This window comes from Burkholderia sp. FL-7-2-10-S1-D7 (genome assembly GCF_001524185.1).
Taxonomy (GTDB): domain Bacteria; phylum Pseudomonadota; class Gammaproteobacteria; order Burkholderiales; family Burkholderiaceae; genus Burkholderia; species Burkholderia diffusa.
This window is the reverse complement of the sequence record NZ_LOWY01000014.1, coordinates 1-57,501: the sequence shown is the minus strand read 5'-3', so window position 1 is coordinate 57,501 and position 57,501 is coordinate 1. Positions and strand designations below refer to the sequence as shown.

Below are 57,501 nucleotides of genomic sequence, written 5' to 3'. Positions count from 1 at the left end.
GGTCGAGGAAGCGGCGCACCAGCGGATTGCGGTGGTAGATGCCGTTGCCGCCCGCATAGCGCAGCAGCGCGTTCGCGGCCTGCGCGCAGCGCTCGGCGACCTGCGCGGACTGGTAGCGGAAATGCACGCGGCGCTCGATCGACACGGCCGGGCCGCCCGTCACCGACGCCATCAGTTCCGCGAAATTGCGCTTGAGCAGCACCTTCATCTCGTCGATCGCGACGGCCGCGTTCGCGCACGCGTTCTGCGCACCCGGATCGTCGGTCGTCTTCGCGCCGCTGTTGGCCGACACGCGCGTGGCCGCATAGCCGGTGAAATCGTCGAGTGCGCCCTGCAGCGCGCCGATGCACGACGTGCACACCGCGCGCACGAAGATCTGCGCGAACGGCAGCTTGAACAGCGGCGCGTCGTTGACGGCCAGGCCCGGGCTCGTGCCCATCATCCCGTCGAGCGCCTTGTGCGTGCGGTAAGCGGGCACGAACGCGTCGTCGACGACGATGTCGTGGCTGCCGGTCGCGCGCAGGCCGAGCACGTCCCAGTCCTGCTGGATCCGGTAGTCGGATTTCGGCAGCAGGAACGTGCGGTATTCCGGCGGCTGGCCGGCTTCGGCCGGCGGCACCAGCGCGCCGAGGAACACCCATTCGCACAGTTCGCTGCCGCTCGAGAACTTCCAGTGGCCGGACAGCCGGAAGCCGCCTTCGACCGGCGTCACGCGGCCGACCGGCATGTAGGTCGACGCGATCAGCGTCGCGGGATCCTTGCCCCACACGTCCTGCTGCGCGCGTTCGTCGAACAGCGCGAGCTGCCAGTTGTGCACGCCGACGACGCCATATACCCATGCCGTCGACATGCAGCCGCGCGCGAGCGCCATCTGGATGTCGAAGAAGGTTTGCGGATCGAGCTCGTAGCCGCCGTAGCGCTTCGGCTGCAGCACCTTGAAGAAGCCGGCGGCCTGCATGTCGGCGATCGTCTCGGCCGGGATGCGGCCCTGCGCTTCCGCCTGCGCGGCGCGGCCGGCCAGCGTCGGCGCCAGGGCCTCGGCCCGGGCGATCAGCGTGGCGGCCAGTGCGTTCGAATCGTTGTCGCGGTGCACGAATGTCTCCTGTGATACGGGGCGCGCGCGGCGGCGCGCATCCCGGTCTCTCTCTAAGTGGTTCGTCGCGGCCGGCGCCGCGAGCCAGGGCTCCTGCCGACGATGGTCGGGCTCGCGCGGCCGCGCCGCATCGTCCGAAGGGACGACGGGCGCGGCCCGCCCCGCCTTACGCGCAGGCGCGTTCCTTCTCCTTGTTGAAGAACGGGATCACGTGCTCGCCGATGTTGCGGATCGTCTCCATCTGCGCTTCGTGCGGCACCGTGCCCATCTGGCACAGGAACAGCACTTCGTCGACGCCGGCTTCCTGCAGGCGGCCGACATAGCCGATGCAGTCGTCCACCGTGCCGTACGCGTGGTTCGGGTTCATCATCGCGAGCGCCGGGTCGGCGAAGTTCACGACGACTTCCTCCGACGCGAAGCGCGAGCGGATCACCATCTCGCCGGTGTCGGCCTGCACCAGGTCGTCGCCCCACTTCGCCGGGTCCGGACGCTCGCCGCCGGTGTACCAGTACGCGAGCGACTCCATGAAGTAACGCTGGCCGCGGATGCCGATCTTGCGGGCGGCCTGGCCGTCGGCCATCACGACCGTCGGGCACAGCGCCGCGAGGTGCTGGGTCGGGCGGAAGCCGACCTGGTCTTCCGGCTTGCGGTTCGCCCACGCTTCGCGGTACACCGCGTTCTTCTTCGCGACTTCGTCGGGGCCGCCGAAACCGAGCACCAGCGCGCCCATCCCGCGCTGGCCGGCGCGCAGCAGCGCGTCGGTATTCGTGCACGCGAGGTACATCGGCGGGTGCGGATCCTGGAACGGCTTCGGGTGGATCGGGCGCTTCGGGATCTGGATGTACTTGCCGTCGTGCTCGATCTCGTCCTGCACGAACATCTTCGGCACCAGGTACATCGACTCGTCGATCATCGGCTGCAGCTCGTTGAGGTCGTAGCCGAACGCACCGGCTTCCTGCTGGCTGCCGCCCTTGCCGACGCCGAAGTGCACGCGGCCGCCCGACAGGATGTCGAGCAGCGCGACGCGCTCGGCGACCTTGATCGGATGGTTCATCGCCGGCGGCAGGCACACGACGCCGTGGCCGAGGCCGATGCGCGTCGTGCGGCCGGCCAGGTACGCAAGAAAGGTTTCCGGCGCGCTCATGTGCGCATAGTTGGTCAGCGACGTGTGCTCCACGCACCAGATCGTGTCGAAGCCGACCTGCTCGGCGAGCAGCGCCTGTTCGACCGTCTCCTTGAATACCCGGTGGTCGCCCTCGCGCGATGCGTCGGTGGTCTGGGCTTCGTAGATGAGGGAAAACTTCATTGCGTGCGTCTCCATGTATGTTGGACGAGTCGGGGTCGTGCGGCCCGCCCGCACGATACGGACGAATAGCGACGGTCCACGGATGGGAGTGTCGGCGCGCGGGCCCGCACGGACATCGTCTGTTTGGAGTAACGGCATGCATGCGGGGACAGAGGGGTTTCACCGTCATCCGAACAGACTGCGTCGCGGCCGGCACCGCGCGCTAGCATCGAATGACGGCCCGGTGCGGACCGTAAACATCAAGACGAGGGAGAGAGCGAATGAAGGTATCGATGCTGCTGTATCCGGTCGACGACATCGACACGGCCTTGCCGCTGTTCGTCGACGGGCTGGGCCTGAACGTGAAGTTTCGAGACGGCGACCGCTATTGCGCACTCGACGGCGGCCCGCTGACGATCGCGCTGGTGGCCGGCGACGAGCAGATCGTCGAACGCGCGGCGCTCACGTTGCGCGTGGACGAGGACGACGACCTTTACGCGGCCATGGCGCGGGTCGTGAAGGCAGGCGCGTCGGTGCGCGTGCCGGTGCAGGCGGGGCCGCACGAATACCGCGCGGTGCTGGAGGACAGGAACGGCGCGCTGCTGGTGATTTCGCAGAAACGCGCCGCGTGAGCAGTCACGTGTGGCGCGCATGCCACGCGATCCGGCCGGCGGGAACCCGGCCGGATGCCGCGGGGACGATCGGTGTCGGGTAATGAGCGGGACGGGATCGAGCGTCCCGCATCGTCATCGGCAATGTCGATGACGGTCAATGCCGTCAAGCGGCTTCCCGATGGCCACCGGAATCGGTACCATCGGACGTTTGTAGACCGGCCGTGCGCCGACGCGAGCCTGCCGGGCCGCGTCGCCCGTCACGTCGCCACCGCGCCGGTCGCCGCACTTCCCGTTTCGTCATGTCCCGCGAACCCTCACACTCCGCGCTGCTGTGGATCGTCGCCGCCGCGTTCTTCATGCAGTCGCTCGACACGACGATCGTCAACACCGCGCTGCCGTCGATCGCGCAAAGCCTGCATGCGTCGCCGCTCGCGATGCAGCCGGTCGTGGTCGTCTACACGCTGACGATGGCGATGCTCACGCCGGCGTCCGGCTGGCTCGCCGACCGGTTCGGCACGCGCCGCGTGTTCTCGCTCGCCATCCTGGTGTTCTCGCTCGCGTCGATCGGCTGCGCGGCGTCGCACACGCTCGGCCAGCTCGTCGTCGCGCGCGCCGTGCAGGGCATCGGCGGCTCGATGCTGCTGCCGATCGGCCGGCTCGCGGTGTTGCGCCGCGTGCCGGGCGAACGGTACGTCGCGGCGATCGCGTTCGTGTCGATCGCCGGGCAACTCGGCCCGGTCGTCGGGCCGACGCTCGGCGGCTGGCTCACGCAGGCGATTTCCTGGCACTGGGTGTTCATCGTCAACGTGCCGGTCGGCGTGGTGGGCTTCATGGCGGTACAGCGCTTCCTGCCGCACGATCAGGCGATGCAGCCGCCGCCGTTCGACTTCGTCGGCTGTGCGCTGCTGTCGGTCGCGATGATCGCGCTGTCGCTCGCGATCGATCCGCCAATGCCCGCGCACCGCACCGGCTGGGCGATCGGGCTCGCCGTGCTGGGCATGGCGAGCGCGCTCGCGTACCTGCCCCATGCGCGGCGCCGCGCGCAGCCGCTGTTCCGGCTCGGGTTGTTCCGCGAACCGAACTTCGGCTCGGGGCTGCTCGGCAACCTGCTGTGCCGGATCGGCACGAGCGCCGTGCCGTTCATGCTGCCGCTGCTGATGCAGGTGCAGCTCGGCTATACGCCGCTACGGTCGGGGATGATGATGCTGCCGGCCGCGATCGCCGGCGTGATCGCGAAGCGCTGGATCGCGCCGCTCGCGGCACGCTTCGGCTATGCGACGTTCCTGGTCGTGAACACGGGAATCGTCGGCTGCACGATCGCGGGGTTCGCGCTGGTCTCGGCACGGCCCGCGCCGGCGCTGGAGATGGCGTTGCTGATCGTGTTCGGCGCGGCGAACTCGATGCAGTTCGCCGCGATGAACGCCGCGACGCTGAAGGGCCTGTCGCACGCCGACGCCGGCAGCGGCAACAGCCTGTTTACGATGATGCAGATGCTGGCGATGGGGCTCGGCGTGTCGATCGGCGGCGGGCTCGTGAACCTGTTCGCCGCGCATTGGGGCTCGATGGCGAGCGGGTTCATCCTGTCGTTCGTCTGCATGGGCTCGGTCACGCTGCTGTCGTCCGTCGTGTTCCGGCGCATCGACACTGCCGCGCCGCCGAGGCCAGTCGCGCCGCGGCAGTCCGCGTAAGCGGCGCCGCGGGCGGGCGCGACCGGCCGTCAGTTCACCTGGCGGCGCTCGACGACCCGCTTGAGCACCCAGCGGATCGACGAGCCGTCGGCCGGCGGCTGCGCGACGCGGTATTCGTCCACTTCCAGCACGTACTGATAGCCCGGCTGGTACGCAAAACCCTCGATACCCGCATACCACAGGCTCCACGGCTCCGCCGGGCTGCTGCGCACCTGCAGGCAGTCCATCGGCGCGACGCCCGTGCAGCGCGCCGCCTGCGGCGCGACATAAACGGTCCTGGTCACGGGCCGGCCGTCGGCCGGGCGAGCCGCGCGCGCGTCCGTCGCGGCCGCTCCAGTCTGGCATCCGGCGAGCAGCATGCCGCCGGCGATCACGGCCGCGCCGAGCAGCGTTCTGGTCTTGCGAATCATCGGGTGTTCCTCGGGAAGCATTGGCGGGCCGATTAGACGAACGCTGCTTCGGGAAAGTTCACGAATGGCTTACAACGGCATGCCGCCACCCTCATTCGTGGGATGTCGCGCGTGCGCCGGCGCGCTACCGTATGCCGGTGCCGGCCGCCGCGCGCCGCCGTCGGCGGTCCGGATACGCCCGTGCACGCACCCGCACGCCCGGCGCACCGCGCCCCGGCGCTGCAACAGGAGACAACCCCGATGACCACGGCGCCCCCGGCCCTTCCCCCGAGCCTTGCCCGATCGAGCCTGACGCTCGAGCAGTTCGACGCGCTGCTCGCGACAATCTACGAAGGCCCGCTGGAAGACGTGCCATGGGGTGGCGCGCTCGAACGGATCCGCGTGCATCTGGACGCGAACTACGTGACGATGATCCTGCGCTGGCCCGCCAGCGGTCACGCGGGGCTGATGATCAATGCGTCCGGGCACGGTGCGCCGCTGCCGGGCGTCGCGTCGTACAACAACTACTATTACGCGCTCGATCCGTTCGTGAACCTGCCGAGCGATCGTGTCGTCACCGTCGACGAGTTGCCCGGCGTCGGCGTGTGGCGCGGCAGCGCGATGTATCGCGAGTTTCTCGAGCCGTTCGACGTCGGCTACCTGATGGGCGCGGACCTGCGCACGCCCGACGGGATCGAATGCCGGTTCCGCGTGTGCCGCTCGCATCACGGCCACGCGTTCTCCGTGACCGACAAGGCCGTCTGCAACGCGTTGCTGCCGCACCTGAAGCGCGCGGTGCGCCTGCATGCGAAGTTCGGGATGGTCGAATCGGAGCGCATGCTGTACGCGAGCACGATCGACCGTATGCTCGTCGCGACCGCGATCCTCGACGAGCGCGGCACGATCATGAAGACCAACTCCGTCGCGGACGAGATCTTCGCCGAATGCGACGGCCTGCGCGTGCGCGGCGGCGTGCTCGAGGCCTCGTATCCGCTGGAGGACCGCAAGCTGCAGAAGCTGATCCGGCAGGTGCTCGCGGAGCGCGCGGGCGGCGCGCCGACGGTCGCGCAGGCGATCGCCGTGCCGCGCCCGTCGGGCAAGCCGCCGCTCGGCGTGCTGATCCGCACGGTCCCGCTCAGCGAATGGTCGGAGGACAATCCGCGCCGGCCGGCGTGCGCCATCTTCATCCGCGATGCCGAACGCAAGTCGCAGGCGTCGCACGACATCGTGCGCAAGCTGTTCGACCTCACGCCGGCCGAAACCGCCCTGGCGCTCGCGCTCGTCAACGGGTCGACGCTCGAGGAGGCAGCCGACGAGCTCGACATCAGCAAGAACACCGCGCGCTCGCACCTGCGGGCGATCTTTTCGAAGACGGGCGTCACGCGGCAGGCGACGCTCGTGCGGACGTTGCTGAACAGCGTGTTGTCGCTGGGGTGACGTAGCCGTGCTCGTCCGCCACGCGCTTCGTCACCGGCCGGACACGCGCGATCGACGGCGGCTTCACCGCATGGCGATCGTGTATTACCATCGGCGCTTCCTCGTACGCTTCGTCGCGCCGCGTGCGCCCGCCCGCTCACCGGCGAGCCGCGCCACCTCTTCGCATGACCTCACCCGTTCCGTCCGGCGTTGCGCTGCGGCCGCAGCCGATCGATACGCTGACCGTGCCGGCCGCGCTCGACGGACGCGCGGGCACCAACCGCTCGACCAGCGCGCATCCTCAGATCGCCGCGACGCATGATCTCGACGCCGTGCGCGCGTGGCTCGCACGCTTCGTCGATACGCCCACCACGTTCCAGAACTACCGCAAGGAAGCCGAACGCCTGCTGCTGTGGGCCGTCATCGCGTGCGGCAAGCCGCTGTCGTCGCTCACGCACGAGGATCTCGTCGTCTACCGGCAGTTCCTGCTCGCGCCCGTGCCGGCCGACCTGTGGTGCGCGAACGGCGGCCGCAAGCATCCGCGCGGCGACCCGCGCTGGCGGCCGTTCTACGGGCCGCTGTCGGCGGCCAGCCAGCGGCAGGCGATGGTCATCCTGAACGTGATGTTCTCGTGGCTCGTGCAGGCCGGCTACCTGGCCGGCAATCCGCTCGCGCTGTCCCGGCAGCGGCAACGACGGCCCGCGCCGCGCGTCACGCGCCATCTCGGGCCGCCGCTGTGGCAGGCGGTCAAGGATGCGATCGCCGCGATGCCGCGCGACGACGCGCGCGCCGCCTTCCATGCGGATCGCGCGCGTTGGGTATTCACGCTGCTGTATCTCGGCGGGCTGCGCATCACCGAAGCAGCCGACACCACGATGGGACAATTCTTTGCGCGGCGCGATGCGAACGGGCACGACCGCTGGTGGCTCGACGTGACCGGCAAAGGCGGCCGGCAGCGGCTCGTGCCGGCCACCGCCGAGATGATGGCCGAGCTCGCGCGCTACCGGCGCGCGCATGGCCTGCCCGCGCTGCCGGCCGACGGCGAACCCACGCCGCTCGTGCTGCCGGTCGGTCGCACGCGCAAGCCGCTCACGCGCGCGGCGCTGCACCGGATCGTGAAGCAGGTGTTCAGGTTCGCGGCCGATCGGTTGCGTGCGCAAGGGAATGCAGGCGAAGAACAGGCGCGCGTGCTCGAACAGGCATCCGCGCACTGGCTGCGCCACAGCGCCGGCTCGCACATGGCCGATGGCCGCGTCGATCTGCGGCTCGTGCGCGACAACCTCGGGCACGTATCGCTGACGACGACGAGCCAGTATCTGCATGCGGACGACGACTGGCGGCACAGCGAAACCGAGGAAAAGCACCGCATCGGGTGGTGAGCGGCGCGCCGTTCACGCGCTTCAATACACGGCCACCCAATGTCCGGGCACCCACGCCCAGTGATTGCCGGCCCAGCGGTAATGGCCCTTGGCCCAGTGATAACCGGGCGCCGGCGGCGGCGGCGCCACCTCGACGACCGGCGCGGGCTGCGGCGGCCGCGCCGGTTCCACCACGCACGCGGACATCAGCACGGCACTCGTCGCCGCCAACACGGCAAGCGATACGGATCGGATCTTCATCGTCGATTCTCCCTGTTGTGTCATAGGTAGTCGGCTGGCGGATGCGAGCGCGCGCATGCCGCGCGTCACGCGGTTTCGCGAACGAGGCCCGTCATCGGCCGCGTCGCGCCGCTTTGCGCGAACAGCGCGGCCGCGGTATGGCCGGGATCGAGCCGCAGGCTTTCGGCGGCCGCGCCCGCGATCAGCGCATCGAGCGACGCGGTCGGCTTCAGGTCGCGTCCTTCGTACAGGTCGCCCGGCCGCAAGCCTGGCCAGTCTGCGATCACGCGCCCGCCCGCGACCGCCCCGCCCGCCAGCATCGCGACCGACGCCTGCCCGTGATCGGTGCCGCCCGTGCCGTTCGCGGCAGCCGTGCGGCCGAACTCGGTCGCGACGAGCACCGTGGCCTGCTGCCACACGGGCCCGAGTCCGTCGCGCAATGCGGCGAGCATCGTGTCGAGTGCCTTCAACTGATTCGCGAGCCGCGCGTTCTGCGCGCTGTGCGTGTCCCAGCCGCCCGTCTCGATCATCGCGATCCGCGGGCCGTCGTCGCGTGCGAGAAACGTCGCCGCAAGCTTGCCGACGCCCGCCGGATCCTGGCGCGCATGCGCATCGCCGGCGAGGCCCCGCGCGGCCATCGCCGACTGCCACAGCGGCCCGAGCTGCGCGTCGGCCTCGTAAAGCGCCGATACGCGCGCGAGCAGGTCGTCCGGCGCGGCCGGCAGACCGGACGCCGCATACGACGCGGCCTGCACGCTGCCGCGCAACGCGAGCGGCACCGTCGGCGCGAACGCGATCGCGCGGTCGCGCGTCGCCGGCAACATCGCGGCGAGCCGGTTCAGCCAGCCGTCCCTCACCTGGTATGGCGCGCGCCCGCCCGTCTCCAGCACGTTCTGGCCGTCGAAATGCGAGCGGTCGCGATACGGCGATGCAATCGCGTGGACGAACAGCGCCTGCTTGTCGCGATACATCTGCGCGGTCTGCACGAGCGACGGATGGAGCGCGAACATGCCGTCGATGCGCGTCGCCGCTGCAGCGTCGATCGCCAGCGGGCCGCGCAGCGACGCATACGCCGGCTCCGCATACGGGACGACGATGTTCAGCCCGTCGGCGGCGCCGCGCTGGATCACGAACACGAAGCGCCGGTCGGTTTCGACGTTTGCGAACACGATGCGCGGCGCGACGAGGATCGCGCCCGCACCGGCCGCGGCGACGCTCAGGAAATGTCGACGAGTCAAGGATCGGGCCATGTTCATCTCCGTTGGAAATCGGGCGACACGAGCAGCAGCGCGAGCGACGTGGTCGCGCTTTCGGCACGCGACAGCGCGGTCGCCGTCGACGCGCTCAGCGAGCCGGCCAGCAGCGTATTGCCGAGCGTGCGCGGGTCGAGCCGGTCGCCCGTGCGTGCAGCCAGCCGCTGCGCGATCTCGACGCGGCGCACCAGCGCGTCGGGCGCGGCCCAGCTCGCGGCAACGTCGTCGTAACCGGCCGGCGATCCGGGCCGCCATACCGGCTGGCCGAGTTGCGCGAGCAGCGGCGCGACCTTCAGGTCGCCCGCGTCGCGCCAACCGAGCCCGCGCAGCGACGACACGGCCCACTCCCACGGCGTCTTGAACTTGCGATTGACCGGCGACCAGGCATCGGGCGCATCGACCAGCGCGCGATAGACGGTCGGCAAATCGCCGCCGCTCGTCTCGAATGCGCGGGCGAGCCGGTCGGTGAGCGCAGGCGGCGGATTGTCGGCGACGAAATGGCGGGCGAGCTGGAACGCGATATGCCGGCCCGTCGCGGGCGAACGTGCCAGGTCGGCCAGGATCGCGCGTGCCTGCGCTTCGCCCGGCTGGTCGTAGGTGCGTCCCATCACCGTGCGTGCGCCCGGTTCGTGCAGCTTCGGACGGAACACGAACGCGCCCGGCGCCGCATCGCCGGGCTGCGGCCCGCGTCCGCCCGCGATGCTCCAGCCGGTCAGCGCGCGCGCGAATTCCGTCACGTCCGCTTGCGTGTAGCCGGTCCGCACGCCGAGCGTATGCAGTTCCATGATTTCGCGCGCGAGGTTTTCGTTGAGGCCGCGTCGCGCCGCCGGATTGCGGGCTTCGGCGCGCAGCGCGGCCGGGCTGTCGGGGCCGACCGAGCGCGCCTGGTCGAGGAACAGTTGCATGGCGGGATGCTGCTCGACGGCGACGAGCATGTCCTCGAAGCGGCCGAGCACGTGCGGGCGGATCGCATCGCGCTCGAATGCGCCCGCATACGCGGCCACCTGCCCCTTGTCGACCGACACCGCGAAATGGTTCGCCCAGAAATGCACCAGACGCTCGACGAACGGCGCGGGCGTGACGAGCGCGCCGTTCAGTCGTGCGGCGACCGCGCTGCGATACGCATCGTAGCCGTCGCGACGGATCGACTGCTCGGTGGCACGTCTGGCCGCCGCGTCGTCGCTCGTCATCGCGTTGCGGGTCGTCGCGAAGCGCGTGGCGAGCGTGACCGCGTCGGGTTCGCCAGCCCATGCGGCCGGCCGTGCGTCGTAACGGTCGAACTGGGCGACCAGCGCGGCCTTCGGATCGACAGGCGGCGCTTCGTCGGGCCGCGCGCCGAGGCCGAAACGGTTCAGCGCGATGGCGGTCGGTGAGATGTCGTTTGGATGGTCCATGACGGGGGCTCTCGCGATGCGTACCCGTGTTTAACGGTGGCTGGCGGGAAATCCGTCGCTTGATGGACGAAATATTTCCGGTTCGGCTGGTAGACGTCGAATCTGCCGCTTCTTGCACGCGGCTTTCAGCTGGCGTCGCGCATTTGCTTGCGCCGGCCGGTAGGCAAACGGAGAACCGGCTGAAGAACCTCACGGAACTGGATATCCCCGGCGGGACCGGCAAGTTCCGTGGCATCCACGGCATCGTGCGCGCGGAAACAGTGTCCGACGCCAAGGCGTTCAACCAGAACCACACCGAGTTCGAATCCTGGTTGAGAATTAGCCAGGAGATGGCGTCACGTCGGCACACGCATGGGCAAATCCGGCGTCCGTTCCGGGCCGGCCATGCTCGCGACGATCACCCCAGCTCGAAAGACGTCACCCCGAACACGCGGTCGATCGCAATCGCGGGCGCTTCCTTCGTGTACATCCGCGCGGTCTCGAACACGCTCGACATGCCGTGACGTTCCGCCAGCGCGACGGCTGCGGGGTTCGTTTCCGGGACGTCGAGCACGATCACCTCGCCGGGCATGCGCGACGCCAGCGCACGAAACAGCCCCGTCGCGACGTCGGCGTCATCGGCAAAGAGCGGGCCGATCTTGCAGCCCGCGTGGCAGCGGCGCACGACACCGTATCCGGCAACACGGCCCGCGTCGATGGTCGCGAGCGCAACGGCATCGGGCTGCGCGATCCAGACGGAGACGAAACGCTCGCGCGCCGCCGGAAAACACTGGCGATCGTAGGCGAGCAACTGCTCGAACGGTACGTCGGCCGCTGCCGCTACCTGCGCGCGCCCGATGCCGCCCACGCGCCCCTGATAGCGGATGTTGCGATACGTGAGCCGGAACCCCGACTTCCCGTAATTCGCCTGCTGGGCAACGACACCGTCCAGGCCGATGTTTCGTTCTCCAAGGTAACGCATGCCGTGCTGCCAGATGCGCATGCCGAGGCCTTTGCCACGAAACGCCGGTTTCACGATGTAGAGACCGATGAAGCCGAAGTGTTCGTCATAAGCCGCCGCCGCGAGGCAAGCGACCGGCTCGCCGCGCCAGATGCCGACGAAGAAACCGGCCGAGTCCGCTTCCCTAAAACAACGCGCGTCGTGTCGGCCAGGATTCCATCCTTCCGCGGCCGCCCACTCGACCGACATGGCCACTTCACTGGCCGACATGGTGCGCACGATAAAGTCTTCGTTTCGATCCATGGCTCGTCCTTGCCGCGGCTCTCGAGATCGCCGCCACGCGTTGCGGTGAGTGCATCGGGAATGTGCTGCAGATCTGACCATCATAATCCCGGGCCGGGTATCGGCGTGAACGGTCATTTCGCGCCGTCACTGGACGACGTGTGGCTTACTCGTTTCCCGCCGCCCCCTGCTGCTTCTGCAATCTCGCCGGCAACCGCCAGTTCCCGCTACGCCGCAACCCGTCGACGAACTTCGCACGCTCGTCCGGCGTCAGCGTCGCCGCGAAATCGACGACACTGCGCTCGACTTGCCCGCGCAACGCACTGTCGGCCGCTCGCGTCCGAGCGAGCGCCGCATCGATCGCCGGACGATCGAGCTGCGGCGCGGCCAGCAGATCGAGCACCGTGATCCGCCCATCACGCCCTTCCCGCGCGAAATCCCGAGCGTCCTTGCGGGCCGCCTTCAGCGCCGCCGCGAACGCCCGCTGACGCGCATCGGACAATCCGTCCGCGGCGAACCGCAACGCCGTGCGCTGTCCGGGCATCCCCGTTCTATTCAGGTCACGATGCGTCGAGAACCACTGATACGCGCCGCCGCCGATCGCGCCGAGCATGAACACGTTCAGCACGACCGACCCGACGAGCACGAATTTCCAGCCGCGTTCGCTCATTCGTCGCCTCCGTCGATGCTCGGGCCGCCGAACGTCGTCGTCAGGTAGCCCGGTTCGTGTTGCGCGATCGGCGCGCTGCCGAGCATCAGCATCGACACGGCCACCGCGCCGGCCAACGCGCCGGCCAGCCCGACACCCGCGAACGCCGCGCCCGACCACCACACCCTGCCCCGGCGCCGCGCACGTTGTGGCACCGGCGCCGACGCGACGATGCGCTCGACGAGCGCCGGCGCCGGCGGCGCGACCACGTCCTGCATCAGCCAGGCATCGAGCTCGGCGGCATCGTCGAGCGCCTCCAGCGCGTCGCGCGGATGCGCTTGCGCCCACGCTTCGGCCGCCGCGCGTTCGTCTTGCGGCCAGCGCCGCGCATCCGAGCCGTACGCGGCGACGATGGTACGGAATCTTTCGGGTGTCATCGCTTGTCCTCGCTAGGTGGGTCGCCGGCCAGTTGCGCGCGCAGGTTGCGTCTTGCGCGCGCGAGCAGGCTTTCCAGCGCATCGACGGTGATGCCCATCAGGTTCGCCGCTTCAACGTTCGACATGTCCTGATAGTACTGGAGCACGAGTGCTTCCCGCTGCCTCGGCGGCAACGCGGCGAGCGCCTCGCGCACGCGCGCGTCACGCGAGCGCAATTCCGCGTGCGCGGCCGGCTCGGGTTGCGGGTCGGGCATGTCGGGCAATGCGTCGACCGGCTCCTCGCGCCGCCCGCGCAAGCGGTCGTAGCACAGGTTCAGCACGACGCGATGCAGCCACGTGTCGAAGCGCGCTTCGCCATCCCGCCAGCGCGGCGCATGATTCCAGATTCGCAGGAAGGTTTCCTGCGCAACGTCTTCGGCTTCGGTCCGGTCGCCGAGCATGCGCGTCGCGAGCGCGAGCAAGCGCGGCAGTTTGCGTGCGACGAGCGTACGCACGGCCGACGCATCGCGTGCGCCAACCCGCGCGACGAGTTCCGCGTCCGGATCGGCGTCGCTCAACGCAGGCCGCTCCGCGATGCGCGGTGCGAACGCCGCATGCTGCCGGCGGTTGCGCCCGTTGTCCGGCTGAAGCTCATCGTCGTGCTCTCCTTGCGTGCATCGGACCGGCGCTTCTCCAATACTTGGTGCGCCGCGCCCGGGATCGGCCCGGTCGACTTCGTCGAGATCCGGTTCGAACGGCATATCGATCCTGTCGATCGTCCGTCGGCCGGCGCGATCAATATACGACGACCGGCGCGGGCCGGTAATACACCGGGCGCGCCGGCACCACGACGCAGCCGGCCAGCACGATGGCCGCGGCTGTCAGGATCACGATGGTTCGAAAAGGCATGGCTCGACTGATGAGGTTGTGTGGAAGTCCCGCCGCGCGGGCACTGCGCGCCGCGCGGCGCCCTGCGCGTCACGCCCAGTGGCCCGGCACCCAGCGCCAGTTCGGGCCGCGCGCGGCCCAATGCCCCGGCACCCAGTGATAGCCGGCGCGCACCCCTTGCCAGTGACCGGGAATCCACACGTAGCGGCCCTGACGCCAATGCCAGTGGCCCTGATCCCATACGTAGCCCGCGCGCGGCGCCGGCATCACTTCGACGCGCGGCGGCGGCGGTGCGACCGGTGCGATGATGACGGCCTGCGCGAAGGCGGCGGACGTCGCCAGCGCGGCCAAGCATCCTGCGGCAAGTCGTAATGAAATGGAAAGTTTCATGCAAGACTCCGAAGCATCGTTTCCCGGCCGGAAGTGGCCGTTCGTTCGTTAAACGACGCATGCGAAAAAATCCGTCGCGACACATGCAAATAAATTTCTGCCGCGTCGGCAACGCCGCGCACGCCATCGGCGCATCGGGCCCAGGCATCGATTACCGTCTGTCACAACCCGGCAAAACTGCACTTCGACAATGCGTGTCACCGGGATCCCGCTCGTTTCCGGCCCATGCCCCCGGCGCGCTCGCGCACGGCCGGGCAGCTCCGCATCTCACGTGTCATTCAACGAGAACACGATCATGTCGAACCAGGAAAACCTCCCCGCCGAGTCGAACGAGCCGGCCGCTTCCGTGTCGCGTCGCGGCTTCCTGAAACTGGCCGGCGTCTCCGGCCTGGCCACCGCCGCGGGCGGGCTCGCGGCCACCCGCGCGGCCGCGTCGAATCCGGACGGCACGCCCGAGCAGGTGCACCTGACGTGGGGCAGCGACCCAACGTCGGAAGTCGTGATCTCGTGGGCGTCGCTCGCACCGGCCGTCAATCCGCGCGCGCGGATCGTCGCCGACGGCGAACCGGCACGCACCGTGCACGGCGTGCAGCGCATCTACACCGACGGCCTGAACGGCGAAACCGTGTTCACGTACCACGCACGCGTGCACGGCCTGAAGCCGAACACGCGCTACCGCTATGAACTGACGGCCGACAACGACAGCAACGCCGCGCGGCCGTTTGCCGCGACCTTCACGACCGCGCCGCGCGGGCGCGCGCCGTTCCGCTTCACGAGCTACGGCGACCTCGCGACGCCGAACGGCGCGTGGGTGCTGTCGTCGCCGCAAAGCCGCTTCGCGGTGCAGGCCGTCGAGCAGTTCCAGCCGCTGTTCCACCTGCTGAACGGCGACCTCTGCTACGCGAACCTGAACCCCGCGCATCAGCCGGAGGTGTGGCGCGACTTCGGCAACAACAACCAGACGTCGGCCGCGAACCGCCCGTGGATGCCATGCCCGGGCAATCACGAGATCGAATTCAACAACGGCCCGCAGGGACTCGACTCGTATCTCGCGCGCTACACGCTGCCGGAGAACGGCACGCGCTTTCCGGGCCGCTGGTACAGCTTCCGCGTGAGCTCGGTGCTGTTCATCTCGCTCGACGCCGACGACGTCGTGTACCAGGATGCGGCCGCATTCGTCGGCGGCCCGAATCCGCTCGTGCCGGCCGCGAGCACCGGCCGCGCGCCGATCGAACCGGGCACGTCGTTCTACGTACGCGGCTACAGCAACGGCGAGCAGACGCGCTGGCTCGAGCACACGCTGCGCCACGCATCGCACGATGACGACATCGACTGGATCGTCGTGCAAATGCACCAGGATGCGTTGAGCTCGTCGAAGACGGGCAACGGCTCGGACAAGGGCATTCGCGAGGCATGGCTGCCGCTGTTCGACCGCTATGGTGTCGACCTCGTGCTGTGCGGTCACGATCACGACTACGAGCGCAGCTACCCGGTGCGCGGCTGCAATCACCGCGCGGGCGTCGATGCGTCGACCGGCGAAGTCGTCGAGACGCTGCAGCCGCGTCCGGTAGGGTCGCCCGACCCGAACGGCACGACGTTCGACACGAGCCACGGCACGATTCACCTGATTCTCGGCGGCGGCGGCACCAGTGCGCCGCTCGACGTGTACGGCGAAAACCCGGCGACCGGCTTTGCGCAGGCCAAGGTCTTCACGAAACCGAACCGGCCTGTGCCGGGCACCGCGCCGAACACGTTCGTGCGCCAGCCGGCCGATGCGCTCGAGGATGCGATCTGGTCCGCACGCCGCGATACGGGCACGGGCTACGGGATCGCCGTGTTCGACCACGATCCGGGCAAGCCGGGCGGCCACACGACAATCACGATGCGCTATTACCACGCGCCGGGCGCGGATCAGAACCCGACCGCGCAGTACGAGCTGTTCGAGACGATCGAGCTGAGCAAGAAGCGCGGTGAGCGCTGACGCGTCGGCCGCCCGCAGTGCGTGATCGCGCGGCGGGCGGCCGGGGCTGGCTCGTGCGGGACATCGTGCGCAACGCGCACCGTCCACTTACCGGTACGGCGAATGCGCGACGGCCTGCTTCACGCGGATCGGCTGCGCCCGTGCGTTCGCCGTTGCATGCGCATCGGTACGTCGATTGCCGCCGCAAGCCGTTCCACCGGCTAGCTTCGTGACTCCAGCGCGATACGCACGGCCAGTCCGGCCAGCACGGTCCCCATCAACCAGCGCTGCCCCCGTGCCCAGGCCGGCCGATCGGCAAGGAACCCCGCGATCGAGCCGGCCATGCTCGCGATCAGCGCGTTGACGCTGACGCTGACCGCGATCTGCACGCAACCCAGTGCCAGCGATTGCGCGAGCACGCTGCCGTGCCCCGGCGAAATGAATTGCGGCAGCAGCGACAGATACATCACCGCGATCTTCGGGTTCGCGAGGTTGGTGACGAAGCCCATCGTGAAGAGTCGCGCGCCGCTGTCGTGCGGCAATTGCCGCACCTGAAACGCGGAGCGGCCGCCCGGCTTGAGCGCCTGCCACGCGAGATACGCCAGGTACAGCGCGCCGGCGAAACGCAGCACGTCATACGCGTACGGCACGGTCAGCACCAGCGCGGTCAGGCCGAATGCCGCGCAGAACATGTAGAACACGAACCCCAGCGCGACGCCGCCGAGCGACACCAGCCCCGCGCGGCGGCCCTGGCAGATCGAGCGGGAGATCAGGTAGATCATGTTCGGGCCGGGCGTCAGGACCATGCCGAGCGACAAGAGTCCGAAAGCAATCAGGGTGGGCAAGGCCGGCACGGCGGTCTCCTTCGAGGCAGTGAAGTCAGGGCGAGTGACCCACAATGTATTGCATGCAGACGGCTGCCGGCATGAATAAACTGCAAGTCGCCCATGAACGCGCTTCACCCCCTCGTCGCGCTGCCGACGCGTTACTTTCCCTTTCTCGCCCGTACCTGAATCGCCTTTCCCGCCTTCGCGCGCTGGGCGTCGACCAGCTTCACGAATGCGTCTGCGATCGCATTGCCGGTCGCGTTCCACGACAGGCGCACTGAACGGCGCAGCCTGGGCGACAGTTCCAGCAGCCGGCCGCCGAACGGGGTGTAGGTGAGCGTGATGCGCGGGACGATCGACACGCCCATTCCCGCCTCCGCCATCGACAGGATGGTCCGCATCTCGACCACGTTGAACGCGGCGCGAAGCGACGCACCGTTGCGCGCGAAGTAATCCGCGATGACCGGCCCGCACCCCGCCTTCGAGAAAACGAACGGCATCTCGGACAACAGTTTCGCGGACACGGTCTTGCGGCCGTCGAACATGCCGTCCGCCGCCACCGCGACGAAATCCTCGTCGAGCAGCGGCAGATTGTTCGCGAAGGTCTTCGTGCCGGCGACCACGCCGACGTCGGCGGTGCCGTCGTCGAGCCATCCTTCGACCTCCGCGTCCGTGCCTTCGAGCAGTACCGCCGTCACGCCCTTATGCGCCGCCTTCAACGCCTCGAGCGCGGGTACGACGAATGCGAGCGAAACGCTCGGCAGCGACGCGACCACCAGCCGCCCTTCGAGCTTGCCGCGCGACAGGCCGAACTGCTGGCGCAGCGTCTGTGCTTCGCGAACCACGTTCTGCACGTACGGCCACAGGCGTTCGCCGGCAGCAGTCAGGACGACCGGCTGGCGGTCGCGCAACAGCAGCTTGACCTCGGTGATGTCCTCCAGTTCGGTCAACGCATGACTGATCGCGGATTGACTGCGACTGAGCCGCTCGGCCGCGGCCGTCAGCGAGCCGAGTTCGACCACGGCCGCCAGGGCCTGCAACTGCGCAAGCGTCATCTCGCCTCCTTGTTTCGGTCCATGTATTTTTCACATGATAGGGCCACACGTCATGAATCGTATCGAAGCGCCCCAACGATATTCGACGGGCGCGGCCCCACGACCGCGCCCGATGCCCCGCGCCGCGCTCGGGTAAGATTCAGCCTCGAACCGTGTCGAACGCCGGCGCCGTGGCACGCGCGGGCTTGCGCAAGCGCCGAAGCCTCCCTGTCGAATGCCGATGGCGGACGATGCAACGGGCGACCGGTTCGACGCAAAACCAAACAACGGCGTGCGCCATCGCACGCACCGGCAACGGGTGCCGTCGACCGCCCCGCCGCCGCTCATGTCTCGACCTGCTCCCGATGACTCATCTCGATCTGACTGAAGGTGTATTGGTGTCCAGCCTGCACGGGCTCGCGCTGCTCGACCTGATCGGCATCGCCGTCGCTCTGCTGCTCGGCGGGATGGTCAAGGGGATCACGGGCATCGGCGTTCCGCTGGTGGCGATGCCGATCCTGAGCCAGTTCCTGCCGATCCGGCATGCGGTGCTGCTGCTGTCGATGCCGATCATCCTCGGCAACATCCCGCAGGCGCTGGAAGGCGGCGAGGTACTGGCGACCGCACGCAAGATCGCCGCACCGATCGCGGGCACCGTGCTCGGCAACGTCGCCGGCGTCGCGATACTGCTGTCGCTGAACGCGGGCCATGCACAGGCTGCGTCGGGCGCGCTGCTGATCGTCGCCGCGGCGCTGATGTTGAGCGCGCCGAAGCTGAACCTGCTGGAGGCATGGCAAAAGCCGGTCGGGTTCGCGCTCGGGTTCGGCGCGGCGCTGATGGAGAGCATCGCGTCGGTGCCGGGGCCGCTGCTCGCCACCTACCTGATTTCATCCGGCGCGACCGGCCGCGCGTTCACGAAGCAGATCGCGATCATCCTCGTGGTGTCGATCGTCACGCTGGTCACGACGTTCAGCGGCGCCGCACATGCAAGCGCCGCCGACCTCGCGATTTCGGCCGCGGCCAGCCTGCCCGCCATCGCCGGCATGTGGCTCGTTCGCCCGCTGCGGGACAAAATGTCACCGCGCGTATTCCGGATGGTCGTCCTGCTGTTCGTGCTCGTGGCCGCGTCCCAGATGATCTGGAAGTCGGGCGTCTTCCGGCACGCGGCATCGCCTGTCGCGCAGGTCGACAGCCCGCACGCAAACGCGAAATGACGTCGGCCGCCCGTCGGCCCCGTCACGGTCCGTTCCCCCTTCAGCCCCGATCCCCAAGACGCGTTAGACTGTCTCGATGGAACAATGCCGTTATTGCCAGAGAATCCGCGATGAATGGGATTGCCACGGGGACGAATGCCGCCGGGCAATCGCGAAGGCACTGCGCCGGCAGCGCGCGGGCCTGCCGATGGTGCCCGATCGCATCCGCAACGAACTGCCGTCCGGCGCGCCCACCCAGCAGGTGATCGCGGTCCTGTCGCGCCAGCGTCTGCGGGCGCGCCGCGGCAACGAAGAACGCCGCGAGCGCAAGGAGATCGACGACGCCGACGGCGTCTGATCCGGCAACGCCCCCATCCCGTTCCACCTGCCGGCGCCCGCCGCCGGGTGCTCGTCCATGCGCGGCGCCTCGCCGCTCCCGCCCACCACCGGTTTGCAATTTCCGCCGCACGGAACAGGGACGGATCGGATTTTCGCTGGGATTATTATCCCGTTTGCAACGATCTTTAGTCGGAATCCACGTTTACCCTGAATCGGCTGACGCCTACGATGTAATCAATCGCTTACGACATGGTGTCGCCGGCGAACTCAATAAAACATCGGAGGTCATCATGAAATCGCTCGTTTCCGCAGTCGTTGCCGCTGTTGCCCTGTCCGCTTCGTTCGGCGCATTCGCCCAAAGCACCGTGACCCGCGCGCAAGTGCGCAACGAACTCGTCCAGCTCGAAAACGCCGGCTACAAGCCGAGCCAGTCGAGCCCGCACTACCCGGCCGACATCCAGGCAGCGCAAGCGCGCGTGCAGGCCGCCGACGCCAGCGGCTACGGCGCGCAACCGGCCCCGGTCGTCCAGGGCGGCGCACCGGCAGTCAAGGTGCACAACGCGCGCGACTCGGTCTACTTCGGCCACTAAGCCCGCCGCTGCGCGCATCGCGCGCAGTCCACCCGGATCCGGCGAGCCCGTCCCGTGACGGGCTCGTCGCGTTTGCGCGGCACGCTGGACCGGCTAGCCGTCAGCGGCCGCCGCCCGCCGCCACGCGGGCGCCCGCATCCGCGCCGCCGCCACCGCCGCCCAGCAGCTCCTGGTAACGCACGCACGCGCACGGCGCGGACGCCTTGGCCGCGTACATCGCCGCGTCGGCCTTGACCAGCAGTTCCTCCGCCGACGCGCCATCGACCGGATATTCGCTGACACCGATGCTCGCGCCCACGGCCAGGTGACGGTCACCGAACTCCAGTTCCTCGGCCATCACGATCTGGATACGCGACGCGATATCGTCGATCACCGCCGGCGATCGCACGTCCGAAATCAGCACGATGAATTCGTCGCCGCCGAGCCGCGCGGCCATGTCGCCGCTGCGCAGCACGCGGCTCAGCCGTTTCGCGACCGCGACGAGCGTGCGATCGCCGGCCGCGTGCCCGTGCTGGTCGTTGATCTGCTTGAAGCGGTCGAGATCGACGAACATCACGGCCAGCCCCTCGCGCACGGCGGCCGCATGCCGGATCGCGGCATCGAGATGCTCCATGAACAACAGGCGGTTCGGCAGGCCGGTCAGCGGATCGTGACCGGCGAGGTGGGTGAGCTCCAGTTGCTTCGCGCGCAGCATCGCGACCTGCGTGCGGATCTCGACGCGCATGCAGTCGAAACAGCGCGCCAGCACGCCGATTTCGTCGGCCCGCACAACGGGCAACCGTTCGGCGGCCGGATCGTCGAACACGTGGGTCGCCGCGCGCGCAAGCAGCTGCAACGGACGCGTGATCGCACGCGCGAACAGGATCGCGAGAATCACCGCCGCCAGGCTCATCAGGAACACCATCCGGATGATCCGTTCGCCGAGCATCCCGGCCGGCGCCAGTACGTCCGTGAGCGGACGCGCCATGCCGAGCACGACGAAGCGGTTGCCCTCGTTCTTGCCGAACGGCGTGCGCACGAACGCGAGCATCTCGCCCGGTACTTCGTCGGGCTGCGCGAGACCGTTGAGCGTCACGTTCGTGCGCGTCCCGGTGAACAGCAGCCGCGTGTCGGGAAAGCTGTCCTGCATCAGCACGCGCCGCCCGCGATCGAAGCCGAAGATCTGCGACGGATCGGGATGCACGAGGAAGTCGCCCCACTCGTTCGCGAGGAACACCACGTAGTCTTGCGGCAGGTCGCGCTCGAGCCGATCGAACATGCGCGACAACTCGACGTCGACGACCAGCGCGCCGACGACCACGCCGGCCTGGTCGACGACCGGCGTGCCCACGCGCAGGATCGGCAGCCCTTCGGCCGCATGCGAGCCGGTCTCGTGATTGATCACGATCGGCGACAGGTAGATATGACCGGGCGCCGTCGCAAGCGTGTCCAATACGTAGGAAAACTGCCCTTTCTCCTGGAATGCACTCTCCGGCAGCACGACGATGCCGTGCACATCGCGATCGACGCGGATGCGCTCGAGCCCGAAATCGCCGCGCGCGATCAGCCGAATCTGCAGGTACTCGGGGTGGTTCTTCATGAAGCTGAAATACACCTGCTCGAGCCGCGAGCGCGGCGCGCGATCGGTGCCGCCGCCACCCGCGACGAGCGCCGCCGACGGCAATTGCGCGAGCACGAGCGCATCGTCAGCCACGTCGGACAGCGCGGTCGTGAAGCGCTGTCCGAGCAGTTGCGTCGACATCAGCAGGCTGTGCTGTGCTTCCTGCACGAGCATCGTCCGGTTCGCGCGGTACGCATAGTAGCCGGTCGTGCCGGACGCGATCACGCCGATGCACGCGAACAGCACCGACAGCTTCGACGTCAGCCCGAGCCTGATCATTTGTCGAACCGCTCCGGCCGATCGCCCGATACGATGCGGCTCCATAGCGACTCGCGCCGCCCGATGTCCTCGACCGGCTGGATCCAGACGAGGTGCTGGTTGCCGGACTCGAGACCGGGTGGCGGTTCGAGCGTATTCGCGAGCCCCTGGCGTTCGGTCAGCAGCGCGCCGATCGCCGGTTCGAGCATGTAGTTGATCCACGCGAACGCGAGCTCGCGATGCTCCGCGCCGCGCGTGACGCCCCAGCAGTCGAGCCACGCGAGCGCGCCTTCGTTCGGAATTACGTAGCCGACATCCGCACCGGCGCGACGCAGTTGTTCGACCTGCTGCGTGCCGTAGTTGCCGAACATCAGCGCCGCGCGATGCTGGACGAACAGCGCGGTCGCCTCTTCCGGAAGCGTGTAATACGTGAGCAGGTTGCGTCGCAGGTCGACCAGCTTGTGCGCGACGGCAAGGGTTTGCGCGGGCGACAGGTGAAACGGGTCGGGATAGCCGAGCGCGAGCGCGGTGAACGAAAAATTGTGCTGCGCACTGTTGAAGTCGAGCACCTTGCCGCGGTAACGCGGATTCCAGAGTTCCAGCATCGAACGCGGCGCGACCGGCACCTGCTTGCGATCGTAGATCAGTCCCATCGACGAATAGGTGAACGGAATCGCATAGGTCGCGCCGTTGTGCACGAGCCCGCCGATCGTCTCGAGCTGCCGGAAATTCGGCAGTTGCCGTCGACGGTTGGGGATCCGGGACAGGTCGATCGGCGTGAGCAGGTCGCCGCGCGCATAGCGCTGGATCTCGGCCGTGTTGGCCGCGAGCACGTCATACGGCGGTGGCGACGCGCTGTGCATGCGCGTCCACAACGCTTCGTCGGAATCGACGAACGTCACTTCGACGCGCGTATGGAATTGCGTCTCAAATGCATGGACGACATCGTTGTCCGCATAGCCGGGCCATGCAAGGACGCGCAGCACGTTGTCGTTGACGGTCTCGGGAGAAGCGGCGAACGCGGGCACGCATGACACGCCCAGCGCCAACAGGACGAGCAATCGACGGACGGCACGAAGCCCACGCTCGCGCGCGCCTATTCCCCTGATCAAAGGATCCCCGTATGAATGGCCCGACTGCATCCGCCGTCCTTTTTCGAGTCGACGTATGATCGTGCAACAAGACCATAAAAAATATCGCCGCGCAATTGGAACAAGCCGTACGCGCACCGCGTCAGCGCGCATGCGGAGGGCGACATGCGTGCCCCCTTTCGATCGCATGTCGTCGTGCGCAGACGAATGCGTATGCGAGGACAACGAATGATCAGGAGAAAGTCGTGACGCGTCGTTGGCGCCGGACGCTTACAGGCGAAAGGGACGGTGCGAACGGCCGCAACGCGGAGCAGAACGCGGCCTGATGCGGCGCAAGCATCGGCACTGGCATCGCCCCGAAAGCGCGGCCGGCCGTCGCGGCCGTCGCGCTTTCCTTTTCAGGCCGCTCGTCAGACAATGATCCGACCCCGCCGGCGCCGCATCGGCCCGCGCGCGGCGCAAGCATGCTCCACCCGCACCGATGAAACGCTACGAAACCCTCGCCCACACGATCGCCGACGAAATCCGCCAAGGCAACCTCGCGGTCGGCACGCGCCTGCCGTCGCTGCGGCAGATCATCGCGCAACATGGCGTGAGCCAGTCGACCGTGTTTCGCGCGTATTACCTGCTCGAACAGTGGGGGCTGATCCGCGCGCGCGAACGCTCCGGCTATTACGTCGCGCCGGGTGCGGGCCCGGCGGCGAACCCGCCCGCGAAACGCCGCGCGAGCCGCGCCGGCGCGACGCGCAAGGTCGACATCAGCGATCTCGTGTTCTCGGTGCTCGACGCCGCGACGCAGCCCGGCATCGTGCCGCTCGGCTCCGCCTTCCCGTCGCCGCAGCTGTTTCCGTTGCCGCGCCTCGCGAAATCGCTCGCGCAGGCGACGCGGCTCGTCAGCCCGTGGAGCACGGTCGTCGATCTGCCGCCCGGCAACGAGGCGCTGCGCCAGCAGATCGCGCGCCGCTATCTGGCGACCGGCGTCGCACAGCCCGTCGACGAGATCGTCGTCACGAACGGCGCGCTTGAAGCGCTGAACCTGTGCCTGATGGCCGTCACGCGGCCCGGCGACGTCGTCGCGGTCGAATCGCCCGGCTTCTATGCGGCGCTGCAGGCGATCGAGCGGCTCGACCTGCGCGCGGTCGAGATTCCCGTCGATCCGCGCACGGGCCTCGATCTCGATGCGCTCGCGAACGCGCTCGACCGGCACGACATTCGCGCGTGCTGGTTCATGACCAATTTCCAGAATCCGACCGGTGTCACGCTGTCGCTCGACAAGAAGCGCGCGCTCGTGGAGATGCTTGCCGCGCGCGAGGTGCCGCTGATCGAGGACGACGTGTACGGCGAGCTGCATTTCGGCCCCGACTACCCGCTGCCCGCGCGCGCCTTCGACCGGCACGGCCTCGTGATGCATTGCAGTTCGTTCTCGAAGACGCTCGCGCCCGGCTACCGGATCGGCTGGGCCGCCGCCGGCCGGTTCGCGGAAAAGGTGCAGCGGCTCAAGCTGATGACCACGCTGTCGGCGAGCATTCCCGCGCAGGTCGGCATCGCGAACTATCTGGAGCACGGCGGCTACGATCGTCACCTGCGCAAGCTGCGCGGCGCGCTGCAGACGCAGCTCGTCCGCATGGACGACGCGCTGCGGCGCTGGCTGCCGGACGGCGTCGAGTGGGTGCAACCGGACGGCGGATATTTCCTGTGGCTGTCGTTTCCCGACGCGATCGACGCGATGGAACTGCACCGCCAGGCGATCGCGCGCGGCATCAGCTTCGCGCCGGGGCCGCTGTTCTCGGCCGGGCACGGCTTCGAGCGCTGCGTGCGCGTGAACTTCGGCCATCCGTGGAACCGTGACATCGAACGCGCGATCCGCGTGCTCGGCGAACTGGTCGCCGAGCCGGCGGTACGCAAGGCCGGTTGAGCCCGCACGCAGGCGGCAGCCGACGCACGCACGGGTTACAGTGCACGTCTTTTCGCTCCCTCGACCCATCCCATGAGCGCATTGCCGTATCTCGATCACGCCGCGCTGCTGAGGCTCGCCGCCGAAACCGCTGGCGTCACGCAGCCGTGCACCTGCACGAAGACCCCGCTTACCGGCTGGACAAGCCTGCCGCTGTCGCTACGGGATACGCACCTCGTCGACGTGGCGACGCTCATGGCGCCCGACGACCCCGAGCAGACCTACGCCGAATACCATCCGGAGCGCACGCGTTACGGGTCCGACGACGCGCCGATCGCGCCGCGCCACTTTCCGTACAACCGTTGCAACGTCAGCCGCTGCGTGTCGTGCGGCCGGCTGTATCTGCGCTACCAGGAAGGCGGCGGCTACTTCATCGACCAGCGCATCCGCGCGCTCGATCCGGCGCTGATCGTCGACGCGCACGCATGAACCCGGCGCGGGCATGCGCAACGCATGCCCGGCGCCCCGCGAATCTGCTGTGCCCTTTTCGTCCCGATCTGCTGCTTGTCCCGCCGCCCCGCGTTCCCTACGCTGTCCCCAGTTGCCTGACACCCGTCGCAACGTCCCGTCCCGAGCGGCGCGCGCCCTCCGCGTCACCGCTCCTCTCGCGTATCACGTCATGTACCGATATACCGATTTCGACCGGGCGCTCGTGCTCAGCCGCGCCGCCCAGTTCCGCGACCAGCTCGAACGCTGGCAGCACGGCACGCTGAGCGAGGACGCGTTCCGGCCGTTGCGCCTGCAGAACGGCTGGTACGTGCAGCGCCACGCGCCGATGCTGCGCGTGGCCGTGCCGTACGGCGAACTGTCGAGTGCGCAGCTTCGCGTGCTCGCCCGGATCGCACGCGACTACGACGTGCCCGACGACGTCACCTATCGCGCCGCCTGCGACGCGCAGGCGCTGCTCGGCACGCTGCGCCTGCCGACCCGCAATGCGCACTTCACGACCCGTACCAACGTGCAGTTCAACTGGATTCCGCTCGCGAAGGCGGCCGACGTGATGGACCTGCTCGCGACCGTCGACATGCACGGGATCCAGACGAGCGGTAACTGCATCCGCAACATTTCGTGCGACGAGCGCGCGGGCGTCGCACCGGACGAGATTGCCGATCCGCGGCCGTTCGCGGAGGTGATGCGCCAGTGGACGACGCTGCATCCGGAATTCGCGTTCCTGCCGCGCAAGTTCAAGATCGCGATCACCGGTGCGGCCGAGGACCGCGCAGCAACCGACTGGCACGACGTCGGGCTGAAGCTCGTGCGCAACGACGCGGGCGAACTCGGTTTTCGCGTGAGCGCGGGCGGCGGCATGGGCCGCACGCCGCTGATCGCGACGCTGCTGCGCGCGTTCCTGCCGTGGCAACACGTGATGAACTACATCGAGGCGATCGTCCGCGTCTACAACCGCCACGGACGCCGCGACAACAAGTACAAGGCACGCATCAAGATTCTCGTGAAGAGCGAGGGACAGCGCTACATCGACGACGTCGAGGAAGAGTTCCGCCAGATCGTCGAGCATGACGGCGGCCCGCACACGATCCCGCAGGCCGAGTTCGACCGCATCGCGGCATCGTTCGTGCCGCCGCGGCTGAAGCCGCGTACGCTCGACCTCGACGATGCCGAGGCACGCATGGCCGCCCACGCCAATCGCCATCCGGCCTTCGCGCGCTGGCTCGCGCGCAACGTCGCCGCACATCGCGACCCGGCGCTGCGCATTGTCACGCTGTCGTTCAAGCGTCGCCTGCAGGCGCCCGGTGACGCATCGCCCGAGCAGCTCGACGCGCTCGCCGAACTCGCCGAGCGCTTCTCGGCCGGCGAGGCGCGCGTGACGCACACGCAGAACGTGGTGCTGCCGTGGGTGCATGTCGACGACCTGTTCCTGCTGTGGGAGCATGCGCGCGCGATCGGTCTCGCCAGCGCGAACGTCGGACTCCTGACCGACATGATCGCGTGCCCCGGCGGCGACTTCTGCGCGCTCGCGAACGCGCGCTCGATCCCGATCGCCGACGCGATCGCCGAACGGTTCCAGGATCTCGACATGCAGCACGACGTTGGCGACATCGACCTGCACATCAGCGGCTGCATCAACTCGTGCGGCCACCATCACAGCGGGCACATCGGCATCCTCGGCGTCGACAAGGATGGCGCGGAGTGGTACCAGGTGACGATCGGCGGCTCGGACGGTTCGAGCGCGAGCGGCCCCGCGCGGCCGGGCAAGGTGATCGGCCCGTCGTTCTCGGCGGACGAGATCGTCGATGTCGTGGACGCGCTCGTCAACGTGTATCTCGACGCGCGTCTCGATGCTGACGGCCGCAGCGAACGATTCATCGACACGGTGCGCCGCATCGGCACCGAGCCCTTCAAGGCCGCGGCGAACGACGCACGTCACCAGGCGGAGCACGCATGAACCCGATCGACGAAACAGTGAACCCGAGCACGAACGCACGCATCCGGTTGCTGACGCCGGCCGAACACGCCAACGATACGAACGCGCCCGACACGGCGACGCTCACGACCCTGACCATCGGCAACGACGAGGAACTGCCGCCGCTCGCCGAGCGAATCGCGCAGGCCGCGCGCATCGACCTGCACTTCCCGTCGTTCACCGACGGCCGCGCGTACAGCCAGGCCTATCTGCTGCGCAAACGCTTCGGCTTCGCCGGCGACTTGCGCGCGACGGGCGACGTGCTGATCGATCAGTTACTCCTGATGGAGCGCACCGGGTTTTCGAGCGCGGTGCTCGGCGTCGATGCCGATCTGGCCGCCGCGCGCCGGCAGCTCGACCGGTTCCCGGGCTTCTATCAGCGCGATGCGAGAACGGCAACGCCGCGGCAGGACGCGGCGACGCAGACGGAGCAATGAAAACGGGCGGCCCGCAGGCCGCCCGTCCGATGAACCGCAAGCGCCGCGCCCGCCGCGAAGCGGGCGCCGGCGTTCAGCGCGCCGCCACCGGCTTGCCGAACGCGCCGAGGATCTTCTTCTCGAGCGCGATGTAGTCGTGGCCGAAGTGGTGGTCGCCCCCGGTCTTGATCACGTCGGCGCCGGTAGTCGCGAGCGCCGGACACATCGTGTCCTTCTCTTCCGCACCGTAGAAGCACTGCACGAGCTGCGGCGGCACCTTCGCGATTTCCGGCGCGACCTTCATCGCCTTGTCGCTCGCCGGCATGCCGAGCCAGCCCGTCACGCGGATCTGGAAATCCGCCGCTGGCGCGAAGCCGAGCAGCGACACCACCGCGACCTTGTCGCGCAGGTCGCCCGGCAGCCGGTTGTACGCGAACGGCATCACGTCCGCGCCGAACGAGTAGCCAACCAGCGCCACCCGGTTCGCATGCCAGCGCGCCATGTACGTGCGCATCACGCGCGCCAGGTCGCGGCTCACCTGTGCGGGCGGCTTCTCGCTCCAGAAGTAGCGCAGGCTGTCGATGCCGACCACGGACACGCCGTCGCGCTGCAGCGCCTCGGCGATCGTCTTGTCGAGATCGCGCCAGCCGCCGTCGCCCGAGATCACGATCGCGAGGCGGTCGCTGCCGCCCTTGGCCGGCAGCTCGACGAGCGGCAGGTCCGACACGTCGAGCTCGTCGCTGCTGCTGGTGTCGTGCAGGTGCGACGTGACGAGCGACACGAGCTTCTCGGTGTCGCCGGCCGCGGCGGTTTCGACGAAGCCCGGCATCGCGCGGCGCACGATCGTCGGATCGGGCGGGCACGGCTTGAAGCGCGCATCGAGCTTCGCCGCCGGCGCGACCGACACGACGCCGGCGATGGTGTTCTCCGGCGCCATCGACAGGATCTGCTTCGCGATCGCGCCGCCCTGGCCCACGCCCGCGACGATCGGCGTGTAGTAACGCGCCGATTGCGCGAGGCGTTCGAGCTGGTGGCTGACCGCCTCGGCGTCGCCGTCGAGGTGGTGACAGGTTTCCTGCTTCGCGGCGAGGTTCGCCGCGTAGCGCTCCGAATCCACGCCGACCGTCATCGCGCCCGCCTTCGCGAGTGCGTCGGCCGCCTGCTGGTCGGCGGCGCCCCAGCCGCGCTCACGCGAGAACAGCACGACGAAGCCGCGCAGCGGGCCGCTCGGCTTCGTCACGGTCACGGGGCCGTAACGGCCGCCCGACACGGTTTCCGGTTTCGCCGCCGCCGGCTGCGCCGCGAACGCGGCGCCGGCCAGCATCATTCCCGCGCAGGCGACTGCCGCCTGCGCGATACCCTTCTTGAACATCATGAACGCCGACCTCCAGCCAGCAGGGACAGATCCGCGAGCGTGACGAACACGCCGACCGAGCCCGAGGCCGCGAGATAGCGCGGCTCCCAGTGCGGCTCGAACTTGCTCTTGAATGCACGCAAGCCACGGAAGTTGTAGAAGCGGCCGCCGAAGCGCCAGACCATCAGCCCGAACCGGTGCCACGGCGACGGCATCTTCGCCGCCCCCATCCCCGAGAACGGCGCGATGCCCAGGCTCAGCTTGCGGAACCCCGCTTCCTTCAGGTGCAGCGCGAGCTGCGTAAACAGATACTCCATCGCATACGGCGACGCTTCCGGCAGATGACGCATCACGCCGACCGTCGCCTCGGTGTTGAGGTCGGTCGTCATGAACGTGACGAAGGCGATCGGCTTGTCGGCCTGGCGCACGAGCATCACCGACTGCGTCGCGAGATAGCCCTCGTGGAACGCCGCCACCGAGAAGCTCTTCTCTCGCGCGTCGCGGCTGTCGAGCCAGCCGTCGGAGATGTCGCGCAGCGCCGGCAGCGCGGCCGGCACGTCGCCCGGCGCGATCACCTCGACCGTCAGCGCGTCCTTGTCGCCGCGACGCAGCGCATAGCGCAGGTGCGACCGGTTCGAGCCTTTCAGGTCGAACCGGTCGAGCGCGATGTGCGCTTCCTCGCCGAGCTTCATCAGCGTGAGCCCGGCGTCGAGATACAGCGGCAACGCGTTTGCGCGCACCTGGTAGAACGCCGCACGGCCGCTGTGCGCGTGTGCGAGCGCAATGAACTTGCTGATCAGCGCCGGCCATTCCTCGCGCGGCCCGACCGGGTCGTGGAGCGCGGCCCACGTGCGGCCGTTCTTCGCATACATCAGGAACGCCCGGCGGGACTCCGAGAACAGGAACGACTTGTCGCCCATCAGCGCGAGGCCCGCGTCGCTGCACTCCTGCGAGCGGATGATCCGCTCGGCATCCGACAGATCCTGCTCCGCGGGCTTCACGAAACGGCCCGGCGCCGGGCGCAGCAATTGCCACAGCGCGAACAGCGCGACGAACACGCCGGCCGCGAGCGTCGCGCGCAGCGCACGCGGCGCACGCGCGTCGAACGAGAAATGCGACCACAGCTCGCGTGTGTACGGCACGTCGCGGAACGCGAAGAACAGCACCCACACGGCCAGCATCAGCACCATCGCCACCGACACGAACCAGCTCACCGTGAAGCGCTCGGCGAGCAGCGACGAATGCCGGTTGAAACGGCGGCGGCTGACGAGCAGCAGCACCAGCAGAATGCCGAGCACGCCGGCCTCGACGAACGCGAGGCCCTTCGCCAGCGACAGCGCGAGGCTCGCGAGCGTCAGCGCGAACGTCATCCACCACGCGCCGTCGAGGCGGCGCAGCAGCCCGCGCGCGACGAACAGCAGCGCGACGCCCAGCACGCTGCAGATCACCTGCGAGCCTTCGAGCACCCACAGCGGCACGAGGTGGCGCAGGATCGCGATCCGGTGCCAGAACGCGGGCGTCGCGCTCGAGATCACCAGCATCCCGCCGACCGCGAACGTCACGAGGCTCAGGAACAGCGGCGCCAGTTGCGACACGCGCGCGGCCTGCCGCGACACGAGCCGGCGCCGCAGCGCGCGGCCTTCGAAACCGGCCAGCAGGCCGGCCGACAGCACGAGCGGCGCGCCGAAATAGATCGCGCGATACGCGATCAGCGCGGCGACCATCGCGTGCGGCGGCACTTCGCGACCGAGCGTGAAGACCATCGCGGCTTCGAACACGCCGATCCCGCCCGGCGTATGACCGATCATCCCGAGCAGCAACGCCGCGGCGTAAACAGTAATGAAGGTCGGGAAACCGACCGGCGCGGCCGGCAGCAACACCCAAAGCGTCAGGCCCGCCGCGACGACGTCGAGCACCGCATAGACGACCTGCGCGACGAGATCGCGCCGCGCCGGCACGTCGAACGACAGCCACTTGAAACGCGTGACGACCGGGCGCGCGGTGTTGCCGCACATCACGACCATCGCGGCCAGCACCGCGAGCAGCGCCGCGCCGGTCCAGGTCAGCACGCCGGGCGCGACGTGCAGCATCGCGGCAAGCGCCTCCGGCACGCAGACCATGCCGATCGCCGTCATCCACACCATCGCGAGCGCCAGCGTGCCGCTGGTGAACACCGTCATCCGGCCGATCTGCGCAGGCGTGACGCCCGACACGCCGTACACGCGCGCGCGGACCGCGCCGCCCGTCAGCGCGCCGAAGCCGGTCGCGTTGCCCAGCGCGGAGCCGGCGATCGCGCCGATCCACAGCGCGGCGCGCGGCACCTTCGCGGCGACGTAGCGCAGGCCGACCGCGTCGCGGGCGACGAGCGCGAGATAGCTGAGGGCCGTCGCGGCCAGCGACGCGCCCCACTCGCCGGCGGACATGTGACGCAGCTGGCGGATCACCGACCGGTAGTCGACGGATTCCGACAAGTGCTGGAAGACCACGATCAGCAGCAGGCCGATGCCGAGCGCGAGCAGCGGCGACAGCACACGCTCGTTGCGGATCAACGCCCGGACACGGGCGATCACCGCCGCGGCGCGGCCGGGCGAACCAGAGTGGCGGGAAGACATAGATTGTTCAGTGGTGGTGCATAGCGTGTCGCGGCGCAAGACGGCCAGGCGGCGACGTATCTGGTTGTTCTGCGTGGGCGGTCGGCCGAAGGAAATCGCGGGCGGCGCCTGGATCAGAACTTACGAGTATACGGAATTTATATTACAGAATCTTTCACGTTCGGATTGTGCGGTTCTGTGGCGTCACGCACATCAAAATCGCATCAAAAATCGTGCATCCGACAAACGCAAGGTGCGCATCATACCGGGAACCGGCGGGGTTTTTTCATCGGATGAATGACCAGTGGCGGAATTGGGAAAAATTCTCCCGGCCGGGCTGCACGGACGAGGATGAATTCACGGACCGGTGCGACACCGCGGAAATGGGGACGGGTCCATGTGGCGGGCGCCCGCCGTGTCCCGCGCCGGGAACAGACCGGTCGGCGCCGGCGCCGGCGCCGGCGCCTGTGCTACGCTGCGACGATCGATTCCCGCCTGCGGCCGCCACGCCGCCAGCCGAACGCAAACGGCCTGCCCGCCGCCGCGAAGGAACCCATCCGAATGAAAATGACTTCGCCGAAGAATTTGCCGATTTTCGGCGGCGATACGCCGGAAACCGTGCGGGTGGCCGTCACGCTGCTGACGGGCGCGTGGTGCATCTTCGCGTACCGGGTCGCCATTTTCGAGTCGACCGTCGTTCCGGCGCTACTCGACCGCTTCCCCAGCGGCTCGTTTCACGCCGGGATGGTCCGGATGCTCGCGGCGACCTTCGTCGCGATCGCCGTCGCCCTCGCGCTGCTCGTCGTGCAGATCGCGCGCCGGAAGAACTGGGCGCGCGTCACGATGATCGGGCTGGTCATCGCCACGCTCGCGTTGATGGCCTTTACCGTCGCGCACCGGCCGGTCGATTTCCTGAGCACGGTCTACTGCCTTTTCACGCTGGCGACCTTGCTGTTGCTGTCGCGGTCGAGCCGGCAGTGGTTCGACCGACCGCAACCGGACGAACAGCCCTAACCCGCCCGGCCCGCGTCGCCAGCGTTCAGTACACGTCCCGCATGTAGCGGCGCGCCTTCGAAAGCCGCGCAACGTAGTCGTTCGCGGCTTCGTCCGACATCCCGCCGTGCTCGGCGACCACCGCCTTCAGCGCGGTATCGACGTCCTTCGCCATCCGCGCCGCATCGCCGCACACGTAGAAGTGCGCGCCTTCCTCGAGCCACGCGAACAGTTCGGCGCCCTGCTCGCGCATCCGGTCCTGCACGTAGATCTTGTCGGCCTGGTCGCGCGAGAACGCGAGGTCGAGCCGCGTCAGGAAGCCGCTTTCGTGCATCGCGCCCAGTTCGTCGCCGTAGTAGAAGTCGGTCTGCGCGTGCTGCTCGCCGAAGAACAGCCAGTTTCGGCCGCGTGCGCCACGTGCTTGCCGCTCGTGCAGGAAGCCGCGGAACGGTGCGACGCCGGTGCCGGGACCGACCATCACGATCGGCACGTCGCCGTTCACCGGCGGCCGGAAATGCGCGGACTTCTGCACGAACACGGGCACGCGGCCGTCGTCCGCGCGATCGGCGAGGAACGTCGACGCAACGCCTTTGCGCGCACGCCGGCCGTTGTGATAGCGCACGGCCGACACGGTCAGGTGGATCTCGCCCGGGTGCGCGCTCGGGCTCGACGCGATCGAATAGAGGCGCGGCTGCATGCGCTTCAGCATCCCGACCAGCTCCGTGCCCGACAGATCGACCGGGAACTCGTGCAGCACGTCCGCGAGCTGTTGCCCCCACAACCATTGCTTCAGGTCGGCTTTGCGATCGTCGCCGAGCAGCGCCTTCAGTGCGCCGTTCGCGCTGCGCGACGCGATGAACGCGAGCGTGTCGGGGTGCGGGCGCGTGATGTCGAAGTAGCGCGCCAGCGCATCGCCGAGGCGCACGTCGCCGACGCCCGCCACCGACACGGGGGCATCGGCCTTCAGCGCGGTGACGGACAGCAGTTCGTCGACCAGCTCCGGGCAGTTGGTCGGCCACACGCCGAGCGCGTCGCCGGTTTCGTATTCGAGGTTCGCGCCTTCGGTCGACAAAGACACATAGCGTGTGTCCTTCGCCGCGCCCGGGCGATTGAGCCGCAGGTTCGCGACGAGCTTCGACGGCGCCGGATGCGCCTTCGACGGCAGCAGTCCCGACGCGCTCATTCCGCCGGACGGCACCGCGTGCAGCGCGGCGTCGGCCTCCTTGATCCGCGCGACGACGCGTTCGAGCCACTGGTCGGCGTCGCGCTGGAATTCGACGTCGCAATCGACGCGCGCGCAAAGACGCGCCGCGCCGAGTTCCGCGAGCCGCGCGTCGAGCCGGCGGCCATGGCCGCAAAACTGGTCGTAGTTGCGATCGCCGAACGCGAGCACCGCGAAGTACACGCCGTCGAGGCGCGCGGCGCTGCCGGCCTGCAACGCTTCCCAGAACTCACTGCCGTTGTCGGGCGCGTCGCCGTCGCCGAACGTGCTCGTCATCAGCAGCACGTATTGCGCGCCAGCGAGCGACGCCACCGGATAGTCGGACATGCACGCGGTGCGTATCTCGAAGCCGGCGTTCATCAGCTGCGTCGCGTAATCCTCGGTCAGCGATTCGATGTTGCCGGTCTGCGATGCCCACAGCAGCACGACCTTCGGCCGCGTGCGCACGATCCGCACACCGCCGGTCGCGCCGGCATCGGCCGGCAGCGCGGGCGCCGCGGCACCCGGCAAGCTCGCCGGCAGCGAGCGGCTGAACAGCCCCGCCAGCATCCCGTCGAGCCAGAACCGCACCGGCGGCGTGAGCGGCGCGCTGGCCGGCAGCACCGGCACGCTGCCCTCGCGCCGCCCCGCGCTCGCCTTCAAACCGCTGACGAGGCCAGCCACATACAGCCGTTCGGTCTCGGTCAACGGCGGCGGCGCGAGGTCGGCCACGCCGAGCGCGGCCGCGAATGTGTCGATGTCTGCCATGTCGGATTCCTGTGAAGCCGTCGCCTGCACCGGCGCCGGCGCGGGCCGCGCGTCGTCGACGCCTGCGTCGGGTTGCGCCGTCTGGTCGTCGGCGGCCGCGAACGCATCGGTCTCGACGCGCCGCAACGCGACCGCGCAGTATTTCAGTTCGGGTTGCTGCGATTCGGGATCGATCGCGTCGTTCGTCACCGCGTTGATGCACAGGTCGTCGCCGTACACGTCGCTCCAGTGCATCGGCGCGAAGCAGTTGCCGCGCCGCACGCGCTCGGTCACGACGGCCGGCAGCACCGCGCGGCCGCGCGCCGAGCGGATCTCGACGCTGTCCTTCGCGGCAATGCCGAGCGCGCTCGCATCGTCCGGGTGCAGCTCGACGAACGGGCGCGGGTTGAGCTTGTTCAGCATCGCGACCTTGCCCGTCTTCGTCATCGTGTGCCATTGATGCTGCAGCCGCCCGGTGTTCAGCACGATCGGGAACGCGTCGCCGAGCAGCTCGGCCGGATCGACGTGCGGCCGCGCGAAGAAGCGCGCCTTGCCCGACGGCGTCGGGAACGCGACGCGCGGCGCGTCGTGCCCGCCGGCCGCCGGACGCGGCGTCTGGCTCACGCCGTCGTTCAGGTAGCGGATCGGGTGCCGCTCGCGCGCGGTGCCCGGCGCGACCGGCCATTGCACCGGGCCTTCGCGCAGCGCCGCATGGCTCGCGCCGCGCAGGTCGTAGCCGGTCGCCGGATTCGAGAAGCGAACGATCTCGTCGAACACGTCGGCCGCCGACGCATAGTCGAACGCGTCGCCGAAGCCCATCGCGCGCGCGACTTCCGCGACGATGCGCCAGTCGGGCAGCGCGTCGCCGGGCGGCGCGATCGCGGCGCGCATCAGCGTCATGTTGCGCTCGGAGTTGACCATCACGCCGTCGCCCTCGGCCCACAGCGCGCCGGGCAGCAGGATGTCCGCGTAGCGGTTGGTCTCGGTATCGAGGAAGGCATCCTGCGCGATCACGAGCTCGGCGGCCTGCAGCCCGGCGATCACGTTCTGCCGGTTCGGCACGGTCGCGACCGGGTTCGTGCAGATGATCCAGCATGCCTTGATGTCGCCGGCCGCCATCCGCGAGAACAGGTCGACCGTGCCCTGCCCCGTCTCCTTGCGCAGCGTGCCGGCCGGCACACGCCACAGGTGCTCGACGAAGCGCCGGTCGTCGTCCGACGCCACCGTGCGCTGGCCCGGCAGCCCGGCGCCCATGTAGCCCATCTCGCGCCCGCCCATCGCGTTCGGCTGGCCGGTCAGCGAGAACGGCCCGCTGCCGGTGCGGCAGATCTTGCCCGTCGCGAGATGCAGGTTGCAGATCGCGTTGGTGTTCCACACGCCGTGCGTGCTCTGGTTGAGCCCCATCGTCCAGCAGCTCATCCATTCCTGCGCGTCGCCGATCCATTGCGCGGCCGTGCGGAGGTCGGCTTCCGCGAGCCCGGTGATGTCCGCGACACGCTCGGGCGTGTAGTCGGCTAGGAACGCGGGCATCGCGTCCCAGCCTTCGGTGTACGCATTGATGAACGCGGCGTCGGTGCGGCCGTTCGCGTGCAGCAGGTGCAGCAATCCGTTGGTCAGCGCGAGATCGGTGCCGGGCCGGATCTGCAGGAACAGGTCGGCCTTGTCGGCCGTGCCGGTGCGGCGCGGATCGACGACGATCAGCTTCGCGCCGGCCTTCACGCGATCCATCATCCGCAGGAACAGGATCGGATGGCAGTCGGCCATGTTCGCGCCGATCACGAAGAACAGGTTCGCGCGATCGAAATCCTGGTACGACCCGGGCGGGCCGTCCGCGCCGAGCGACTGCTTGTAGCCGGTGCTCGCGCTCGCCATGCAGAGGCGCGAGTTCGACTCGATGTTGTTGGTCCCGACGAAGCCCTTCGCGAGCTTGTTGACGAGGTATTGCGCCTCGATCGACATCTGCCCCGACACGTAGAACGACAGCGCATCGGGCCCGTGCGCGTCGAGCACCGCGCGCAGCCGCCGCGCGGTCTCGGCGATCGCGTCGCGCGCCGGCAACGGCACGAGGTCGTCCTCGCGCGCGCGCCGCACGAACGCGCGGTCGAGCCGCCCCGAACGGCGCAGCGCGACGTGCGCCGACGAGCCCTTCGTGCACAGCCGCCCGAAGTTGGTCGGATGGTCGGCGTCGCCGGATACCTTGACGACTTCGCCTTCCTCGACGTGCAGCACCATCCCGCAGCCGACGCCGCAGTACGGGCACACGCTCTTGACGGGGGTGGCGGTCATGCGCGCTCCGGGGCGATCAGGCTGCGATCCACACGAAACCGTCCTCGACCCGTGACGGATACGCGCTCACCGACTGCTCGGGCGCCTCGAGGCATTCGCCGGTGCGCAGGTCGAAATGCTGCTTGTACAGCGGCGACGCGACGACCACGCGCTCGCCGAGGCTGCCGATCAGCCCGCGCGACATCACGGCCGCCTGCGATACGGGATCGACGTTGTCGATCGCGAACACGCCGCCTGCTTCGGCATGCGCGACGTGAAAGACCGCGACCTGCGCGCCGTTGACGAGTGCACACACGCCGGTGTTCGGCACGATGTCGTCGAGCGGGCACACGCGGGTCCAGGACAGCGGAAGACGATCGTTCATGATGGGCTCCTTGGAAAAGTCGCTGGTGTCGGCCGGGGTCAAACGGTTGCGGGTTCGGTGGCGGCTTGCGCCGCGCCAACGGCGACGACGGGAATCAGCACGGGCTTGCCGCCCGTCCGTTCGCCGGGCGTCGCGGGCCGGATCTGGCCGCGCGTCTCGACGAATTCGATGGTCGTGTCCGGCGCGTCGCTGTTCACGAAGTGGCGGAAGCGCTTGCGCGTGTCGGGATCGGTGACGGCCTTCTTCCATTCGCACTCGTAGGTGTCGACCACGTGCTGCATGTCGGCCTCGAGTTCGGCGCCGATCCCGAGCCGGTCATGCACGACGACGTCGATCAGGTAGTCGAGGCCGCCTTCGAGGTTGTCGCGCCACACGCTCGTGCGCTGCAGCCGGTCGGCCGTGCGCACGTAGAACATCAGGAAGCGATCGATGTAGCGGACCAGCGTGGCGCGGTCGAGATCGGACGCGAGCAGTTCCGCGTGGCGCGGCTTCATCCCGCCGTTGCCGCACACGTACAGGTTCCAGCCCTTCTCGGTCGCGATGATGCCGACGTCCTTGCCCTGCGCCTCCGCACACTCGCGCGTGCAGCCGGACACGCCGAACTTGATCTTGTGCGGCGCGCGCAGCCCCTTGTAGCGGTTCTCCAGGTCGATCGCGAGGCCGACCGAATCGTCGACGCCGTAGCGGCACCACGTCGACCCGACACACGACTTCACGGTGCGCAGCGCCTTGCCGTATGCGTGGCCCGATTCGAAACCGGCCGCGATCAGCTCCTCCCAGATCGACGGCAGCTGCTCGACACGTGCGCCGAACAGGTCGACACGCTGGCCGCCGGTGATCTTCGTGTAGAGCCCGTACTTCTGTGCGACCTGGCCGACCGCGATCAGCCCTTCCGGCGTGACTTCGCCGCCCGGCATGCGCGGCACGACCGAATACGTGCCGTCTCGCTGGATGTTCGCAAGGTAGTAGTCGTTCGAATCCTGCAGCCCGGCGTGCTCCTTCTTCAGCACGAATTCGTTGAAGCACGACGCGAGAATGCCCGCCACCGCCGGCTTGCACACGTCGCAGCCGAGGCCGTGGCCATGCTTCGCGAGCAGTTCGTCGAAAGTCGTGATGCGCTCGACGCGGATCAGGTGGAACAGTTCCTGGCGCGAATGCGGGAAGTGCTCGCACAGATGGTTGTTGACCGCGAGGCCCTGCTTCTTCATCTCGGCCTTCATGATCTGCGTGACGAGCGGCACGCAGCCGCCGCACGACGTGCCCGCGCCCGTGCACGACTTCAGCGCGCCGAGGCTCGTCGCGCCGTCGGCCACCGCCGCGCAGATCTGCGACTTCGACACGTTGTTGCACGAGCAGATCTGCGCGGCCGCCGGCAGCGCGTCGACGCCGATCGCGGGCTTCGCCGCGCCGTCCGACGACGGCAGGATCAGGAATTCCGGCGACTCGGGCAGCTCGATGCGGTTCAGCATCATCTGCAGCAGCGTGCCGTATTCGGCCGCGTCGCCGACCATCACCGCGCCGTGCAGGAACTTGCCGCAGTCCGACACCACCAGCTTCTTGTAGACCTGGCGGCGCTCGTCCGCGTACTGGTAGGTGCGGCTGCCGGCCGTCGCGCCGTGTGCGTCGCCGATGCTCGCGACGTCCACGCCCATCAGCTTCAGCTTGGTGCTCATGTCGGCACCGGCGAACGCGGCGTCGGCCGCATCGCCGCCGAGCTGCTTCGCGACCACGCGCGCCATGTCGTAGCCCGGCGCGACGAGGCCGTACACCATGCCGTTCCAGGCCGCGCATTCGCCGATCGCGTAGATGTCCGAATCGCTCGTGCGGCACGCGTCGTCGATCGCGACACCGCCGCGCGGGCCGATGTCGAGGCCGCACGCACGCGCCAGCTCGTCGCGTGCGCGGATACCGGCCGAGAACACGATCATGTCGGTGTCGAGATGCGAGCCGTCGGCGAACACCATCCGGTGCGTGCCTGCCTCGCCATCAACGATCTCGAGCGTGTTCTTGCCCGTATGCACGGTGACGCCGAGCGCCTCGATCTTCGCGCGCAGCATCCGGCCGCCGCCGTCGTCGACCTGCACCGCCATCAGCCGCGGCGCGAATTCGACGACGTGCGTGTCGAGCCCCATGTCGCGCAGCGCCTTCGCGCATTCGAGGCCGAGCAGCCCGCCGCCGATCACGACACCGCGCTTCGCGTGCGCGCCGCACGCCTGCATCGCTTCGAGATCCTCGATCGTCCGGTACACAAAGCAGCCCGCGCGATCGCGGCCCGGCACCGGCGGCACGAACGGACGCGAGCCCGTCGCGAGCACCAGCTTGTCGTATGCGAGCGTTTCGCCGGACGCGAGCGTGACCGTGTGCGCGGCACGGTCGATCGACGCGACCTGGGCGTTCAGCCGCAGGTCGAACTGCGGATGACGCTCGAAGAAGCCGGGTTCGACGAGCGACAGATCGTCCGCCGACTTGCCCGCGAAGAATTCCGACAGGTGCACGCGGTCGTACGCCGGGCGCGGTTCCTCGCCGAGCACCGTGACCTGCAGCGCGCCCGCCGCGCCGGCTTGCGCGGCGACGCATTCGAGGAGCTTGTGGCCGACCATCCCGTGGCCGATGACGATGAGTTTCATGATGACGTTTCCTTCGGTCGATCAGTTCATGGCGTTCGCGGCGGCCAGCGCGCGGTCGCGCAGTTCGTCCTCGCGAGCCTTGTGTTCTTCGCTGAAGCGCACGGCCATCGCGCACAGTGCGGTCGCGGTGACGACGAGCCCGAGCAGGCTCAGCGTGTGCTGCACGTCGCCGACGCCCTTCAGCAGGAAGGCCGCGGCCACCGCGCCGACGTTGCCGCCCGCGCCGACGATCCCCGCGACGCCGCCGAGCGCCTTGCGGTCGATGAACGGCACGAGCGCATAGGTCGCGCCGCAGGCCATGTGCGTGAAGAGGCCGAAGGTCAGCATCGCGACGAGCGCCATGGCGATGCCTTGCGCATGCGAGAACCAGATCAGCCCGAGCCCTTCGCCGACGATCAGCGCGCACAGCAGCGCAGCGCGCACGTCGAGGCTGCGGCGCGCGGCGATCTTGTCCGACAGCCAGCCGCCGAGCGCGCGCGCAAACAGCGCGAGCAGCCCGAACAGGCCGACCGCGAAACCGGCGTCCTTCAGCGACAACTGGAAGTGATCGACGTAGTACAGCGCGGCGATGTTGTGGATGAACACCTCGACGCCGAAGCACGCGCCGTACGTGACGAACAGCATCCACACGCGATAGTTGCCGCACGCTGCGACGAAGCTCGCCCAGCCGCCCTTCTTGCCGCTGTCGACCGTCACGCCCTGCTTGCGCAGCGCGACGAAGTCGCCTTGCGGGCAGTCCTGCGTGAAGCGCCAGTACGCCCAGGCCATCGCGAGCATCGCGACGCCCGGCACGACGAGCGCGATGCGCCACGACGCGTCGTCGCCGAAGCCGAGCATCAGACCAGCGGCGACCAGGAGCGGCATCATCGCCTGCGTCGCGCCCGCGCCCGCGTTGCCCCAGCCGGCCGTCGTCGCGTTCGCGGTGCCGACAACGTTCGGCGCGAACATCACCGACGTGTGGTACTGCGTGATCACGAAGCCCGCGCCGATCGCGCCGATGCCGAGCCGGCAGATCAGAAACGACAGGTAGTCGTGCGTGAACGACACCGCGAACACGGGAATCGCGCCGAGCACGAGCAGCCCGACATACACGCGGCGCGGGCCGAAGCGGTCGCACATCGGGCCGACCAGTAGCCGCACGGCGATCGTCGCGGCGACCGCGGCAATGTTGATGTTCGCGACCTGTGCCGCGGTGAGGTGGAATTCGCGCGCGATCAGCGGCATCAGCGGCGCGCACGCGAACCACGCGAAGAAGCACACGAAAAACGCCATCCACGTCATGTGGAACGCGCGCATCGGCGCGGTGCGGAAGCTGAAGAGATCGATACGGGTAGCTTTGTCGGTCATGTCATCCGCCAAACGAAAAACGGCGTCCTGCACACCCGGTCTCGTCGAGACCCGATATGTAGGACGCCGTTGCCCATGAAGCCCGTTGCCGGGCGCGTCAGTAATCGGTACTGCGGACGAATCGCCGTTGATTCGCCCGAACCAGCTTACGCAAACGCCGTGCCATGTCGGCCCGAATCGCGCTCGCGACCCCGCCGCACAAGGCTCGCCGGCCGTCGCACGCATCGCTGCGGTGCGCCGTGCACGACGCGTCGGGATGCAGCGAGGCACAGATGTGGTGCGCTGCAGCACTGTCGCCGTGCGACATCGCGGTGCGTGCTGACGGGGCACGATGCACGCCGATACGGCATCGCGCGCGCCGCTGTCCCCCGGCCGTATGCGGGTCGACATCCATCGCGGCCCGTTATGCCGCGCACATGGCAGCGCATTTCGCCGTGCATATCCCCGCGCATATCGCCCGCTAGCCGCCAGGTTCGCGCAGGTTGGCCCGGATATTGCTGAATCCTGTCCACACCGGCAACGGCGCCGGTGGGCAGTCCCCGCAAGTCAGGCCCGCCGTCGCAGGCGGGCGCAGCAGACCAGGACAACGACGTCCCCCGTGTTCGGCACGGCCGGATGCCGTGGTCGCCTCGACCGCCCGCCGCCGCCGCAAGCAACAACGCGTTTTCGACCGCCGCACGCACGCGGCACTGGAATACGACATGACGACTGGTAAAGTCACGCTGCTGGGCGCCGGCCCCGGCGATCCCGATCTCCTTACGCTGAAGGCCGTGAAGGCGCTGGCGGCCGCCGACGTGCTGCTGCTCGACGATCTCGTCGCGCCCGGCATCGCCGAACTTGCGCCGCACGCGCGCGTGATCCGCGTCGGCAAGCGCGGCGGCTGCCGCTCCACGCCGCAGGCATTCATCGAAAAACTGATGCGCCGCCATGCGCTGCGCGGCGCGCACGTCGTGCGCGTCAAGGGCGGCGACGCGCTGCTGTTCGGCCGCGCCGGCGAAGAGCTCGCGACGCTGCGCGCCGCCGGGATTCCGGTCGACATCATCAACGGCATTTCGTCCGGATTCACGGCCGCCGCGAGCCTCGGCATCTCGCTCACGCACCGCGAGCACTGCCAGGGCGTCACGTTCGTCACAGCACACCGCCAGGACCACGGCGAGCCCGACTGGGCGGCACTTGCGGCAACCGGCACCACGCTCGCGATCTACATGGGCATGAGCCGCGTCGACAGCATCGCGGCGGGCCTGCTCGCCGCATTGCCGGCGTCGACGCCGGCGGCGGCCGTGCAATGGGCCGGCGCGCCCGACGAACGCCGCTGGACCGGCACGCTCGGCAATCTCGCGCGCGGTATCGAGGCAGCGCGGCTCGGCAGCCCGGCCGTGATCCTCGTCGGCGGCGCGATCGGGGAAGCGGCCGTGCACGATGCGCCGCACGCAGGTGCCGCGATCGAAACGACCTTGTCCCGGGCCGCGTAGCATGCGTGACACCACGCGGCACCGGCCGCCCACCTATGATGAAAGCAGCGGCGCGCCTCGCACCGACCGCCAGAGCGCCGCACGCGGTGCCGACACGATGTCCGCACGGGGCCACTGCGCCCGATCCGCGTATCGTCGCGCCGCGATTTTGCCGCCGCCGTTTGCCTCATGAGTACGCCTGCTCCACCCTCGCGCCTGCGCGTGCTGCTCGTCACCGACACCGACAAGCCGATCGGCGAACTCGGCGACGCGCTCGCGCGCCTCGGCTACGAGATGCTCAACGACGTCGCGACGCCCGCGCGCCTGCCCGCCGCCGTCGAGGAGCAGCGCCCCGACGTCGTGATCATCGATACCGATTCGCCGTCGCGCGACACGCTCGAGCAACTCGCCGTGATGCACGCGACCGCGCCACGCCCCGTGCTGATGTTCAGCCACGATGCCGACCAGGCGCTGATTCACGCGGCGGTCGGCGCCGGCGTCAGCGCGTATCTCGTCGAAGGCCTGTCGGCCGAGCGCCTCGCGCCGATCCTCGAAGTCGCGCTCGCGCGCTTCTCGCACGACGATGCATTGCGCCGCCGGCTCGCCGATGTCGAGCGCGAGCTCGCCGAACGCAAGCTGATCGATCGCGCGAAGCGCCTGCTGATGGATCAGCGCAGGCTGTCCGAGCACGATGCGTATGCGTTGCTGCGCAAGCGCGCGATGGATCAGGGCCAGCGCATCGTCGACATCGCGCGGCAACTGCTCGATGCGACCCACCCGTCATGAATGCCATGAAACCTTCGCCTCCCGCCGCGCCGGAACGCGCGCATCTTCGCCTCGGGTTCGTCGCGCTCAGCGACGCCGCCCCGCTGATCGTCGCGCAGCACCTGAATCTCGGCGCACGCCACGGCCTGACGCTGGAGCTGTGCCGCCAGCCATCCTGGGCCGCCGTGCGCGACAAGCTGCTGACCGGCGAACTCGACGCCGCGCACGCGCTGTACGGGCTCGTGTGCGGGCTGCAGGTCGGCATCGGCGGCCCGCAGACCGACATGGCCGCGCTGATGGTGCTGAACCGCAACGGACAGGCGATCACGTTCGCCCGCGGCCTTGCCGACGCGTACCGCGCAAGCGGCGACGTCCGCGCGGCGCTCGCGACACTCGGCCGCAAGCCGCTGCTCGCGCAGACCTTCCCGACCGGCACGCACGCGATGTGGCTGAACCACTGGCTCGCGTCACACGGCGTCGATCCGCTGCGCGACGTGCGCAGCGTCGTGATTCCGCCGCCCGAGATGGTCGCGGCGCTCGCGAGCGGCGAGCTCGACGGCTTCTGCGCGGGTGAGCCGTGGCACGCGGTGGCCGAAGCCTGCGGCGCGGGCCGGACCGTCGCCGTCACCAGCGAGGTCTGGCCCGATCATCCGGAGAAGGTGCTCGCGACCCGGCGCGATTTCGTCGCGCTGTATCCCGCCACCGCGCGTGCCCTGATCCGCACGCTCGTCGATGCGTGCGCGTGGCTCGACGATGCCGCGCACCGTCGCGACGCGGCCGACTGGCTCGCGTCGCCCAACGCGCTCGGCGTGCCGGCCCGGCTGATCGCGCCGCGTCTGCTCGGCGACTACGGCGCGGGGCCGTTCGCGCAGCCGCCGCTGCCGATCCGTTTCCACGACGGCGGCGCCGTGAACCGGCCGGATCCGCAGGAAGGCCGCTGGTTCCTGTTGCAATACCGGCGCTGGGGCATGCTCGACGGCACGCAGGACGACGCGGCAATCGCCGCGGCGATCGCGCAGACGGCGTTGTATGATGCTGCGGTTGCCGAAGGCGAGGCGGCGGGCGGGTGATCCCGGCACGGGGTGCCGGGGCCGCCGCGCAGCGCCATGCCGTGCCCAGCGGAACGCCTGACGCGATGCGCCGGTCCGCGCCGGCCCGCCGCGCGGCATGGACGCACCTGCGTTCGTGCCGCCACTCCGTCCCCATTCAGAATCGATGCCGAAACGAACGCGCACGCCGCTCGACGTGCTGCTCACCGAAATCCGTGCGTGCCGCGCGTGCGAAGCCGACCTGCCGCTCGGCCCGCGCCCCGTCGTGCGCGCGCATCGCGACGCCCGCATCCTGATCGTCGGGCAGGCGCCCGGCGCCCGCGTCCATGCGAGCGGCATCCCGTGGGCCGATGCGAGCGGCAAGCGGCTGCGTGACTGGCTCGGCGTCGACGCCGACACGTTCTACGACGAGACACGCTTCGCGATCGTGCCGATGGGCTTCTGCTACCCGGGCCGCGGCGCGAGCGGCGACAACCCGCCGCGCCCCGAATGCGCACCGCTGTGGATCGACCGGCTGCTCGCCGAATTGCCGTCGATCCGGCTGACGCTGCTGGTCGGCCAGTACGCGCAGCGGCATTTCCTGCGCGACACGCGCAAGGCGACGCTGACCGACACCGTGCAGGCATGGCGCGACTACGGCCACGACGTGATGCCGCTGCCGCATCCGTCGCCGCGCAACCAGGCGTGGTTCAAGCACCGTCCGTGGTTCGACGCCGAGATCGTGCCCGAACTGCGCCGGCGCGTCGCGCCAATGATCGCCGGCTGACGAAGCCGACCGCACCCGACTCCGTATCCGAATGACTCAGACCGACATCGACTTTTCCTGCACCGGCTGCGGCCGTTGCTGCCACGACCTGCGCATTCCGCTGACCGTCGCCGAGGCCACCGCATGGCTGCGGCGCGGTGGCCACGTGGAGCTGTTGTGCGACGCCATGCCATGGCCCGTCGAACCGGCGCCCGACGACGCGTTCGCCGCGTACAAGCGGGCACGTTCGTCGCCCGCGCTCAGCGGCTCGCTGCCGGTACGCGTCACCACCCTGCTCACCGCGTCGCATGCCGGGCCGTGCCCGAATCTACTCGACGACATGCGCTGCGGGATCTACGACGAACGGCCGCTGGTGTGCCGGATCTACCCGGCCGAGGTCAATCCGTTCGTACCGCTGCTGCCGGACGGCAAGCAGTGCCCGCCCGACGCATGGCAGCAGACGCCGCTCACCCGCGGCGGCACGATCGTCGATGCGCACACGCGCGAAAACATCGCGCGCGCGCGGGCCGCGAGCGAGGCCGAGACGCCGTTGCGCGCGCGACTGTGCGCGGCGCTCGGCATCGATACGGCAGCGGTCGCGAACGAAGGCTTCGCGATTCATGCGCCGCCCGCCGACAGCCTGCTGGCCGCGCTGAGCGCGCTCGACGATGCGCGCGCGACGGCCGCCGCCGAGCCCGCCCCGACGGCATGGACGCTGCTCACGAATCGTCGCGCGACCGACGACACGCTCCGATCGGTCGGCGCATCCAGCCAGCTCGCGACCGACGAGGCCGACACACGCTGCCGCTACCTGGGCTTTCATCCGGCCGCCTGACTGCCCTGTCGCCGGGCGGGCGCACACCGCCCGGCCGGCCTGCGCGGATCGCGCCCACGGATTCCGGCCGCGCCCGGTTCGCTGTACCATCGCGGCTCAACCGCGTCACGAACAGCAGAATCCTTCATGCCCTCCACCGCCCCGCCGCGCCTGTACGGGATGCCCGAACGCAGCGACCGGCTCGATTTCTACATCCGCGACCAGGCGTCGCGCCAGGCGATCACCGAGCCGCACCGGCACGCGTATTTCCAGATCCAGTTCAATCTCGGCGGCGACACCGAACAGCGGATCGGCGGCGTCACGCGGCCATTTCCGCGCGGCGCGCTCGCGTTCGTGCTGCCGCATCGCGAGCACCTGATTCCGCATCCGGAAGGCGCGCACTTCATCGTGATCAACTTCAGCCAGGCGTTCCTGCGCGCCGATCTCGACGTCGATCCGCTCGATCTCGAGGATGTCCCCGCGCACCGCTTTCCCGAGCTGACGCCGTTCCGCTTCCAGGAACATCTCGACTTCATCCTGACCGGCGACGCCTTCGACGAGGCGCGCCGCCTCGCGCTGTGCATGCTCGATGCCGACCGCGTGCGCACCTTCGGCTCGAGCACGTTGCTGCGCGGCTATCTGCTGCAGCTGATCGGGCTCGTCTGCACGCAATACGCGGGCGCGCTCGACAAGCTCGCGCAGCGCGGTGCCCAGCGCGCGGGCCGGCGCGACGCGCTCGCGCGCGTGATGCGCCACGTGCGCGCGAACCTGACCCGCGAGGACCTGACGCTCGCCGCCACCGCCGAGGCCGCCTTTTTGTCGCCGAACTACCTCGCACACCTGGTACGCAAGGAAACCGGCAGCACCTTCACCGATCTTGTGACCGAGCGCCGGATCGCGCTCGCGCAATCGCTGCTCGCGCATACGAGCCGGCGCATCGCCGACATCGCGCGCTCCGTCGGCTTTCGCGACGAAGGGTATTTCGCGCGGCGCTTCCGCGCGCGGGTCGGCGTGTCGCCGAAGGCGTACCGGGACGCGAACGCCGCGCTGCCGGCCGGCGACGACGCGCCGGCGGGCGGCGACGCGTAGATTTGTCCGGTTAAAACGCAGTTGCGTCGCATCCGGGCGCGCATGCGTCGGGTATCGTTCCATGCATGCCGGCCCGCGGTGCATTGCGCGGGCGACGGCATCCGTCTTTTCATCGAACGAGGCCATCCGATGTCCGCATACGTCATCGACGCTTCCGAGCGTCCTTCCGTCGAAGTCGAACAGTCGTCCGCGCGCTTTCCGGTGCGCCGCGTCTTCTGCGTCGGCCGCAACTACGCCGACCACGCGCGCGAAATGGGCGCCGATCCCGACCGCGAACCGCCGTTCTTCTTCACGAAGCCGGCCGACGCGATCGTCCCGGCCGCCGGCACCGTCCCGTATCCGCCGCTGACCAGCGACCTCCATCACGAAATCGAGCTGGTCGTCGCGATCGGCAAGGACGGCCGGTCGATCGACCCGGCCGACGCGCTGTCGCACGTGTGGGGTTACGGCGTCGGCGTCGACCTCACGCGCCGCGACCTGCAGGCCGAGGCGAAGAAGCTGAGCCGGCCGTGGGACTGGGCGAAGGGCTTCGATGCGTCGGGCCCCGTGACCGCGCTGCGCGCGGCGGCCGCGACCGGCCATCCGGCAAGCGGCCGGATCTGGCTCGCGGTCAACGGCGAAACGCGCCAGCAAGGCGATCTCGCGGACATGATCTGGGCCGTGCCGGACGTGATCGCGTACGTGTCGCGCTCGGTCGAGCTGAAGGCCGGCGACCTGATCTTCACCGGCACGCCGGCCGGTGTCGGCGCGCTGCAGCCGGGCGACCGCGTGACGGGTGGCGTCGACGGCGTGGCGACGTTCGAGTTCGTGATGGGGGCAAAGCCGTAAGGCATCGTGCGGGCGCACGTGACGCGCCGTGACGCGCCGTCCGTCCGACGGCCGTCGCGTCGCATCGTGCCGCTCCTTGCCGATCCGGGCAGCGATCGCATCGCGCCGAATCGGCGTGCCATTCTTGTCCCGTCGATCACGCGCCGCGTTCACGTGCGTCGAAAATTCGAACGCACACCGCAGCCGCCAGCGCCATCACCGCTGACAACAGCATCATGACCAGCGGCGCATGACCGGCGTTGCCGACGGTCAGCACAGCGCCCGTCAGCGACGATAGCGCCGCGCCGCCCGCGATCGTCATCGCCCCGGCCAGCCCCGAGGCGCTACCGGCCAGTTCCGGCCGCACCGACATCGCACCCGCATGCGCGCCCGGATTCGACAACCCGTTGCCGATGCCGATCAGCACGCACGGCCCGAACCATGCGATCGGGTGCGTCGCTCCTCCGAAAAACAACGCGAGCCCGATCGCCGGCCCCATGCACGCGACCACGCGTCCGCACAGAATCGTCGTGGCGAGCGGATAGCGATGCGCGTGATGCGCGGCCAGAAAGCTGCCGCACACGAACCCGGCCGTGATCGTCCCCATGTAGAAGCCGATCTCCGCCGGCGGGATACGGAACACGGCCTGGGCGGCGAGCGGCGCGCCGGCCAGGAACGCATAGAACGCGCCGGTCGAAAACGCCATGCAAAGCGCGTAGGACCAGAAACGGCGCGCTCCGAGTAGCGCCGGATATGCGCGAAGCTGCTGGGCAAGCGTCGTGGCACGCATCGTATGCGTCTCCGCGAGATCGAACGCGCACCAGCCGAGCAGCACAAAACCGCACGCACCGAGCAGCCAGAAGCTCGCGCGCCAGCCGACCGTCTGATCGAGCACGCCGCCGAGCGTCGGTCCGATCATCGGCGCGAACGCGGCCGCCATCGCTGCATAGCCGATCCGGCTCGCCGCGCGCGCGCCGTCCGCGGTGTCGCGCAGCGTCGCCATGGACACCGGATAGACCGACGTGATCGCTGCCTGCATCAGCCGGCACGCGAGGAACACGCGGATATCGGTCACCATCGCGCAGCCCAGCGACCCGAGCGTGAAGATGCCGAGGCTCGTCAGCATGATCGGCCGCCGCCCGAACCGGTCCGACAGCGGCCCCATCACGAACTCCAGCGACGCGGCTACCGCCGCGTAGCCGCCAAGCGACAGCGTAACGAGTGCATAGTCGGCGCGCAGGTCGCGCGCGATCGCCGGCAGCGACGGCAGGAACAGGCTCAACGGCAGCACCGAGAACGCGCACAGCAGGATCAGCGTCGCGTGTCGAGGTGTAGTCCGGCCGGAAGCGATCGGCAGGTTCGGTTGCAAGCGGATGCCCTCCGCGCACACGCCGCGCGGCCGTGCGTAGCGCAAAAAGTACGTTCTTCGTGGATTTCCGTGGATGTCGCTTACCGACCCACAAGGGACAGTGGTACTTCTCTGAAGCGGCCATTCACTGAGAGGCGAGCCTTCCGGTGACCGGGTGTTCCGAGCTATTGATTCTCGGCCCGTCCCTCATAATCCCCCAATCTCTCATAGACGATAGCGAAGCAGTCGCCCAGTTCCTGTTGAAGACGGTCACGTATCGTGGCCGCGCTCGCTTCAAAGCGCTCGTATTCAGGCGCGTCCCATGGCCCCGGGTCTGGAGGGTATTCCCAGTTGAGCAATAGGTCATGCCACGCCGTCATTTCCGCAAGCTTTCTGCGCGTTTCATCAGCTAGCGGCATCGAGTCCTCAATTGGACCAACCCCGTATGCGCTGCGAGTAGTGTCGTCTCCCGCCCAAATACAACCGCCGCCCCATTCGAGCATGCGTCCTAGTCGACATTTTTTCAGTCATCGCAAGCTTCCGCGTCCGGGATAACCTCAAGTGCGGATAGCACGACCTTGAAGAACTCTTCCGCAAGCGCGTAATACTCCGCAGCTTCGGGTCTCCCGGCCGGGAACTCGTGCATGAAGCTTCTGCCGCGGTCGATAAGGAAGCTGATCGGTCGATAATTCTCGCTAAACCAGCAAGCAATCGTGTGATTGACCGCACTGGACAACTGATAGATCGTCGCGTCGCGCCGATACAGACGAAGTTCGAGAAAGCGCTTGTCATTCAACTGGCGCTGCAATGAAGCAATTTGCTCGAGCAACCGATTGAACTGCGTTGTCAAGGCGGCCACCTCTCATGGGTTCGTTGTTCGCAGACAGTCTGAATCAGCTTCGATGAGGTTATTTGCCTCGTGATTTGCTGGATATCAAACTGTCTCCGTTCGGTATGAATCCGGCCAAGAATGCAAACACGCCGGTGTTCGATTGTCAGCGATCCGCACTGAGGTGTCGACCGTCTGCTTCTGGCCGCCCCCTGACGCCGGCGCATGTAACAGCCGCGAACTCCCGTTGTCCTTACGCCGTCTTCCGATCATGAAGCGTAGTCACACCGGGGAGCCTTTTTGCCGTTCGGCCGGAAGGTTCAGAAAGTCACCGGATAAGCTATCTGAACACTCGAGCCCATACCGCCCGAAGGCGTCGCGCGCGGTCTTCGAAGAGATAGGAGGCCGCCAGTGTCAAGAGACCTGAAATTACACCCGTCAGGATGTGCTCGACATAGGGGATTCGGTAGTGACTCGTGTGCGAGTAGACGTCGCCCAGCATTGTCAGGAAGCCAACGACCAGCGCATTGCCGTATCGATGCGCGTAGAGTTTTGCCCCAGGCGTGAAAGTCAAAAGTACGGCCAGGAGGCCAGTGAGCAAACCCGTATGAAATGCAATCGTCCAGTGGGCAACGCTCGTAATACTGCCCCAGCTCCCCGGCATGCAGGTCATGCACGCACTGGTCGGCTGCCAGAAACGCTGGATAAATAGCCTTGCACGGTGCTTCCATTCGATTGACATGATGCATTCCCATCAATGCCGTTGTCACGACCGACGCCACCGCACGTATCGTTGAAGGCGTTTCCAAACCCTTTGATGAGCTTGCCACCCTCGTCACGGATGGTTGGCGGTGCGTCTCAGAGGCCGAGCAATAACCTGGACATGGGGAATACTACTCCACGATCAGACGGCCGCTGTTTCGACCGGGGCCGGCATTCAACGCTTGCGTTTATCGGTGTGGTCCCGTCCATGACGGGCATCGAACGATGCGCTTCCGCGCGAAGTCGCGCGTCCGGCATCGACCCGTTGCCGACCATCTATCAGTCGCCACCTCGACGGCCGCTCCCAGGGGAGCACCGGCCGTCGGTCACAGATGCCCCCACGCCGGTCGGCAATCCCGTACCGCGCCCGGCGTGCAGGTCGTCGACCGGGCATGCGGCCGGCCTGTCACGTCGCCACCAACCCGGCGAGTCACATGTATCGACGCAAGGCTCATCGAATTGAGCCTGCAACGAGGTCTCAAGATTTCAATCCCATCGCCTCGAGGGGGACCCATGGGACCGAGGGGCAAAAATCGGGTTCATCGCGGGAAACCGTGGAGCGTTTGAGGACGATTGCGTAACCTGACGCCTGACTTTAAGGACGTCAGGAGAAACAATTGCTCGATCGCAAGGCACTTCAGGCACTGGGCTGCTGGACGGGCTATCGGTTGGAGCGGGTGGAATGGCCGCAAGGAGAAGGCCGCACACTGTCGCTGTATTTGAAGCCGCTCAGCAAGGTCATGCACTGCGAGCAATGCGGTGCACGCTGCCAACAGATCCACGAGACGACAGTTCGCCGCGTTCGGGATCTGCCGCTGTTCGAGTATCGAGTGGTGCTGCATGTACCCCGCCGTCGAGTCTGGTGCGAACGCTGCGGTGGCCCGCGACTGGAGAAGCGGGACTGGCTGGGCCGCTACCAGAGAGTGACGGAGCGCTTCGCCAAGGCCTGCGAGAAGCTGCTGCAAGCGGCCAGCGTGCAAGCGGTCGCGGCCTTCTACGATCTGGGCTGGCACACGGTCAAATCGATCGACAAGATGCGGCTGAGGGCCCGCGTGGCCGAGCCGGACTGGTCAACGATCCGCTATCTGGCGATGGACGAGTTCGCGCTCCATAAAGGTCATCGCTACGCCACGGTGGTGGTCGATCCGATTGGTCGGCAAGTGCTCTGGATTGGATCGGGACACTCGCGCGAGACGGCCAGAGCCTTCTTCGAACAACTTCCCGCGGGCGCGGCCGAGCGTATCGAAGCGGTTGCGATCGATATGACTACGGCCTACGAGCTGGAGATCAAGGCGCAGTGCCCACGAGCCGAAGTCGTCTACGACCTGTTCCACGTCGTCGCCAAGTATGGGCGCGAAGTAATCGATCGGGTGCGGGTCGATCAGGCCAATCAGTTGCGCCATGACCGTCCGGCCCGGAAGGTCCTGAAGTCCAGCGGCTGGCTGCTGCTGCGCAACCGCCACAACCTGAAGCCCGAGCAGTCCGTGCATCTGAAGGAACTGCTGGCTGCCAATCAGCCCCTGTTGTGCGTCTACGTGCTACGCGACGAACTCAAGCGACTCTGGTTCTACCGGAAGCCTGCCTGGGCGGAAAAGGCCTGGGAACAATGGATCGAGCAAGCACGGCAAAGCGGGATTGCCGCGCTGCAACTGTTTGCAAAGCGTCTGCAGGGGTACTGGCACGGCATCCTCGCCCGCTGCCGCCATCCGCTCAATACCAGCGTCGTCGAAGGCATCAACAACACCATCAAGGTCATCAAGCGTCGTGCTTACGGGTACCGCGACGAGGAATACTTCTTCCTCAAGATCCGCGCCGCGTTCCCCGGTAATCTACGATGAACCAAAAATCGGCCGCCGCGACGCCGATCTTTGCAGGTGCGGAGCAGCTCGCGCTCAGCCGGAAATCGGGTAGCCGCTCGAGCAGCGCGCCCTCATCACCGAGAGGAAGCGGCTGCGTCAATTGGGCATTTCGTGACACTTCGGCCTGCAACGACGACGCATATCGTCTTCCGGCACGTCATCGCGACAGGCTGGCGCGCAAACGTCGCGGCAGGCTGGGCGTCAGCGTGTCGTGATGCGTCATTCAGTGCGGTCAGCGCAGCGTTCGGAAACTCACACGAAGCTCTTCCGATAGCGCCTGAGGCTGCTCCCACGCTGCAAAGTGCCCACCTTTCGACAAACGATTGAAGTGAACCAGCCTGGGATACGCGGCTTCCGCCCAACGCTTCGGCGCAGCGTAGATCTCGTCCGGAAAGACGCTGACGGCCACCGGAATCGCAACATGTTTCGGGGCAAAGAAGCTCAGCTTGCTCTCCCAGTACAGTCGTGCCGATGAGACAGATGTGTTTGTCAACCAGTACAACGTGACGTTGTCGAGAACGTCGTCTCGTGTCAGCCCGTCAGACTCTCCATTGAAGACGCGTGTGATGAGTGCGAGGCCCGAGGCATCGTGGTCCAGCATCCACGCTGCGAGGCCGACGGGCGAGTCTTCGACCGCATATAACGTCTGCGGTCGGTTTGCCATTTCCTGCGCATAACCGAGCCCGTGCTTATAGAAGAAATCGAGTTGGTCGAACGCGTGTTTTTCATCGGATGTGAGCCCGGACGGTGCCGGATCGCCGAATTTTAGCGCCGTCGCGATGTTGTCCGGCACGGTTGCCGGCATGTTGGTGTGAATGCCGAGCAGCCCCGGCGGTTTCAACAGGGCCATTTGCTCCGTGACCGCATTTCCCCAATCACCGCCTTGCGCGACGTATCGCTCGTACCCGAGACGTTGCATCAGCGCGACCCACGCGCGAGCGATGCGCTGTGGATCCCAGCCGGTCGTCGTTGGTTTGCCCGAGAAACCGTACCCGGGCAACGACGGAATCACGACGTCGAAAGCATCCGACGGCGACCCGTCATGTGCTGTCGGATTCGTTAGTGGATCGACAATTTTCAGCTGTTCGACGATCGAACCCGGCCAGCCGTGCGTGACGATGATCGGTAACGCGTTTTGATGTTTCGACCGCACATGAATGAAGTGAATGTCGAGCCCATCGATTTCGGTAACGAATTGTGGCAACGCGTTGAGCCTTGCCTCGACCTTGCGCCAGTCGTATCTCGTCGCCCAGTAGTCGGCGAGCTTTCGCATCGTCGCAAGCTGCACACCCTGCGAAGTATCGTGCACTGTCTCGCGCTCGGGCCACCGTGTTGCCTTGATGCGTCGCCGCAATTCGACGAGCTGAGACTCCGGCGCATGCACGCGCAACGGCCGGATCGCGGTTTCGTTGCCGCCGGCCGACGTGGCGATGTCGCCGACAGGTCTATCCTCCCCGGCGAAGGTGACCGCATTGAACGAGCCCGCCACAGCGGCTGCCACTGCGACGCCCATGAAATGACGGCGCGATGTGGCCGTCGGAGAAACATCAATTGACATACAAACTCCAGTTAGCAGTACGGAAAGTTAGTGAATCAAGCAATACAACGAGTGTGTCTATCGACTGCCTTTCACATCAGTACTGCTTATTTATGTTGATGAACAATACAGACCCGTTTTCCACGCTTACGCGAGATACCCCGTTACGCCATCCCAAAGCAGTTTCACCGCGGCCACCACCAGCAGTCCGTAGCAGACTCGATAAACCTGGCGTTGATCCAGTTTCGCGTGAAGTCGCCAACCGGTCACGACACCAGCAGGAATTGCGCAGAGGCAGACCGCCATCACGATCCAGACATTGCCCGTCGGCCTGGCCAGAAGCAGCCATGGCACTGCCTTGGTCGCGTTCCCCACGGTAAAGAACATGCTCGTCGTCCCCGCATACACCTCCTTGCTGAGGCCAAGGGGCAGCAGATACATTGCGAGCGGCGGGCCGCCCGAATGCGCGACCATCGTGGTCACGCCCGAGGCAAGACCCGCCGTGATCGCCTTGGGCCTGGAACGCGGACGGACCGTCAACGCTGCGCCTCCGACCAACCATAGTCCGACGAAGATCAGCGTAGTCGCCGCCATGACGATCGCGATCGCGCGGTGGTCGAGGAACCGGAAGGCCAGATAGCCGACGCCGATGCCCGCCACGAGTCCCGGCAAAAGCAGCATCAGGTCCGGCTTCGACCATGTCGAAGGCTTCCAGTAGCGCAATGCGAACAGATCCATTGCGATGAACAGCGGTGCAAGCATTCCGCCCGCAGTAACCGGATCCATCACCAACGACAGCAGCGGAATACCGACGATCGAAAAGCCGCCGCCGAAGGCCCCTTTCATGAACGAGATCAGGAATACACCCGTAAAGGCGATCAGGATCGTGATGAATGTCAGTTGCAGATCCATTCCGGTCGACGCAATCATCACGATAACCTCGCGTGGTCGACGTAACACGCGCCCAACAGGCGTGAAAATCCGGTCGCCCTTCCCCTTCTCGCATACGCAGGTTGGACGGTAATCGAAGAGGTGAAAGGCATATTGCGTCTCCATGGATGCTCCAGGACCAATCCGAAGCCTGCGCGGGTGTCGTCGAAACCAGACGCGTCCACATTGGCCGTAGAAGCTTTGCAAACCCAGTACAATCGGGCGACGAAGACAGAATGAACCGCCCCACCACTCGGTGCAATAAAAACATTGATCTCGGTGCAATATACATTGAACTCGGTGCATTGAATGTCAAAGTCCGAATACCTGAAGTTGGCCGACACGATCGCCGCAGACATTGCTGACGGAACGCTCAGGCCGGGCGACCGGCTTCCGCCACAGCGGAATTTCGCGGACCAGCGAAAGATCGCCGTGTCGACGGCCAGCAGGGTTTATGCAGAGTTGTTGCGACGAGGACTCGTCGTCGGCGAGGTCGGCAGGGGAACGTTCGTTTTGGGCGACGCCAGGCGCGGAGCAGCAGCGCCAAGTGAACCGCGGGACGTCCGGATTGATCTCGAGTTCAATTACCCGATACTTCCCGACCAAACGACACTCATCGCGAGAAGCCTGAGCGGGCTCGAAAGCGCTGCGGAGCTCGCGAGCGCCCTGGGTCAGGCAACAAGCAGTGGAACACCCACTCTCAGGACCGTCTCTGCCGCAAGCCTGGCGAACAATGGTTGGGCGCCTTCTCCTGAGCAGTTGGTCTTCACGGGGAATGGGCGACAAAGCATTGCCGCTGCGGTCGCCGCCATTGTTCCGACGGGCGGCCGCTGCGGCGTCGAAGCCTTGACCTACCCGTTTATCAAGGGCATCGCTGCGCGGCTGGGTATCACGCTCGTTCCGCTCGCGATGGACGAAGGCGGCGTGCGCCCCGACTCTGTGCTCAAAGCGCACCGGGAGGCGAATCTTTCGGCGATCTACATTCAGCCCGCCATCCAGAATCCGCTGGGCATGACGATGAATGCTGCGCGACGGGAAGATCTTTTGCGCGTCGTAGAGAAGCTCGGCATTCCCATCATCGAGGACAATGTGTACGGCTTCCTCGACGACGAGCCGCCGCTTGCGGCGCTCTCACCGGACAATTGCGTGGTGATCGACAGCCTTTCGAAGAAGGTAGCGCCGGGGTTGACGCTGGGATTCGTCGTGGCGCCGCGTCGGTTGCGTGAAGCCGTGATGGCGTCGGTGCGCTCGGGAGGATGGACTGCATCGGGATTTGCATTTGCGGCCGCGCAGCGCCTGATGAGCGACGGTACGGTTGCCGAACTCGCACGACTGAAACGCCTCGACGCCGTGGCCCGTCAGAAGCTGGCCGCCGACCGTCTGTCGGATTTCGACATTCAGACGAACGGAAAATGCTTTCATCTGTGGTTGACGCTTCCAGCCCATTGGCGCTCGCAGGCGCTAGTCGCAGCCGCGGCCCGGCGAGACATCGCGTTGACGCCCTCGACCACCTTCGCAGCGTCGCCCGGCCATGCGCCGAACGCTGTCAGGCTCGCGCTTGCTGCGCCAACAATGGACCAGCTCGACGCGGGTCTGCTCACACTGAGCGGAATCCTGAATGCAAGAGAAGAGGATTTCGATTCGACCGAATAAAGTCTGCGGCGAGACTCTGGATTGGCCCCTGGAGTCGTTGTACCAACATGCCGTATTGCTCCGACAGCAATATGTTGAATGATCCGAGAATATGATCGGTGCATTCTCTTGCGCATGCTTCGTGACCAGCAGAGTGCCGGCGGAGAAGATGTGCCGCTCTGTCTTCGCATGGGTTGTGACCGGCAGATAATGGCTGAAAAGGCAGCGTTCGGTCAGCCGGATAGAGTCATGCTCGAATGACGCTTATTGGCCGGCAGCGGTCTGAATCAACTGACCGCTGGCGCCTGCGGATTCAACCCGTCAGCGGCCATTCAGCGCGGAGCATTGCTGCTGGTAGGATTTACGTCCGGTTGGATGAAGCGGAGCAATTCAGC

Annotated in this window: 49 protein-coding genes (1 of these 49 only partly in view); 23 read left to right on the top strand and 26 right to left on the bottom strand. The window is 67.8% G+C overall.

Going from position 1 to position 57,501, the window contains the following annotated elements:
* Both WS75_RS04795 and WS75_RS04790 read right to left on the bottom strand, forming a co-directional pair.
* Positions 1–1,093 carry the 5' portion of an acyl-CoA dehydrogenase family protein gene (locus WS75_RS04795; protein ID WP_059679398.1) on the bottom strand. Its footprint begins 101 nt before the window's first position, so only the first 1,093 of its 1,194 coding nucleotides appear in the window; it begins with the start codon at positions 1,091–1,093; the stop codon falls past the left edge of the window.
* A 166-nt stretch (positions 1,094–1,259) separates the two neighbouring features.
* A complete protein-coding gene (locus WS75_RS04790; protein ID WP_059679717.1) occupies positions 1,260–2,399 on the bottom strand; it encodes an LLM class flavin-dependent oxidoreductase in 1,140 nt (379 codons plus the stop codon).
* A gap of 260 nt (positions 2,400–2,659) precedes the next feature.
* On the opposite strand from WS75_RS04790, the gene WS75_RS04785 reads away from it, so the two are divergent.
* Both WS75_RS04785 and WS75_RS04780 read left to right on the top strand, forming a co-directional pair.
* On the top strand, positions 2,660–3,010 hold the full coding sequence (locus tag WS75_RS04785; RefSeq protein WP_057925050.1) for a VOC family protein: 351 nt from the start codon (positions 2,660–2,662) through the stop codon (positions 3,008–3,010).
* A gap of 281 nt (positions 3,011–3,291) precedes the next feature.
* A complete protein-coding gene (locus tag WS75_RS04780; RefSeq protein ID WP_059679397.1) occupies positions 3,292–4,680 on the top strand; it encodes a DHA2 family efflux MFS transporter permease subunit in 1,389 nt (462 codons plus the stop codon).
* Positions 4,681–4,709: 29 nt separating this feature from the next.
* Here the strand turns inward: WS75_RS04780 and WS75_RS04775 are convergent, their stop codons facing one another.
* Entirely contained in the window at positions 4,710–5,090 is a 381-nt protein-coding gene (locus tag WS75_RS04775; protein WP_059679716.1) for a DUF4377 domain-containing protein, read from the bottom strand.
* Positions 5,091–5,330: 240 nt separating this feature from the next.
* Between WS75_RS04775 and WS75_RS04770 the strand changes: the two genes are divergently transcribed.
* Together WS75_RS04770 and WS75_RS04765 are read left to right on the top strand one after the other, a co-directional pair.
* A complete protein-coding gene (locus WS75_RS04770) occupies positions 5,331–6,506 on the top strand; it encodes a helix-turn-helix transcriptional regulator (protein ID WP_059679715.1) in 1,176 nt (391 codons plus the stop codon).
* A 164-nt stretch (positions 6,507–6,670) separates the two neighbouring features.
* Positions 6,671–7,864 (top strand): tyrosine-type recombinase/integrase, encoded by a 1,194-nt coding sequence (locus WS75_RS04765; protein WP_059679396.1) that lies wholly within the window; start codon positions 6,671–6,673, stop codon positions 7,862–7,864.
* A gap of 21 nt (positions 7,865–7,885) precedes the next feature.
* Here the strand turns inward: WS75_RS04765 and WS75_RS04760 are convergent, their stop codons facing one another.
* The 3 genes from WS75_RS04760 to WS75_RS04750 form a co-directional block, all read right to left on the bottom strand.
* Complete coding sequence (locus tag WS75_RS04760; RefSeq protein ID WP_059679395.1) at positions 7,886–8,104, bottom strand: YXWGXW repeat-containing protein; 219 nt, start codon at positions 8,102–8,104, stop codon at positions 7,886–7,888.
* 65 nt (positions 8,105–8,169) lie between these two features.
* The gene (locus WS75_RS04755) at positions 8,170–9,333 is read right to left on the bottom strand and encodes a DUF1501 domain-containing protein (protein ID WP_059679394.1); all 1,164 of its coding nucleotides are present in this window, start codon (positions 9,331–9,333) and stop codon (positions 8,170–8,172) included.
* Positions 9,334–9,335: 2 nt separating this feature from the next.
* Positions 9,336–10,730 carry a DUF1800 domain-containing protein gene (locus WS75_RS04750; protein WP_059679393.1) on the bottom strand — a complete coding sequence of 465 codons (1,395 nt, stop codon included), beginning with the start codon at positions 10,728–10,730 and terminating at the stop codon, positions 9,336–9,338.
* A gap of 62 nt (positions 10,731–10,792) precedes the next feature.
* On the opposite strand from WS75_RS04750, the gene WS75_RS33305 reads away from it, so the two are divergent.
* Positions 10,793–11,233, top strand: coding sequence for a hypothetical protein (locus WS75_RS33305; RefSeq protein ID WP_156429710.1), 441 nt, complete (start codon positions 10,793–10,795; stop codon positions 11,231–11,233).
* Here WS75_RS33305 and WS75_RS04745 read toward each other — a convergent pair.
* From WS75_RS04745 to WS75_RS04725, 5 genes are all read right to left on the bottom strand, one after another.
* A complete protein-coding gene (locus tag WS75_RS04745; RefSeq protein WP_059679392.1) occupies positions 11,128–11,973 on the bottom strand; it encodes a GNAT family N-acetyltransferase in 846 nt (281 codons plus the stop codon). The two genes, WS75_RS33305 and WS75_RS04745, sit on opposite strands and share 106 nt — an antisense overlap.
* Before the next feature lie 145 nt (positions 11,974–12,118).
* Positions 12,119–12,622, bottom strand: a complete 504-nt coding sequence (locus WS75_RS04740) for a periplasmic heavy metal sensor (protein WP_059679391.1) — start codon at positions 12,620–12,622, stop codon at positions 12,119–12,121.
* Entirely contained in the window at positions 12,619–13,038 is a 420-nt protein-coding gene (locus WS75_RS04735; protein ID WP_059679390.1) for a hypothetical protein, read from the bottom strand. Before WS75_RS04735 ends, WS75_RS04740 begins: the two co-directional genes overlap by 4 nt.
* Positions 13,035–13,778 carry an RNA polymerase sigma factor gene (locus WS75_RS04730; protein ID WP_082729501.1) on the bottom strand — a complete coding sequence of 248 codons (744 nt, stop codon included), beginning with the start codon at positions 13,776–13,778 and terminating at the stop codon, positions 13,035–13,037. Before WS75_RS04730 ends, WS75_RS04735 begins: the two co-directional genes overlap by 4 nt.
* A gap of 217 nt (positions 13,779–13,995) precedes the next feature.
* Positions 13,996–14,295: a YXWGXW repeat-containing protein gene (locus tag WS75_RS04725; RefSeq protein ID WP_059679389.1), complete on the bottom strand. Its 300-nt coding sequence runs from the start codon at positions 14,293–14,295 to the stop codon at positions 13,996–13,998.
* Positions 14,296–14,590: 295 nt separating this feature from the next.
* On the opposite strand from WS75_RS04725, the gene WS75_RS04720 reads away from it, so the two are divergent.
* Complete coding sequence (locus WS75_RS04720) at positions 14,591–16,276, top strand: purple acid phosphatase family protein (protein WP_059679388.1); 1,686 nt, start codon at positions 14,591–14,593, stop codon at positions 16,274–16,276.
* A 200-nt stretch (positions 16,277–16,476) separates the two neighbouring features.
* Here WS75_RS04720 and WS75_RS04715 read toward each other — a convergent pair whose 3' ends face one another.
* Both WS75_RS04715 and WS75_RS04710 read right to left on the bottom strand, forming a co-directional pair.
* Positions 16,477–17,109, bottom strand: coding sequence for a LysE family translocator (locus tag WS75_RS04715; RefSeq protein ID WP_059679387.1), 633 nt, complete (start codon positions 17,107–17,109; stop codon positions 16,477–16,479).
* A gap of 131 nt (positions 17,110–17,240) precedes the next feature.
* On the bottom strand, positions 17,241–18,137 hold the full coding sequence (locus WS75_RS04710; protein ID WP_059679386.1) for a LysR family transcriptional regulator: 897 nt from the start codon (positions 18,135–18,137) through the stop codon (positions 17,241–17,243).
* Between the two features lie 344 nt (positions 18,138–18,481).
* Between WS75_RS04710 and WS75_RS04705 the strand changes: the two genes are divergently transcribed.
* The 3 genes from WS75_RS04705 (at position 18,482) to WS75_RS04695 (ending at position 20,238) form a co-directional block, all read left to right on the top strand.
* Positions 18,482–19,330: a sulfite exporter TauE/SafE family protein gene (locus WS75_RS04705; protein ID WP_059679385.1), complete on the top strand. Its 849-nt coding sequence runs from the start codon at positions 18,482–18,484 to the stop codon at positions 19,328–19,330.
* Between the two features lie 76 nt (positions 19,331–19,406).
* Entirely contained in the window at positions 19,407–19,667 is a 261-nt protein-coding gene (locus WS75_RS04700) for a hypothetical protein (protein ID WP_006760082.1), read from the top strand.
* Between the two features lie 271 nt (positions 19,668–19,938).
* Positions 19,939–20,238 (top strand): DUF4148 domain-containing protein, encoded by a 300-nt coding sequence (locus WS75_RS04695; protein WP_059600568.1) that lies wholly within the window; start codon positions 19,939–19,941, stop codon positions 20,236–20,238.
* 100 nt (positions 20,239–20,338) lie between these two features.
* On the opposite strand, the gene WS75_RS04690 is transcribed toward WS75_RS04695, so the two are convergent.
* Both WS75_RS04690 and WS75_RS04685 read right to left on the bottom strand, forming a co-directional pair.
* Positions 20,339–22,117: a diguanylate cyclase domain-containing protein gene (locus WS75_RS04690; protein WP_059679384.1), complete on the bottom strand. Its 1,779-nt coding sequence runs from the start codon at positions 22,115–22,117 to the stop codon at positions 20,339–20,341.
* On the bottom strand, positions 22,114–23,238 hold the full coding sequence (locus WS75_RS04685) for an extracellular solute-binding protein (RefSeq protein WP_059679383.1): 1,125 nt from the start codon (positions 23,236–23,238) through the stop codon (positions 22,114–22,116). Before WS75_RS04685 ends, WS75_RS04690 begins: the two co-directional genes overlap by 4 nt.
* A 430-nt stretch (positions 23,239–23,668) precedes the next feature.
* On the opposite strand from WS75_RS04685, the gene WS75_RS04680 reads away from it, so the two are divergent.
* The 4 genes from WS75_RS04680 to WS75_RS04665 all read left to right on the top strand — a co-directional run bounded on the left by WS75_RS04680 (position 23,669) and on the right by WS75_RS04665 (position 28,000).
* The gene (locus WS75_RS04680) at positions 23,669–25,102 is read left to right on the top strand and encodes an aminotransferase-like domain-containing protein (RefSeq protein WP_059679382.1); all 1,434 of its coding nucleotides are present in this window, start codon (positions 23,669–23,671) and stop codon (positions 25,100–25,102) included.
* Positions 25,103–25,174: 72 nt separating this feature from the next.
* A complete protein-coding gene (locus WS75_RS04675; protein ID WP_059679381.1) occupies positions 25,175–25,570 on the top strand; it encodes a hypothetical protein in 396 nt (131 codons plus the stop codon).
* A gap of 190 nt (positions 25,571–25,760) precedes the next feature.
* On the top strand, positions 25,761–27,545 hold the full coding sequence (locus tag WS75_RS04670) for a nitrite/sulfite reductase (protein ID WP_059679380.1): 1,785 nt from the start codon (positions 25,761–25,763) through the stop codon (positions 27,543–27,545).
* Positions 27,542–28,000: a DUF934 domain-containing protein gene (locus WS75_RS04665; RefSeq protein ID WP_059679379.1), complete on the top strand. Its 459-nt coding sequence runs from the start codon at positions 27,542–27,544 to the stop codon at positions 27,998–28,000. Before WS75_RS04670 ends, WS75_RS04665 begins: the two co-directional genes overlap by 4 nt.
* Positions 28,001–28,073: 73 nt before the next feature.
* On the opposite strand, the gene WS75_RS04660 is transcribed toward WS75_RS04665, so the two are convergent.
* Entirely contained in the window at positions 28,074–29,354 is a 1,281-nt protein-coding gene (locus WS75_RS04660; protein ID WP_059679378.1) for a virulence factor family protein, read from the bottom strand.
* Positions 29,351–31,945, bottom strand: coding sequence for a bifunctional lysylphosphatidylglycerol flippase/synthetase MprF (gene mprF, locus WS75_RS04655; RefSeq protein WP_059679377.1), 2,595 nt, complete (start codon positions 31,943–31,945; stop codon positions 29,351–29,353). The genes WS75_RS04660 and mprF overlap by 4 nt, the downstream gene beginning before the upstream one ends.
* Positions 31,946–32,323: 378 nt before the next feature.
* On the opposite strand from mprF, the gene WS75_RS04650 reads away from it, so the two are divergent.
* Positions 32,324–32,938 carry a hypothetical protein gene (locus WS75_RS04650; protein ID WP_156429709.1) on the top strand — a complete coding sequence of 205 codons (615 nt, stop codon included), beginning with the start codon at positions 32,324–32,326 and terminating at the stop codon, positions 32,936–32,938.
* Positions 32,939–32,963: 25 nt separating this feature from the next.
* Here the strand turns inward: WS75_RS04650 and WS75_RS04645 are convergent, their stop codons facing one another.
* Genes WS75_RS04645 through WS75_RS04630 form a run of 4 tightly spaced genes read right to left on the bottom strand, consistent with a single transcriptional unit; the run spans position 32,964 to position 41,489 of the window.
* A complete protein-coding gene (locus tag WS75_RS04645; protein ID WP_059679375.1) occupies positions 32,964–37,151 on the bottom strand; it encodes a bifunctional nitrate reductase/sulfite reductase flavoprotein subunit alpha in 4,188 nt (1,395 codons plus the stop codon).
* A gap of 16 nt (positions 37,152–37,167) precedes the next feature.
* Positions 37,168–37,515, bottom strand: a complete 348-nt coding sequence (gene nirD / locus WS75_RS04640) for a nitrite reductase small subunit NirD (protein WP_059679374.1) — start codon at positions 37,513–37,515, stop codon at positions 37,168–37,170.
* Between the two features lie 38 nt (positions 37,516–37,553).
* A complete protein-coding gene (gene nirB / locus WS75_RS04635) occupies positions 37,554–40,142 on the bottom strand; it encodes a nitrite reductase large subunit NirB (RefSeq protein WP_059679373.1) in 2,589 nt (862 codons plus the stop codon).
* A gap of 21 nt (positions 40,143–40,163) precedes the next feature.
* Positions 40,164–41,489: an MFS transporter gene (locus WS75_RS04630; RefSeq protein ID WP_059679372.1), complete on the bottom strand. Its 1,326-nt coding sequence runs from the start codon at positions 41,487–41,489 to the stop codon at positions 40,164–40,166.
* 701 nt (positions 41,490–42,190) lie between these two features.
* On the opposite strand from WS75_RS04630, the gene cobA reads away from it, so the two are divergent.
* From cobA to WS75_RS04595, 7 genes are all read left to right on the top strand, one after another.
* Positions 42,191–42,961 (top strand): uroporphyrinogen-III C-methyltransferase, encoded by a 771-nt coding sequence (cobA, locus tag WS75_RS04625; protein WP_059679713.1) that lies wholly within the window; start codon positions 42,191–42,193, stop codon positions 42,959–42,961.
* A 168-nt stretch (positions 42,962–43,129) separates the two neighbouring features.
* Complete coding sequence (locus tag WS75_RS04620; RefSeq protein WP_059679371.1) at positions 43,130–43,726, top strand: ANTAR domain-containing response regulator; 597 nt, start codon at positions 43,130–43,132, stop codon at positions 43,724–43,726.
* 5 nt (positions 43,727–43,731) lie between these two features.
* On the top strand, positions 43,732–44,775 hold the full coding sequence (locus tag WS75_RS04615; RefSeq protein WP_059679712.1) for a CmpA/NrtA family ABC transporter substrate-binding protein: 1,044 nt from the start codon (positions 43,732–43,734) through the stop codon (positions 44,773–44,775).
* Between the two features lie 145 nt (positions 44,776–44,920).
* Positions 44,921–45,520 (top strand): uracil-DNA glycosylase family protein, encoded by a 600-nt coding sequence (locus WS75_RS04610; RefSeq protein WP_059679370.1) that lies wholly within the window; start codon positions 44,921–44,923, stop codon positions 45,518–45,520.
* Positions 45,521–45,551: 31 nt separating this feature from the next.
* On the top strand, positions 45,552–46,334 hold the full coding sequence (locus tag WS75_RS04605) for a YkgJ family cysteine cluster protein (protein WP_059679369.1): 783 nt from the start codon (positions 45,552–45,554) through the stop codon (positions 46,332–46,334).
* Between the two features lie 126 nt (positions 46,335–46,460).
* The gene (locus WS75_RS04600) at positions 46,461–47,402 is read left to right on the top strand and encodes a helix-turn-helix transcriptional regulator (protein ID WP_059679368.1); all 942 of its coding nucleotides are present in this window, start codon (positions 46,461–46,463) and stop codon (positions 47,400–47,402) included.
* 129 nt (positions 47,403–47,531) lie between these two features.
* Positions 47,532–48,230 (top strand): fumarylacetoacetate hydrolase family protein, encoded by a 699-nt coding sequence (locus WS75_RS04595; RefSeq protein WP_059679711.1) that lies wholly within the window; start codon positions 47,532–47,534, stop codon positions 48,228–48,230.
* 136 nt (positions 48,231–48,366) lie between these two features.
* Here the strand turns inward: WS75_RS04595 and WS75_RS04590 are convergent, their stop codons facing one another.
* From WS75_RS04590 to WS75_RS04580, 3 genes are all read right to left on the bottom strand, one after another.
* On the bottom strand, positions 48,367–49,578 hold the full coding sequence (locus tag WS75_RS04590; protein ID WP_059679710.1) for an MFS transporter: 1,212 nt from the start codon (positions 49,576–49,578) through the stop codon (positions 48,367–48,369).
* 502 nt (positions 49,579–50,080) lie between these two features.
* Complete coding sequence (locus WS75_RS04585; protein ID WP_156429708.1) at positions 50,081–50,407, bottom strand: hypothetical protein; 327 nt, start codon at positions 50,405–50,407, stop codon at positions 50,081–50,083.
* 319 nt (positions 50,408–50,726) lie between these two features.
* Positions 50,727–51,128, bottom strand: a complete 402-nt coding sequence (locus WS75_RS04580; protein ID WP_059679366.1) for a hypothetical protein — start codon at positions 51,126–51,128, stop codon at positions 50,727–50,729.
* Positions 51,129–51,765: 637 nt separating this feature from the next.
* Here WS75_RS04580 and WS75_RS04575 point away from each other — a divergent pair.
* Positions 51,766–52,986: an ISL3 family transposase gene (locus WS75_RS04575; RefSeq protein WP_059679365.1), complete on the top strand. Its 1,221-nt coding sequence runs from the start codon at positions 51,766–51,768 to the stop codon at positions 52,984–52,986.
* A gap of 253 nt (positions 52,987–53,239) precedes the next feature.
* Here WS75_RS04575 and WS75_RS04570 read toward each other — a convergent pair whose 3' ends face one another.
* Together WS75_RS04570 and WS75_RS04565 are read right to left on the bottom strand one after the other, a co-directional pair.
* A complete protein-coding gene (locus WS75_RS04570) occupies positions 53,240–54,565 on the bottom strand; it encodes an epoxide hydrolase family protein (RefSeq protein WP_059679364.1) in 1,326 nt (441 codons plus the stop codon).
* 126 nt (positions 54,566–54,691) lie between these two features.
* On the bottom strand, positions 54,692–55,600 hold the full coding sequence (locus WS75_RS04565; protein WP_257129320.1) for a sulfite exporter TauE/SafE family protein: 909 nt from the start codon (positions 55,598–55,600) through the stop codon (positions 54,692–54,694).
* 183 nt (positions 55,601–55,783) lie between these two features.
* Here WS75_RS04565 and WS75_RS04560 point away from each other — a divergent pair, with 183 nt between their 5' ends.
* Positions 55,784–57,127 carry an aminotransferase-like domain-containing protein gene (locus WS75_RS04560; protein ID WP_059679362.1) on the top strand — a complete coding sequence of 448 codons (1,344 nt, stop codon included), beginning with the start codon at positions 55,784–55,786 and terminating at the stop codon, positions 57,125–57,127.
* Positions 57,128–57,501 lie beyond the last annotated feature (374 nt).

What these genes read in the sequence shown, in the direction of transcription:
- WS75_RS04790 (WP_059679717.1), bottom strand. Translation starts at nt 2,399, where the DNA reads ATGAAGTTTTCCCTCATCTACGAAGCCCAGACCACCGACGCATCGCGC.
- WS75_RS04785 (WP_057925050.1), top strand. Translation starts at nt 2,660, where the DNA reads ATGAAGGTATCGATGCTGCTGTATCCGGTCGACGACATCGACACGGCC.
- WS75_RS04780 (WP_059679397.1), top strand. Translation starts at nt 3,292, where the DNA reads ATGTCCCGCGAACCCTCACACTCCGCGCTGCTGTGGATCGTCGCCGCC.
- WS75_RS04775 (WP_059679716.1), bottom strand. Translation starts at nt 5,090, where the DNA reads ATGATTCGCAAGACCAGAACGCTGCTCGGCGCGGCCGTGATCGCCGGC.
- WS75_RS04770 (WP_059679715.1), top strand. Translation starts at nt 5,331, where the DNA reads ATGACCACGGCGCCCCCGGCCCTTCCCCCGAGCCTTGCCCGATCGAGC.
- WS75_RS04765 (WP_059679396.1), top strand. Translation starts at nt 6,671, where the DNA reads ATGACCTCACCCGTTCCGTCCGGCGTTGCGCTGCGGCCGCAGCCGATC.
- WS75_RS04760 (WP_059679395.1), bottom strand. Translation starts at nt 8,104, where the DNA reads ATGAAGATCCGATCCGTATCGCTTGCCGTGTTGGCGGCGACGAGTGCC.
- WS75_RS04755 (WP_059679394.1), bottom strand. Translation starts at nt 9,333, where the DNA reads ATGGCCCGATCCTTGACTCGTCGACATTTCCTGAGCGTCGCCGCGGCC.
- WS75_RS04750 (WP_059679393.1), bottom strand. Translation starts at nt 10,730, where the DNA reads ATGGACCATCCAAACGACATCTCACCGACCGCCATCGCGCTGAACCGT.
- WS75_RS33305 (WP_156429710.1), top strand. Translation starts at nt 10,793, where the DNA reads ATGGACGAAATATTTCCGGTTCGGCTGGTAGACGTCGAATCTGCCGCT.
- WS75_RS04745 (WP_059679392.1), bottom strand. Translation starts at nt 11,973, where the DNA reads ATGGATCGAAACGAAGACTTTATCGTGCGCACCATGTCGGCCAGTGAA.
- WS75_RS04740 (WP_059679391.1), bottom strand. Translation starts at nt 12,622, where the DNA reads ATGAGCGAACGCGGCTGGAAATTCGTGCTCGTCGGGTCGGTCGTGCTG.
- WS75_RS04735 (WP_059679390.1), bottom strand. Translation starts at nt 13,038, where the DNA reads ATGACACCCGAAAGATTCCGTACCATCGTCGCCGCGTACGGCTCGGAT.
- WS75_RS04730 (WP_082729501.1), bottom strand. Translation starts at nt 13,778, where the DNA reads ATGCCGTTCGAACCGGATCTCGACGAAGTCGACCGGGCCGATCCCGGG.
- WS75_RS04725 (WP_059679389.1), bottom strand. Translation starts at nt 14,295, where the DNA reads ATGAAACTTTCCATTTCATTACGACTTGCCGCAGGATGCTTGGCCGCG.
- WS75_RS04720 (WP_059679388.1), top strand. Translation starts at nt 14,591, where the DNA reads ATGTCGAACCAGGAAAACCTCCCCGCCGAGTCGAACGAGCCGGCCGCT.
- WS75_RS04710 (WP_059679386.1), bottom strand. Translation starts at nt 18,137, where the DNA reads ATGACGCTTGCGCAGTTGCAGGCCCTGGCGGCCGTGGTCGAACTCGGC.
- WS75_RS04705 (WP_059679385.1), top strand. Translation starts at nt 18,482, where the DNA reads ATGACTCATCTCGATCTGACTGAAGGTGTATTGGTGTCCAGCCTGCAC.
- WS75_RS04700 (WP_006760082.1), top strand. Translation starts at nt 19,407, where the DNA reads ATGGAACAATGCCGTTATTGCCAGAGAATCCGCGATGAATGGGATTGC.
- WS75_RS04695 (WP_059600568.1), top strand. Translation starts at nt 19,939, where the DNA reads ATGAAATCGCTCGTTTCCGCAGTCGTTGCCGCTGTTGCCCTGTCCGCT.
- WS75_RS04690 (WP_059679384.1), bottom strand. Translation starts at nt 22,117, where the DNA reads ATGATCAGGCTCGGGCTGACGTCGAAGCTGTCGGTGCTGTTCGCGTGC.
- WS75_RS04685 (WP_059679383.1), bottom strand. Translation starts at nt 23,238, where the DNA reads ATGCAGTCGGGCCATTCATACGGGGATCCTTTGATCAGGGGAATAGGC.
- WS75_RS04680 (WP_059679382.1), top strand. Translation starts at nt 23,669, where the DNA reads ATGAAACGCTACGAAACCCTCGCCCACACGATCGCCGACGAAATCCGC.
- WS75_RS04675 (WP_059679381.1), top strand. Translation starts at nt 25,175, where the DNA reads ATGAGCGCATTGCCGTATCTCGATCACGCCGCGCTGCTGAGGCTCGCC.
- WS75_RS04670 (WP_059679380.1), top strand. Translation starts at nt 25,761, where the DNA reads ATGTACCGATATACCGATTTCGACCGGGCGCTCGTGCTCAGCCGCGCC.
- WS75_RS04665 (WP_059679379.1), top strand. Translation starts at nt 27,542, where the DNA reads ATGAACCCGATCGACGAAACAGTGAACCCGAGCACGAACGCACGCATC.
- WS75_RS04660 (WP_059679378.1), bottom strand. Translation starts at nt 29,354, where the DNA reads ATGATGTTCAAGAAGGGTATCGCGCAGGCGGCAGTCGCCTGCGCGGGA.
- mprF (WP_059679377.1), bottom strand. Translation starts at nt 31,945, where the DNA reads ATGTCTTCCCGCCACTCTGGTTCGCCCGGCCGCGCCGCGGCGGTGATC.
- WS75_RS04645 (WP_059679375.1), bottom strand. Translation starts at nt 37,151, where the DNA reads ATGACCGCCACCCCCGTCAAGAGCGTGTGCCCGTACTGCGGCGTCGGC.
- nirD (WP_059679374.1), bottom strand. Translation starts at nt 37,515, where the DNA reads ATGAACGATCGTCTTCCGCTGTCCTGGACCCGCGTGTGCCCGCTCGAC.
- nirB (WP_059679373.1), bottom strand. Translation starts at nt 40,142, where the DNA reads ATGAAACTCATCGTCATCGGCCACGGGATGGTCGGCCACAAGCTCCTC.
- WS75_RS04630 (WP_059679372.1), bottom strand. Translation starts at nt 41,489, where the DNA reads ATGACCGACAAAGCTACCCGTATCGATCTCTTCAGCTTCCGCACCGCG.
- cobA (WP_059679713.1), top strand. Translation starts at nt 42,191, where the DNA reads ATGACGACTGGTAAAGTCACGCTGCTGGGCGCCGGCCCCGGCGATCCC.
- WS75_RS04620 (WP_059679371.1), top strand. Translation starts at nt 43,130, where the DNA reads ATGAGTACGCCTGCTCCACCCTCGCGCCTGCGCGTGCTGCTCGTCACC.
- WS75_RS04615 (WP_059679712.1), top strand. Translation starts at nt 43,732, where the DNA reads ATGAAACCTTCGCCTCCCGCCGCGCCGGAACGCGCGCATCTTCGCCTC.
- WS75_RS04610 (WP_059679370.1), top strand. Translation starts at nt 44,921, where the DNA reads ATGCCGAAACGAACGCGCACGCCGCTCGACGTGCTGCTCACCGAAATC.
- WS75_RS04605 (WP_059679369.1), top strand. Translation starts at nt 45,552, where the DNA reads ATGACTCAGACCGACATCGACTTTTCCTGCACCGGCTGCGGCCGTTGC.
- WS75_RS04600 (WP_059679368.1), top strand. Translation starts at nt 46,461, where the DNA reads ATGCCCTCCACCGCCCCGCCGCGCCTGTACGGGATGCCCGAACGCAGC.
- WS75_RS04595 (WP_059679711.1), top strand. Translation starts at nt 47,532, where the DNA reads ATGTCCGCATACGTCATCGACGCTTCCGAGCGTCCTTCCGTCGAAGTC.
- WS75_RS04580 (WP_059679366.1), bottom strand. Translation starts at nt 51,128, where the DNA reads ATGTCAATCGAATGGAAGCACCGTGCAAGGCTATTTATCCAGCGTTTC.
- WS75_RS04570 (WP_059679364.1), bottom strand. Translation starts at nt 54,565, where the DNA reads ATGTCAATTGATGTTTCTCCGACGGCCACATCGCGCCGTCATTTCATG.
- WS75_RS04565 (WP_257129320.1), bottom strand. Translation starts at nt 55,600, where the DNA reads ATGGAGACGCAATATGCCTTTCACCTCTTCGATTACCGTCCAACCTGC.
- WS75_RS04560 (WP_059679362.1), top strand. Translation starts at nt 55,784, where the DNA reads ATGTCAAAGTCCGAATACCTGAAGTTGGCCGACACGATCGCCGCAGAC.